Origin of the sequence: Quatrionicoccus australiensis, from assembly GCF_020510425.1 — a bacterium.
In the GTDB taxonomy this organism is placed as follows: Bacteria; Pseudomonadota; Gammaproteobacteria; order Burkholderiales; family Rhodocyclaceae; genus Azonexus; species Azonexus australiensis_A.
The window spans coordinates 2562666-2618608 of the sequence record NZ_JAHBAH010000001.1 but is presented as its reverse complement, the minus strand read 5'-3'; the positions used below and the strand labels follow the sequence as shown (position 1 = coordinate 2618608).

At 64.0% G+C, this 55943-nt stretch carries 54 protein-coding genes and 1 riboswitch (2 of these 55 cut by a window edge); of the genes, 17 read left to right on the top strand and 37 right to left on the bottom strand.

The genetic code is table 11. The features are described 5' to 3' along the window. On the bottom strand, positions 1-186 hold the 5' end (the start) of the coding sequence (gene lolB, locus KIG99_RS12600) for a lipoprotein insertase outer membrane protein LolB (protein WP_226460474.1). The gene continues 390 nt to the left of window position 1, outside the view; the window shows 186 of its 576 coding nt (coding positions 1-186); the start codon lies at positions 184-186; its stop codon lies off the left edge, out of view. Continuing rightward, complete coding sequence (locus KIG99_RS12595; protein WP_226460473.1) at positions 183-1901, bottom strand: tetratricopeptide repeat protein; 1719 nt, start codon at positions 1899-1901, stop codon at positions 183-185. The genes lolB and KIG99_RS12595 overlap by 4 nt, the downstream gene beginning before the upstream one ends. 89 nt (positions 1902-1990) lie before the next feature. Here KIG99_RS12595 and mutM point away from each other — a divergent pair, with 89 nt between their 5' ends. Together mutM and KIG99_RS12585 are read left to right on the top strand one after the other, a co-directional pair. After that, on the top strand, positions 1991-2824 hold the full coding sequence (gene mutM, locus KIG99_RS12590; RefSeq protein ID WP_226460472.1) for a bifunctional DNA-formamidopyrimidine glycosylase/DNA-(apurinic or apyrimidinic site) lyase: 834 nt from the start codon (positions 1991-1993) through the stop codon (positions 2822-2824). Positions 2825-2892: 68 nt separating this feature from the next. Then, positions 2893-4845, top strand: a complete 1953-nt coding sequence (locus KIG99_RS12585; protein ID WP_226460471.1) for a dynamin family protein — start codon at positions 2893-2895, stop codon at positions 4843-4845. Positions 4846-4917: 72 nt separating this feature from the next. On the opposite strand, the gene KIG99_RS12580 is transcribed toward KIG99_RS12585, so the two are convergent. The 5 genes from KIG99_RS12580 to KIG99_RS12560 are packed head-to-tail and all read right to left on the bottom strand — an operon-like array spanning position 4918 to position 8883. Next, a complete protein-coding gene (locus KIG99_RS12580; RefSeq protein ID WP_226460470.1) occupies positions 4918-5175 on the bottom strand; it encodes a YfhL family 4Fe-4S dicluster ferredoxin in 258 nt (85 codons plus the stop codon). A gap of 25 nt (positions 5176-5200) precedes the next feature. Next, on the bottom strand, positions 5201-5689 hold the full coding sequence (gene coaD, locus KIG99_RS12575) for a pantetheine-phosphate adenylyltransferase (protein WP_226460469.1): 489 nt from the start codon (positions 5687-5689) through the stop codon (positions 5201-5203). Continuing rightward, complete coding sequence (gene rsmD / locus KIG99_RS12570; RefSeq protein ID WP_226460468.1) at positions 5686-6228, bottom strand: 16S rRNA (guanine(966)-N(2))-methyltransferase RsmD; 543 nt, start codon at positions 6226-6228, stop codon at positions 5686-5688. The genes coaD and rsmD overlap by 4 nt, the downstream gene beginning before the upstream one ends. Next, the gene (locus KIG99_RS12565; RefSeq protein ID WP_226460467.1) at positions 6225-7520 is read right to left on the bottom strand and encodes a M16 family metallopeptidase; all 1296 of its coding nucleotides are present in this window, start codon (positions 7518-7520) and stop codon (positions 6225-6227) included. Before KIG99_RS12565 ends, rsmD begins: the two co-directional genes overlap by 4 nt. 10 nt (positions 7521-7530) lie before the next feature. Continuing rightward, complete coding sequence (locus KIG99_RS12560; RefSeq protein WP_226460466.1) at positions 7531-8883, bottom strand: M16 family metallopeptidase; 1353 nt, start codon at positions 8881-8883, stop codon at positions 7531-7533. Positions 8884-9010: 127 nt separating this feature from the next. Between KIG99_RS12560 and ftsY the strand changes: the two genes are divergently transcribed. The 5 genes from ftsY to KIG99_RS12535 all read left to right on the top strand — a co-directional run bounded on the left by ftsY (position 9011) and on the right by KIG99_RS12535 (position 14205). Continuing rightward, on the top strand, positions 9011-9985 hold the full coding sequence (gene ftsY / locus KIG99_RS12555) for a signal recognition particle-docking protein FtsY (protein WP_226460465.1): 975 nt from the start codon (positions 9011-9013) through the stop codon (positions 9983-9985). A gap of 76 nt (positions 9986-10061) precedes the next feature. Beyond that, positions 10062-10715, top strand: a complete 654-nt coding sequence (locus tag KIG99_RS12550) for a cell division ATP-binding protein FtsE (protein ID WP_226460464.1) — start codon at positions 10062-10064, stop codon at positions 10713-10715. After that, positions 10712-11611, top strand: coding sequence for a permease-like cell division protein FtsX (ftsX, locus tag KIG99_RS12545; RefSeq protein WP_226460463.1), 900 nt, complete (start codon positions 10712-10714; stop codon positions 11609-11611). Before KIG99_RS12550 ends, ftsX begins: the two co-directional genes overlap by 4 nt. Next, on the top strand, positions 11604-13223 hold the full coding sequence (locus KIG99_RS12540) for an FAD-dependent oxidoreductase (protein ID WP_226460462.1): 1620 nt from the start codon (positions 11604-11606) through the stop codon (positions 13221-13223). Before ftsX ends, KIG99_RS12540 begins: the two co-directional genes overlap by 8 nt. Positions 13224-13395: 172 nt before the next feature. After that, positions 13396-14205, top strand: coding sequence for a M48 family metalloprotease (locus tag KIG99_RS12535; protein WP_226460461.1), 810 nt, complete (start codon positions 13396-13398; stop codon positions 14203-14205). Positions 14206-14363: 158 nt separating this feature from the next. Here KIG99_RS12535 and KIG99_RS12530 read toward each other — a convergent pair whose 3' ends face one another. Next, positions 14364-15578, bottom strand: coding sequence for an exo-beta-N-acetylmuramidase NamZ family protein (locus KIG99_RS12530; protein WP_226460460.1), 1215 nt, complete (start codon positions 15576-15578; stop codon positions 14364-14366). 2 nt (positions 15579-15580) lie between these two features. After that, positions 15581-16123: a DOMON-like domain-containing protein gene (locus tag KIG99_RS12525; RefSeq protein WP_226460459.1), complete on the bottom strand. Its 543-nt coding sequence runs from the start codon at positions 16121-16123 to the stop codon at positions 15581-15583. Between the two features lie 171 nt (positions 16124-16294). On the opposite strand from KIG99_RS12525, the gene KIG99_RS12520 reads away from it, so the two are divergent. The 5 genes from KIG99_RS12520 to KIG99_RS12500 are packed head-to-tail and all read left to right on the top strand — an operon-like array spanning position 16295 to position 19975. Beyond that, a complete protein-coding gene (locus tag KIG99_RS12520) occupies positions 16295-17659 on the top strand; it encodes a TrpB-like pyridoxal phosphate-dependent enzyme (protein ID WP_226460458.1) in 1365 nt (454 codons plus the stop codon). A gap of 3 nt (positions 17660-17662) precedes the next feature. Continuing rightward, positions 17663-18340, top strand: a complete 678-nt coding sequence (locus tag KIG99_RS12515) for an SPOR domain-containing protein (protein ID WP_226460457.1) — start codon at positions 17663-17665, stop codon at positions 18338-18340. Continuing rightward, complete coding sequence (coaE, locus tag KIG99_RS12510; protein ID WP_226460456.1) at positions 18337-18960, top strand: dephospho-CoA kinase; 624 nt, start codon at positions 18337-18339, stop codon at positions 18958-18960. The genes KIG99_RS12515 and coaE overlap by 4 nt, the downstream gene beginning before the upstream one ends. Positions 18961-19019: 59 nt before the next feature. Continuing rightward, positions 19020-19778 carry a cell division protein ZapD gene (zapD, locus tag KIG99_RS12505; RefSeq protein WP_226460455.1) on the top strand — a complete coding sequence of 253 codons (759 nt, stop codon included), beginning with the start codon at positions 19020-19022 and terminating at the stop codon, positions 19776-19778. Next, the gene (locus KIG99_RS12500) at positions 19778-19975 is read left to right on the top strand and encodes a DNA gyrase inhibitor YacG (RefSeq protein ID WP_226460454.1); all 198 of its coding nucleotides are present in this window, start codon (positions 19778-19780) and stop codon (positions 19973-19975) included. Before zapD ends, KIG99_RS12500 begins: the two co-directional genes overlap by 1 nt. Before the next feature lie 18 nt (positions 19976-19993). On the opposite strand, the gene KIG99_RS12495 is transcribed toward KIG99_RS12500, so the two are convergent. Together KIG99_RS12495 and KIG99_RS12490 are read right to left on the bottom strand one after the other, a co-directional pair. Continuing rightward, positions 19994-20938, bottom strand: coding sequence for a Nudix family hydrolase (locus KIG99_RS12495; protein WP_226460453.1), 945 nt, complete (start codon positions 20936-20938; stop codon positions 19994-19996). Further along, entirely contained in the window at positions 20935-21819 is an 885-nt protein-coding gene (locus tag KIG99_RS12490) for an ATP-binding protein (protein ID WP_226460452.1), read from the bottom strand. The genes KIG99_RS12495 and KIG99_RS12490 overlap by 4 nt, the downstream gene beginning before the upstream one ends. A 45-nt stretch (positions 21820-21864) precedes the next feature. Here KIG99_RS12490 and mltA point away from each other — a divergent pair, with 45 nt between their 5' ends. Both mltA and KIG99_RS12480 read left to right on the top strand, forming a co-directional pair. Further along, complete coding sequence (gene mltA / locus KIG99_RS12485) at positions 21865-23115, top strand: murein transglycosylase A (RefSeq protein WP_226460451.1); 1251 nt, start codon at positions 21865-21867, stop codon at positions 23113-23115. A gap of 158 nt (positions 23116-23273) precedes the next feature. After that, entirely contained in the window at positions 23274-24476 is a 1203-nt protein-coding gene (locus KIG99_RS12480; protein WP_226460450.1) for an ammonium transporter, read from the top strand. Between the two features lie 1271 nt (positions 24477-25747). Here the strand turns inward: KIG99_RS12480 and KIG99_RS12475 are convergent. From KIG99_RS12475 to KIG99_RS12440, 8 genes are all read right to left on the bottom strand, one after another. Next, positions 25748-26722 carry a bile acid:sodium symporter family protein gene (locus tag KIG99_RS12475; protein ID WP_226460449.1) on the bottom strand — a complete coding sequence of 325 codons (975 nt, stop codon included), beginning with the start codon at positions 26720-26722 and terminating at the stop codon, positions 25748-25750. 45 nt (positions 26723-26767) lie between these two features. Next, positions 26768-28357 carry a gamma-glutamyltransferase family protein gene (locus KIG99_RS12470; RefSeq protein WP_226460448.1) on the bottom strand — a complete coding sequence of 530 codons (1590 nt, stop codon included), beginning with the start codon at positions 28355-28357 and terminating at the stop codon, positions 26768-26770. A 5-nt stretch (positions 28358-28362) separates the two neighbouring features. Continuing rightward, a complete protein-coding gene (locus tag KIG99_RS12465; protein WP_226460447.1) occupies positions 28363-29070 on the bottom strand; it encodes a GntR family transcriptional regulator in 708 nt (235 codons plus the stop codon). Next, positions 29070-30050, bottom strand: a complete 981-nt coding sequence (locus tag KIG99_RS12460) for an ABC transporter ATP-binding protein (protein WP_226460446.1) — start codon at positions 30048-30050, stop codon at positions 29070-29072. The genes KIG99_RS12465 and KIG99_RS12460 overlap by 1 nt, the downstream gene beginning before the upstream one ends. Then, positions 30047-31111, bottom strand: a complete 1065-nt coding sequence (locus KIG99_RS12455) for an ABC transporter ATP-binding protein (RefSeq protein ID WP_226460445.1) — start codon at positions 31109-31111, stop codon at positions 30047-30049. The genes KIG99_RS12460 and KIG99_RS12455 overlap by 4 nt, the downstream gene beginning before the upstream one ends. Then, positions 31108-32004: an ABC transporter permease gene (locus tag KIG99_RS12450; RefSeq protein ID WP_226460444.1), complete on the bottom strand. Its 897-nt coding sequence runs from the start codon at positions 32002-32004 to the stop codon at positions 31108-31110. The genes KIG99_RS12455 and KIG99_RS12450 overlap by 4 nt, the downstream gene beginning before the upstream one ends. A 13-nt stretch (positions 32005-32017) precedes the next feature. Continuing rightward, entirely contained in the window at positions 32018-32971 is a 954-nt protein-coding gene (locus KIG99_RS12445; protein ID WP_226460443.1) for an ABC transporter permease, read from the bottom strand. Positions 32972-33034: 63 nt separating this feature from the next. Further along, positions 33035-34645 carry an ABC transporter substrate-binding protein gene (locus KIG99_RS12440; protein WP_226460442.1) on the bottom strand — a complete coding sequence of 537 codons (1611 nt, stop codon included), beginning with the start codon at positions 34643-34645 and terminating at the stop codon, positions 33035-33037. A 361-nt stretch (positions 34646-35006) separates the two neighbouring features. Here KIG99_RS12440 and KIG99_RS12435 point away from each other — a divergent pair, with 361 nt between their 5' ends. Next, on the top strand, positions 35007-35456 hold the full coding sequence (locus KIG99_RS12435; protein ID WP_226460441.1) for a cupin domain-containing protein: 450 nt from the start codon (positions 35007-35009) through the stop codon (positions 35454-35456). A 33-nt stretch (positions 35457-35489) separates the two neighbouring features. On the opposite strand, the gene KIG99_RS12430 is transcribed toward KIG99_RS12435, so the two are convergent. The 4 genes from KIG99_RS12430 to KIG99_RS12415 form a co-directional block, all read right to left on the bottom strand. Next, on the bottom strand, positions 35490-35765 hold the full coding sequence (locus KIG99_RS12430) for a hypothetical protein (protein ID WP_226460440.1): 276 nt from the start codon (positions 35763-35765) through the stop codon (positions 35490-35492). Between the two features lie 127 nt (positions 35766-35892). Continuing rightward, positions 35893-36228 (bottom strand): hypothetical protein, encoded by a 336-nt coding sequence (locus KIG99_RS12425; RefSeq protein WP_226460439.1) that lies wholly within the window; start codon positions 36226-36228, stop codon positions 35893-35895. Positions 36229-36301: 73 nt separating this feature from the next. After that, positions 36302-36484, bottom strand: coding sequence for a hypothetical protein (locus KIG99_RS12420; protein ID WP_226460438.1), 183 nt, complete (start codon positions 36482-36484; stop codon positions 36302-36304). A 67-nt stretch (positions 36485-36551) separates the two neighbouring features. Beyond that, positions 36552-37094 (bottom strand): NADPH-dependent FMN reductase, encoded by a 543-nt coding sequence (locus KIG99_RS12415; protein WP_226460437.1) that lies wholly within the window; start codon positions 37092-37094, stop codon positions 36552-36554. A 250-nt stretch (positions 37095-37344) separates the two neighbouring features. On the opposite strand from KIG99_RS12415, the gene KIG99_RS12410 reads away from it, so the two are divergent. Further along, positions 37345-37845 (top strand): OmpA family protein, encoded by a 501-nt coding sequence (locus KIG99_RS12410; protein WP_226460436.1) that lies wholly within the window; start codon positions 37345-37347, stop codon positions 37843-37845. Positions 37846-37849: 4 nt separating this feature from the next. Here KIG99_RS12410 and atzF read toward each other — a convergent pair whose 3' ends face one another. The 7 genes from atzF to KIG99_RS12375 form a co-directional block, all read right to left on the bottom strand. Further along, positions 37850-39664 (bottom strand): allophanate hydrolase, encoded by a 1815-nt coding sequence (atzF, locus tag KIG99_RS12405; RefSeq protein ID WP_226460435.1) that lies wholly within the window; start codon positions 39662-39664, stop codon positions 37850-37852. Between the two features lies 1 nt (position 39665). Next, positions 39666-43265 (bottom strand): urea carboxylase, encoded by a 3600-nt coding sequence (uca, locus tag KIG99_RS12400; RefSeq protein WP_226460434.1) that lies wholly within the window; start codon positions 43263-43265, stop codon positions 39666-39668. 95 nt (positions 43266-43360) lie between these two features. Next, entirely contained in the window at positions 43361-44014 is a 654-nt protein-coding gene (locus tag KIG99_RS12395; protein WP_226460433.1) for an urea amidolyase associated protein UAAP2, read from the bottom strand. Positions 44015-44023: 9 nt separating this feature from the next. Beyond that, the gene (locus KIG99_RS12390; protein ID WP_226460432.1) at positions 44024-44815 is read right to left on the bottom strand and encodes an urea amidolyase associated protein UAAP1; all 792 of its coding nucleotides are present in this window, start codon (positions 44813-44815) and stop codon (positions 44024-44026) included. Continuing rightward, on the bottom strand, positions 44812-45660 hold the full coding sequence (locus KIG99_RS12385) for an ABC transporter ATP-binding protein (protein ID WP_226460431.1): 849 nt from the start codon (positions 45658-45660) through the stop codon (positions 44812-44814). Before KIG99_RS12385 ends, KIG99_RS12390 begins: the two co-directional genes overlap by 4 nt. Then, positions 45657-46469, bottom strand: a complete 813-nt coding sequence (locus tag KIG99_RS12380; protein WP_226460430.1) for an ABC transporter permease — start codon at positions 46467-46469, stop codon at positions 45657-45659. Before KIG99_RS12380 ends, KIG99_RS12385 begins: the two co-directional genes overlap by 4 nt. 7 nt (positions 46470-46476) lie before the next feature. After that, on the bottom strand, positions 46477-47526 hold the full coding sequence (locus tag KIG99_RS12375; RefSeq protein ID WP_226460429.1) for an ABC transporter substrate-binding protein: 1050 nt from the start codon (positions 47524-47526) through the stop codon (positions 46477-46479). A gap of 55 nt (positions 47527-47581) precedes the next feature. Further along, positions 47582-47722: riboswitch (guanidine-I (ykkC/yxkD leader) on the bottom strand. Positions 47723-48057: 335 nt separating this feature from the next. Here KIG99_RS12375 and KIG99_RS12370 point away from each other — a divergent pair. After that, entirely contained in the window at positions 48058-51540 is a 3483-nt protein-coding gene (locus tag KIG99_RS12370; protein WP_226460428.1) for an ATP-binding protein, read from the top strand. Between the two features lie 18 nt (positions 51541-51558). Here the strand turns inward: KIG99_RS12370 and KIG99_RS12365 are convergent, their stop codons facing one another. The 7 genes from KIG99_RS12365 to KIG99_RS12335 all read right to left on the bottom strand — a co-directional run. Then, positions 51559-51789 carry a thioredoxin family protein gene (locus KIG99_RS12365; RefSeq protein ID WP_226460427.1) on the bottom strand — a complete coding sequence of 77 codons (231 nt, stop codon included), beginning with the start codon at positions 51787-51789 and terminating at the stop codon, positions 51559-51561. A gap of 11 nt (positions 51790-51800) precedes the next feature. Further along, positions 51801-52856: a permease gene (locus KIG99_RS12360; RefSeq protein ID WP_226460426.1), complete on the bottom strand. Its 1056-nt coding sequence runs from the start codon at positions 52854-52856 to the stop codon at positions 51801-51803. Positions 52857-52959: 103 nt separating this feature from the next. Then, positions 52960-53517, bottom strand: a complete 558-nt coding sequence (locus tag KIG99_RS12355; RefSeq protein WP_226460425.1) for a sigma-70 family RNA polymerase sigma factor — start codon at positions 53515-53517, stop codon at positions 52960-52962. Between the two features lie 5 nt (positions 53518-53522). Next, positions 53523-54575, bottom strand: coding sequence for an ACR3 family arsenite efflux transporter (gene arsB, locus KIG99_RS12350; protein ID WP_226460424.1), 1053 nt, complete (start codon positions 54573-54575; stop codon positions 53523-53525). Between the two features lie 51 nt (positions 54576-54626). Continuing rightward, on the bottom strand, positions 54627-55100 hold the full coding sequence (locus tag KIG99_RS12345; protein ID WP_226460423.1) for an arsenate reductase ArsC: 474 nt from the start codon (positions 55098-55100) through the stop codon (positions 54627-54629). Continuing rightward, positions 55097-55459 (bottom strand): ArsR/SmtB family transcription factor, encoded by a 363-nt coding sequence (locus KIG99_RS12340; RefSeq protein WP_226460422.1) that lies wholly within the window; start codon positions 55457-55459, stop codon positions 55097-55099. The genes KIG99_RS12345 and KIG99_RS12340 overlap by 4 nt, the downstream gene beginning before the upstream one ends. Positions 55460-55619: 160 nt before the next feature. After that, positions 55620-55943: the 3' portion of a pilus assembly protein TadG-related protein gene (locus KIG99_RS12335; RefSeq protein WP_226460421.1), read on the bottom strand. It continues 1317 nt past the right edge of the window; 324 of the gene's 1641 nt are visible here — the last part of the coding sequence; its start codon lies off the right edge, out of view; the stop codon is at positions 55620-55622.

Below are 55943 nucleotides of genomic sequence, written 5' to 3'. Positions count from 1 at the left end.
TTCCCAGGAGAGTCGACCGCCTGAACTCTGCGCAGCCTGACCGGGCAACGTCACACGCAGGGCGAAACGGGCCTCCAGCGCAAAATCGCGCACATCCTGGCGGGCCGGCAACGGCGAGCGCGGCGCGCTGGCACAACCGACCAGCAGCAGACAGCCGGCCAGCACAGCAAACAAACGCTGGATCAAGGCAGCAGTTTCTTGATGGCGGCAGCGAGAACGTCACTTTCCGGATTGCGGCTCACCGCTTCCTTGAGCAGACGCCGCGCCTCATCCTTGCGCCCGAGGCGCCACAGGACTTCACCCAGGTGGGCGGCAATTTCCGGATCGGCCTTGATCGCATAGGCGCGCTCAAGTGTCTGCAGCGCCTCGTCCAGCTTGCCCTGACGGAAGAGCACCCAGCCCATGCTGTCCATGATGAAAGGGTCTTCCGGCGCCAGACGCACCGCCTTGACCAGCATGACTTCGGCTTCGGCGAGATGGATATTGCGATCGGCCCAGGAATAACCCAGCGCATTGAGCCCATGCGCATGATCCGGCTTCAGTTCAAGCAGGCGCTTGATACGCTTCTCCAGCACCTCCGGCTTGCCCTGGCGTTCGGCGAGCAAGGCGGTTTCGTAGAGCAACTCGAGATTGTCCGGCTGGCGCTGCAGGGCGCTTTCGAGCAAGGCCAAGGCATCGGACTCGCGACCGGCTTCGCGCAACAACTGGGCTTCAGCCAGCAGGAACTGGACCTTTTCGGTCGGCGTCACCCCGGCGTTATGCAGGAATTCGCGCGCTTCCTCGATCTTGCCCTGCTGCCGCAGGATCTGGGCGGCGCGCGAACGCGCCGTCAGGTATTGATCGCCGGCCGTGACCTGGCGGTAGTGCGCCAGCGCGGCATCAGGCTTGGCCTGCTCTTCGTCGAGTTGCCCAAGAAAGAAATGCACCGCGCTCTTGTCGGGGAAGGCGGTCTGCAGCAAGCGTTCCAGCTGCTGCCGACCGGTCGCCACGTCACCCTGCTGCAGCGCCAGCATGGCCACTGGATAAATCACCTCGGGACTGTCCGGCGCCTCTTTGAGCAAACGATCGAAATGGCCGCGCGCCTCACTGTAGCGTTTTTCGGTAATCAGCAGGCGGGCCAGCATCAGGCGGGCATCCTGCGCCGCCGGATAACGCTCGACAAAAACCTGCAGTCCGTCGATCGCCTGCGCTGCCGACAGACGCACCTGCAACTGGGCGCGCACCAGCGCCGCCGCCTCCCAGTCGGGGCGCTGCAACAATGCCTTTTCCGCCTCGCTCTGGGCGCGCGCCGGATCACCGGCATTCGCGGCCGCCTGCGACATCGCGAAATGCGCTTCCGGCAGGCTGTCGTAAGCGGCGGCGATACGGTCGACCAGCTGCTGTACGGCTTTTTTGTCCGGCTGACGGGCCAGCATGCGATTGAGTTGCATCAGGTTGGCCGCGACATTCGGCTGATCATCGGCGATCAGCTTGGCCAGTTGTGGCGCCAGATCGTCGAGACGATTCGCCATCACCAGCAGGGAGGATTGTGCCTGCTGCGCCTTGGCCGAATCCGGCTCGACCTCCTGCCAGAGCTTGGCCAGCTCGAGAGCCTGGTCATACTGGCGGGCAAAACCGGCAACTTCAACGGCGCGCTCGATCACTTTCGGATCGCGCGTGCGCCGCGCCAGGTCGTTCCAGGCATCCAGACCGAAGCGGATGTCGCCACGCTGCAAGGCGAATTCGCCAACCAGCGCCTGGAAAACGCTGCGCGCCAGGACATCTTCGGAGGATTGCGCCGCCCCCTGCGCCGGAACCCGCTTGCCAGCCTTTGCCGTGACTTCGCCAGCCGCCAGCCCGGGGACCGCATGGGTCAGACCGAGGGCGAGAGTCAGGGCGGCGACGATAAACTTCGGTTGCATGGCGTGCTTTCGGTGAGGGCTTGCGCATTGGAGCGCATAAAATCCGTTAAGTTTGCGATGTTATTTGGGAATCGACGGGGGAACAAGCAATGCCGGAATTGCCGGAAGTGGAAGTGTGTCGGCGCGGCCTGCAGCCGACGCTGGAAAAAGCCCTGATCAAGGGCGTCGTGATCCGGGCACCCAAGCTGCGCCAGACGATTCCGACCGAGCTGACCGAACTGTTGCCGGGCTGCCGGATGCTCGCCGTGCGCCGGCGCGGCAAATACCTGCTGATCGACTGCCGGCGCGACGGCGTCGAGGGCAGCCTGATCATCCACCTCGGCATGTCGGGCAAGCTGCGCTTCATGCCGTCCGGCAGCGCCCCGGAAAAACACGACCATTTCGACCTGCTCCTTAGCGACCAGATCCTGCGCTTCACCGATCCGCGCCGCTTTGGCGTCGTGCTCTGGCAACCCGGCCCGCCGGAAACGACAGAAAGCCATCCGCTGCTCGCCAATCAGGGCATCGAACCACTTTCCGACGCCTTTACGGTCGACTGGCTGTACGCGGCGAATTCGAAGCGCAGCGGACCGATCAAACCGGTGCTGATGGACAGCCACCATATCGTCGGCATCGGCAACATCTATGCCGCCGAAAGCCTGTTCCGGGCGGGCATTTCGCCGCTGCGCGCCGCCAACAAGATCAGCCGGGCGCGCTACGGGCTGCTCGTCCCGGCGATTCGCGAAACATTGAGCGAAGCCATCGCGGCGGGCGGGACCACCATTCGCGATTACATGCACAGCGACGGCAGCAGCGGCTGGTTCCAGATCCAGGTCGCGGTTTACGGACGTGACGGCCAGCCCTGCATCCGCTGTGACGGCGTCGTCAGACAAGTCCGCCAGGCCGGCCGCAGCACCTTCTACTGCCCTGGCTGCCAGCATTAATTTGTGACGGCAAGCCCATGTATTTATGCTAAATTGAAACGTCCGATCGCATCTACGGTGCTCTCAATATGTCGTTAGCCAACCAATTCGCCGCCTACTCCTCCTGGCGCGCCCGCCTCGCCGTTTATATCGGCGAATTCCAGAGCTGGCTGTCGCATAACGAACTGTCCGACGCCCAGACCGACCTGCGCCTCAACCAGTTGCTCGAGCGCCTGCGCGAAGACCGTCTGAACGTTGCCTTCGTCGCCGAGTTCTCGCGCGGCAAGTCGGAACTGATCAACGCCATCTTCTTTGCCGACTACGGCAACCGCATGCTGCCCTCCTCGGCCGGCCGCACAACGATGTGCCCGACCGAACTGCTCTTCGACGCCAACAAGCGCCCCTGCATCGAACTGCTGCCGATCCAGACGCGCGCCTCGAACTCCAGCGTCACCGAATACAAGGGCTTTGCCGACGAATGGACCACGGTTCGCCTCGACACCGAGTCGCCGGAAGCCATGCAGGAAGCGCTGCGCCATGTCAGCGAAACGACCCGGGTCGCACCGGAAGACGCCGCCCGCCTCGGCTTCGATGTCGGCGCCGGCGAAATCGACCTTTATCCTGTCGGCGACGACGGCCTGGTTGAAATCCCGCGCTGGCGCCACGCCGTGATCAATTTCCCGCATCCGCTGCTCAAGCAGGGCCTGGTCATCCTCGACACGCCGGGCCTCAACGCGATCGGCGCCGAACCGGAACTGACCCTGTCGCTGCTCCCCAATGCGCATGCCGTGCTCTTCATTCTCGCTGCCGACACCGGCGTCACGCAGTCCGACCTGGCGATCTGGAAGGAACACATCTGCGGCGGCGGCACCACCCGGCGCGGTCGCATGGTCGTCCTCAACAAGATCGACGGCCAGTGGGACGAACTGAAGGGCGAAGCCGAAATCGAGGCCGAGATCCGCAAACAGGTCGAAACCAGCGCCGCCATCCTCGATTTGCCGGCCAGTCAGGTTTTCCCGGTCTCGGCGCAAAAGGGCCTGGTCGCCAAGATCAACGGCGACGACGTGCTGCTCGAACGCAGCCGCTTGCCGCTGCTCGAAGCCGCCCTCTCCGACGAACTGATTCCGGCCAAGCGCGACATCGTCAGCGAAAGCACCAACAGCGAGTTTTCCGACGTCAGCCAGCGCGCCCTCGGCCTGCTCGACTCCCGCCTCGCCGGTCTGCGCGAGCAACTGGCAGAGCTGACCGAACTGCGCGGCAAGAACAAGGGCGTCGTCGAATACATGATGGGTAAGATTCGCACCGAAAAGGAAGAGTTCGAATCCGGCCTGCAACGCTACTACGCCGTGCGCAGCGTGTTCTCGACACTGACCAACAAGCTGTTTGGTCACCTTGGCATCGACAGCCTACGCCAGATGACCCGCGACACCCGCTCGACCATGCAGGATGCCGTTTTCTCGCGCACCCTGTCCGAGGCGATGGCCAATTTCTTCGGCAGTTCGCGCGAAGCGCTGCGCAAATCGAATGGCGAAATCAGTGAAATCCTCGCCATGATGGAAGCGGTATACAAGCGCTTTGCCGTCGAACACGGCCTCAAGCTCGGCACGCCGACCACCTTCTCGCTGCTCCGTTACGAAAAGGAACTCGATCGCCTGGAAGCCTGGTGTGACACGCATCTCAGCAACATGGTCAGCCTGCTGACGCACGACAAGAAGAACATCACCCAGAAGTTCTTCGACGAAGTCGCCATCCAGGTCCGTCGCGCCTTCGAACACGCCAACCGCGACGCCGAAACCTGGCTGCGCACGATCATGGCGCCGATGGAAACCCAGGTCCGCGAACACCAGATCCAATTGAAGCGTCGCCTCGAAAGCATCAAGCGTATCCACCAGGCCACCGACACGCTGGAAGACCGCATCGCCGAACTGCAGATCGTTGAAAACAATCTGCTACAGCAAAGCCAGGCACTGGAAGACATCACCGCGCACGTCCGCGACATGCTGCAACCGGTCAAAGGCAACCAGGAACTGCGCGCCGCCTGAAACACGAAGCGCAACGGTCAACAACAAAAAACCCGCGAAATTCGCGGGTTTTTTGTTGTCCTGAAAAACAACTCAGGCGCGCTTGTTGCCCGTGAGCTTTTCGTACTTGACCCAGAGCATGTCCTGGGTCTCGACGTGAGCTTCGTCCTTGGGGATGCAATCCACCGGACAGACCTGGACGCACTGCGGCTCGTCGTAGTGACCGACGCACTCGGTGCACTTGTTGGGGTCGATTACATAGATTTCTTCACCCTGCGAAATTGCTTCGTTCGGGCATTCCGGTTCGCAGACATCGCAGTTGATGCACTCGTCGGTGATGATCAGAGACATGGTCTTTCTTCCTCTCTCAATAAACTCAGGTTTTCGCCCGCAGGCGCTTTTCTACACAAGGTTGGACAAATTTGCTGACATCGCCGCCCAGGCGCGCGATTTCGCGAACCATGGTGGCGGAGATGAACATGTATTGCTCGCCGGGTGTCAGGAACACCGTTTCGACTTCCGGATAAACGCTGCGGTTCATGCCGGCCATCTGGAACTCGTACTCAAAGTCGGAAATGGCACGCAGGCCGCGCACAACAACCTTGGCACCCTGCTCATGCACGAAGTCCATGAGCAGCGTGTTGAAACCGACAATCTCGACATTGCCGACATCGGCCAGAATCTCGCTGGCCATCGCGACACGGTCAGCCAACGCAAAGCGCGGCTGCTTCGACGGGCTTTCGGCGATCGCCAGGATCAGGCGATCGAACAAACCGGCCGCCCGCCGCACGAGATCCTCGTGGCCACGGGTGATCGGGTCGAAAGTCCCCGGATAGATCGCTACGCGATGATTGAGTTTGTTCAAACGTCTGCCCGCCGCATCAAGTGAAAATGCACTTCACCCGCCTTGCCGTGGCGCACCGTGCGCCACTCCCCCAAGGCTTCCAATTCATGTTCTGCTTCGACATAGAGCACTGCACCTTCGTTCAAGACACCGGGCAAAAGCGGCTCCAGGCGCGGAATCCAGCCCTTGTTATAGGGTGGATCGAGGAAGATCAGATCAAATTTCACTTTCGTCGAGGACAAATATTGTATCGCATCCCCGCGCCGTATCTCTACCGCACTCGCCGCACCGATCATTTCGGCGTTGGCGTGCAGCGCCGCCAGCACGCGCGGCGCCTGCTCGATCATCACCACTTTTGCCGCGCCGCGCGAAGCCGCTTCGAAACCCAGCGCGCCGCTGCCGGCGAAAAGATCGAGGCAATGCCAGCCGTCGAGTTCCTGGCCGAGCCAGTTGAACAGCGTCTCGCGCACCCGGTCCGGCGTCGGGCGCAGGCCTTCGCTGTCGGGGAACTTGAGGACACGGCGGCGCCACTGTCCGCCGATGATACGCACCGAGTTCATTCGCCAGCCACCGTTACGGTCATCAGATCGACCGGTTTGACATGGCGGAAAAACGCCTGTTTTACCTGGTCGACCGTTACCGCCTGCACTTTTGCCTGATATTGCTCGAGATAATCGAGCGGCAGGCCGTAGAAGCCGAGCGCCGCAACGTTGTCGAGCAGCTTCTTGTTGCTGTCCAGGCGCAGCGGGAAGCTGCCGGTCAGATTGGCCTTGGCCGCCACCAATTCGTCTTCGCTCGGGCCGACCTTGAGAAAGCCTTCGAGCACGTCGCGCGCCAGCCGGGTTGCCTCGCGCGCCTGCGAGCCCTTGGTCTGCAGGCCGATCTGGAACGGTCCTGCCTGGCGCAGCGGTGAGAAATAGCTATACACGCTGTAGGCGTAGCCGCGTTTTTCGCGCACTTCCTGCATCAGGCGCGACACGAAGCCGCCACCGCCCAGCGTGTAATTGCCGACCAGCAGCGGAAAATAATCCGGATTGCCGCGCTCGACCGCGGGCAGGCCGATATAGACATGCGCCTGGCTGGCCGGATGGGCAATTTTCGTGACCTTGCCGCGCACTTTTTGCGGCGGCGCCGGCAAGACCGCCGCCTCGCCCTGCGGCAGACCGGCCGCGAGCGATTCGGCGACCGCTTCGGCCTCGGCTCGCGACAGGTCGCCGACCAGCGTGATCGTCGCATTCGCGGCGTTGTAATAACGCGCATGAAAAGCCAGCAGATCCTCGCGGCTCAACGTCGCCACCGACTCCGGCGTCGCCTGCCGACCATAGGGATGCTTCGGATACATCGCTGCCCAGAAGGCCTTGCCGGCAATCGCATCCGGCCGTGTCGCCGCATCCTTCAAGCTGGCGATGGTGCGCGCCTGCTCGCGCACCACGACGGCGTCGTCGAAGCGCGGTTCCTGCAGGACGGCACGCAGGACGTCGAGCGCTTCGCTGCGCTTGTCCAGTGCCGACAAGGTACGCAGGGAGATGCTGGCACGATCGGTATCGGCGCCGCCGGCAAGCGTGGCGCCGAGGTCGGCAAGCTGCTCGGCAATATCACTCTCGTCGCGACTGCCCGCACCGAGATCGAGCACCGCGCGCGTCAGTGCGGCCAGCCCCGACTTGTCGGCCGGATCGAACATCGAACCGGCGGCGAAATCGACCTGCACGTCGAGCATCGGCAACACCCGGCTGGCGACGAAATAGACGCGCGCCCCGGACGGCGTCACCCAGTGCTCGATGGCCACGCCGGCCTCGGCAAGCTGCATGGCAAAAAAAGCCAGCGTAGCGGTCAACAGTTTTTTCAGGCTCATTTTGCGCAACTCAGTGACGGGTGGCGACGGCGGCCCGGCGCGGCTTGCTGGCTAGCGGCTGCGGATCGAGGCTGCCGACGGTCAGCCGGTCGTCGGTGAAATACTTGCGGGCGACGGCCTGCACCTCGGCCGCCGTAACCTTCTGCAACTTGTCGAGCATGCGCTCGATCTGCTGATAGGGAATTCCGGCCGACTCGGTCTGGCCGATTTCCATGGCCTGGCCGAACATCGAGTCGAGCTTGTACACCTGACTGGCGACCAGTTGCGCCAGCGCCCGTTTCAGCTCGGCCTCGCCGATGCCGTCCTTCTGCACGCGCGCGATCTCGGCCCGGATGGCGGCTTCGAGATCGGCCACCGTATGCCCTTCGGACGGCGTGCCGGAAAAATAGAACATGCCCGGACCGCGCGCCGTGGCTTCGTATTCGATGCCGATCTCGAGCGCGACCTTGTCCTCGCGCACCAGTTTCTTGTTGAAGCGCGCCGCATCGTGGCCATCGAGCACGGAAGCCAGCATTTCCAGCGCGTAAGGCTCGCTTTCCTTCTCGACATCGCGCAACACCGGCGCCTTGTAACCCATGATCAGGACGGGCAGTTCGGCCGGCGCCTTGACCGTGATCCGCCGTTCGCCCTCCTGCTGCGGTTCGATCTGCGACTTGCGGCGCGGCAGATCGCGCCCTTCAAGGCTGCCGTAATACTGCTCGGCAAGAGCAAACACCTCGGCATGCTCGACGTCGCCGGAGATCACCACGTAGGCGTTGTTGGGCACATACCAGGTGTCGTACCAGGCCCTGGCGTCGGCCGCGCTCATTTGCTCAAGGTCGCTCATCCAGCCGATCACCGGCCGGCGATAGGGATGCGCCTGGAAGGCGACCGCATTCATCTGTTCGAAGAGCTTGGCTTCCGGCGCATCGTCGGTACGCATGCGACGCTCTTCCATGACCACCTTGATTTCCTGCGCGAACTCCCTGGCGTCGACATTGAGGTGGCGCATGCGGTCGGCTTCGAGCTGCATCACGTCGGCCAGTTTTTCCTTCGGCACCTGCTGGAAATAGGCCGTGTAGTCGCGGCTGGTGAAGGCATTGTCCTTGCCGCCGGCAGCGGCGACCCGTTTGTTGAACTCGCCCGGCCCGACGCTGGGCGTGCCCTTGAACATCATGTGCTCGAGCACGTGCGCGACGCCCGATGCGCCATCCACCTCGTCGATGCTACCCACCCGGTACCAGACCATCTGCACCGCGGTCGGCGCCCGATGGTCTTCCTTGACGATGATGCGCAGGCCGTTTTGCAGCGTCGTCTCGAAGGGGTTGGCATGCGCAGCGGTCAACAGCCACGGCGCCAGCAAAAAGGGGAGAAGTTGTTGCATACGCATGGGATTGCGGGGCTTTCTGTGAGGTCTTTCTGCTAAAATCGGACGCTGATTCCGCATCGATCGGACGGCATCTTAACGGCTTGCCGCCCGCCTGTCAGCAAGGCTTGAGACCACTTCCCCCATGTTCAGTTTCCTGAAAAAATCCGCTCCCGAAACCAAGGCCGACGCACCGGCCCCGGCGGAAGCCGCCCCATCCTGGCGCGAACGCCTGTTCAAGGGCCTGGCCAAGACACGGGCCCAACTGGGGGGCAAGCTCAAGTCCATCTTCGCCCGCGGCAAGGTCGACGACGAACTCCTCGAAGAACTCGAAACCCTGCTCCTGACCAGCGACTGCGGCGTCGAGGCGACGCAGCACCTGCTCGACGAACTGAAAAAAGCCGCCAAACGCGACAAGCTGGACACGCCGGACGCCATCCAGCAGGCCCTAGCCAACGCCCTGCTCGCCACGCTGCAGCCGCTCGAGCAACCGCTCGACGTCGGCACGCACAAGCCCTTCGTCATCATGATCGCCGGCGTCAATGGCGCCGGCAAGACGACCTCGATCGGTAAACTCGCCAAATACTTCCAGAACCAGGGCAAGAGCGTGCTGCTCGCCGCCGGCGACACCTTCCGCGCCGCCGCGCGCGAACAGCTCGAAACCTGGGGCGAACGCAACAACGTCACGGTCATCGCCCAGGACAACGGTGACCCGGCCGCCGTCGTCTTCGACGCCATCTCCGCGGCCAAGGCGCGCGGCATTGACGTCGTGCTCGCCGACACCGCCGGCCGCCTGCCGACCCAGCTGCACCTGATGGAAGAAATCGCCAAGGTGCGCCGCGTCATCCAGAAGGTCGAACCGAGCGGCCCGCACGAAACCCTGCTCGTGCTCGACGCCAACATCGGCCAGAATGCGCTGCAGCAGGTCAAGGCCTTCGACAAGGCGATCAACGTCACCGGCCTCGTCCTGACCAAGCTCGACGGCTCGGCCAAGGGCGGCGTGGTCGCCGCCATCGCCCGTCAGTGCCCGAAGCCAATCCGTTTCATTGGCGTCGGCGAACAGATCGACGACCTGCGCCCCTTCTCGGCCAGGGATTTTGTCGAGGCGCTGTTTGAGTAGGATCGAGCTGCCAAGATAGAGGATCGAGTAAGCCTTTAGCTCAAACCCCTAACATCTAATAGCTAACAACTAAAAAATGATTCTCGCCAGCAATCTTTCCAAGCGTTACCCCGGCGGCCACGAAGCGCTGCGCGAAGTCAGCTTCGAAATTTCGGCCGGCCAGATGACGCTGATCACCGGCCACTCCGGTGCCGGCAAGACAACGCTGGTCAAGCTGCTGGCTTCGGTCGAGCGCCCGACCTCGGGCAGCCTGGTCGTCAATGGCCAGAACCTGTCGGCCCTGCGCCGCAGCGCCATTCCCTACCTGCGGCGCAACTTCGGCCTGGTCTTCCAGGACCAGAAGCTGCTGTTTGACCGCAGCGCCCTCGACAACGTGTTGCTGCCGCTGCAGATCGTCGGCCTGCCGCATCGCGAGGCCGTCCGCCGCGCCCGCGCCGCACTCGACAAGGTCGGCCTGCTCGCCCGCGAAAAGGCGATGCCGATTGCCCTTTCCGGCGGTGAACAACAGCGCCTGGCAATCGCCCGCGCCGTGGTCAATCGCCCAACCATCCTGCTCGCCGACGAACCGACCGGCAATCTCGATGCTGAATCGGCCCGCGACATCCTCGAAATTTTCTCGGCCTTCCACCAGGTCGGCGTCACCGTCGTCGTCGCCACCCACGATCAAAGCTGGGTCGAGCGCTACCATCCGAACGTGCTGCGCCTCGACCACGGGAGGGTCGTCGCATGAACGCCTGGCTATCCCAGCACCAGGCGGCCCTCAGCTCGGCCCTGCGCCGCCTCTGGTCGACGCCGCTCAACACGCTGCTTTCTCTGCTCGTCATCGGCATCGCACTGACCCTGCCCGGCTTCGGCTACGTCCTGCTCGACAACCTGCGCGACCTCGGCCGCAACGCTTCCGGCGTGCAGCAGATCAGCCTGTTCATGCAGATCGATGCGAGCAAGAAGGACGTCGATGAAATTTCCACCCGCCTGCGCCAGGCCCCGAACAGCACCTGGCGTTTCGTGCCCAAGGAAGAAGCCCTGAAGCGCATGCAGACCAGTGAAGGCATGGCCGACATCGTCGCCAGCCTGCCGCGCAATCCGCTACCCGACGCCTTCATCATCGAGCCGGCCAATACCGAACCGGAAAAACTCGAAATCCTGCGCCGCGAAATCACCGGCTGGCCCAAGGTTGCCCATGTCCAGCTCGATTCGGCCTGGGTCAAGCGTTTCGATGCCTTCCTCAAGCTCGGCAAGCTGGCGCTGTGGATGCTCGCCGGCATCTTCGGCGCCGGTCTGGTTGCCGTCACCTTCAATACCATCCGCCTGCAGGTCATGGCCCAGGCCGCCGAAATCGAGGTTGCCCGCATGATCGGCGCCACCGACGCCTTCATTCGCCGCCCCTTCTATTATTTCGGCGCCCTGCAGGGTGCGCTTGGCGGCCTGCTGGCGGCGCTGCTGGTGATCGGCGCGCTGCGCCTGCTGGCCGGCCCGGTCGGCGATCTGGCCGGTCTTTATGGCGCCAGCTTCAGCCTGCGTGCGCCAGGATTTGCCGCAATTGGCGTGTTGACCGGTGCCGGTGCCTTCCTCGGCTGGCTCGGCGCACAGCTCTCGGTCAGCCTGTCGCTCAGGAAATTTGACTAAGCCAGTTGCAGCCCGTGGCGGCTTCAGCCGCCGCGACTTTCTCTGCACCCTGGGTGCCGGCGCCCTCGCCGGCTGCGCCCCGGCCGGCAAACCGGCACTGCCGCCGGGCGAAACCTTCGGCATGACGCAAACCCTCGGTCACCGCCTGCTTGCCGGCAACTTTCCCGCCCCCGACGCAATCCGCCATACCGGCACACTGATTGTCGGCGGCGGCATTTCCGGCCTGTCTGCCGCCAGGAAACTGGCGCGCGCAGCGGTCGACGACTTCCTGGTGCTCGAAATGGAAAGCGAAGCCGGCGGCAATTCGCGCGCCGGCCACAGTCCGCTCGTCGCCTATCCCTGGGGCGCCCACTATCTGCCACTGCCCGGCCCCGAAGCGCGCGACGTGCGCGAACTGCTCGCCGAACTCGGCGTCCTGCAAGGCGACCCGGGCGCCGTCAAACCGGTCTACGACGAGCGCTACCTGTGCGCCACGCCGCAGGAGCGCATCTACCGCAACGGCCTGTGGCAGGAAGGCCTGCTGCCGCAACGCGGCCTTGACGCCGGCGAACGCGAACAGCAGCAGCGCTTTCACGCGCACATGCAGGAACTCAAGCAGGCGCGCGGCAAAGACGGCCGACGTCGGTTTGCGCTGCCGATGGCCTTGTCCAGCCGCGATGCCGACTGGCTCGCCCTCGACCGCATACCGTTCAGTCAGTGGCTGAACGCCAACGGCTACACCGCCCCCAGCCTGCATTGGCTGGCCAACTACGCCTGCCGCGACGATTACGGCAGCGACTACCGGCAAACCTCGGCCTGGGCCGGCCTGCACTACTTTGCCTGCCGCAACGGCGAAGCGGCCAACGCCGCCCCCGATGCCGTGCTCACCGCGCCCGAAGGCAACGCCTGGCTGGCGCGCGGCCTGGCGGCCAGCGCGGGCGAACGCATCCGCAGCAACAGCCTGGTCTGGCGCATCATGGAAGACAAGCACGGCCTGACGGTCGACGTGCTGGAAAACGATAAAAGCATCCGCTATCAGGCACGCCAACTGATCTGGGCGGCGCCGGCCTTCATCCTGCCGCGCGTCTGGCCGGACATGCCGGGCGATCTGAAAAGCGCAGCACAGACCGGCGAATACTCGCCCTGGCTGACCGCCAACCTGCATCTTGCCGATTTCCCGGAAGAACGCCACGGCGCGCCGCTGGCCTGGGACAACGTGCTCCACGACAGCCCCGGCCTCGGCTACATCGTCGCCACCCACCAGTTGATCCGCCGCCAGCAGCGCGGCACGGTATTCACTTACTACCGCGCCCTGCATGACATGGCGCCGGCCGCCGGGCGCCGCCTGCTGCTCGAAACGCCGCGCGAAACCTGGGCCGAAGGCATCCTCGCCGAACTCGAACGGGTACACCCCGACATCCGCCGCCAGACCACCCGCCTCGACATCTTCCGCAACGGCCACGCCATGCGCCGCCCGACGCCGGGCAGCCTGTTCAGCGGTCAACGCGAAAAACTGGCCGGTTTTCGCAGCCCGCGTATTGCACTGGCACACGCCGACCTGTCGGGGTTTTCATTGTTCGAGGAGGCGCTTGACCGCGGCGTCACGGCGGCCGAACGCCTAATGCGGGCATAGGCATCCGCCGGCACAGTTAGCGGCTCGCCCGAACCGGCGCCACGACCTGCGGAGCGCTGAAAAAATGCCATTTGCTTGACCGATCCGCATCCAAAGCGCATAGTCCCGGCCTTCTTCGCCCCCCGAATTGCTCTCCCGAGGGGCTTCTCCAACTCCGGAACAGGGTAAGGCCATGCATAAACCATATCAATTCAACGCCGCCAGCTTGAAAGCGGCCGTCAGCACCGCCAGCATCGTCATTCTTGTCGCCGCCTGCAACGGCAACGCCAACACGGTCATGAACTCGGACAAGACGACCGGCCTGGCCAGCGCCGCCTTCAAGGCTGCCACGCTGAGCGACGCCGAAGTCAAGGAACTGTCCGACAAGTCCTGTGCCGCGCTCGACGCCGAAGCCAAGGTCGCCGCCCCGAAGAGCAAGGAAGCCCTGCGCCTGGCCAAAATCGTCAAGGGCATGCCGGGCGAAGTGAACGGCACGGCCATCAACTACAAGGTATACGTGACCAAGGACGTCAATGCCTGGGCCATGAACAACGGCTGCGTGCGCGTCTATAGCGGCCTGCTGACGCTGATGAACGACGACGAAGTGCGCGGCGTGATCGGCCACGAGATCGGCCACGTCGCCCTCGGCCACGCCAAGGCCGCCATGCAGACCGCCTACACCGCCTCGGCCGCCCGCCAGCTCGCCGCCGCCTCGGGCAACCAGACGGTTGCCGCACTGAGCACCTCGCAACTCGGCGAACTGACCGAGAAACTGGTCAACGCGCAGTTCTCGCAGATCCAGGAAAGCGCCGCCGACGATTACTCCTTCGACCTGCTGACCACGGCCAAGCTCAAACGCGACGGCCTCGTCACCGCCTTCGAGAAACTGGCCAAGCTCGGCAACAACAGCAGCATGTTCAGCTCGCATCCGCCGTCCAGCGAACGCGCCCAGCGCATGCGCGAACGCCTCGCCGCCAAGCCGACTGCTGCAGCAAAGAAATAAATCGACGTCGCAAACGTGAAAAACCGGGGCTTGCCCCGGTTTTTCGCCATAACCCGATTGAAGTTATTTGAACGCGCTTGCGTTCGGCAATAACCGAAGGGCAGCTAGCGAGCGTCGCAATGACTATTTAATTGTCGAGGTTCCAGCTAAACCACCAGTCAGTAACGCAGGAAAGGCCGCCGCACCTCGTGCCAGGCTGTTTCGTCAGCCAGGGCCAGATGCTCCAGATCGTCCGCGGCACTCGCCGGATCATCCACCCACTCGCGCAGCAAGGGCGAGCCGTTGATCAGGTCGATCGCCAGACGATCGTGCTCGTATTCGTAGGCAAAGTCGCGCCACAGCGGGTAATCGGGATACAGCCGGCGGATCGCCTTGAAGGCGAGCGCCTGCAGGCGCCAGGGGCGGAAGGCGGCGTGTTCGTAGCGGGCATCCTCGACATGGATCTGGATGCCGTTGCACAGCTTGCCGGCGTGCTTGTGGAAGGTCGGCTCGAACCAGATCTCGCGCAGCGTGCAGCCGGCCAGCCAGTGCGGCGCGAAGGCACGCATTTCGGCGAGTACGGCGCGGGCATCGATGTCGGGCGCGCCGAACAGTTCGAGCGGACGCGTCGTGCCGCGCCCTTCGGAGAGCGTCGCGCCTTCGAGCATGACGGTGCCGGCGTAGGCGCGCGCCATCCACAGGTTGGGCGCATTCGGGCTCGGGTTGATCCAGGTCCGCTCGCCGAGCGGCCAGCCGTAACCGGGCGCTGCTTCCGGCTGCCAGCCCTGCATTTCGATAACTTTGTAATCGACATCGAGGTTGAGCAAGTCGATGAACCACAGGCCGAGTTCGCCCATGGTCAGGCCGTGCCGCATCGGCATCGGGCCGGCACCGACGAAGCTTTCCCAGCCGGCGCGCAGGCTCAGGCCTTCGACCGGACGGCCGGCCGGGTTCGGCCGATCGAGCACCCAGACCGTCTTGCCATGCTTGGCGGCGGCTTCGAGCACGTAGCGCAAGGTGGTGATGAAGGTGTAGATGCGGCAGCCGAGATCCTGCAGGTCGACCAGCAGCACGTCGAAGGTTTCCATCATCGCGTCGCTCGGCCGGCGCACTTCGCCGTACAGACTGAAGACCGGGATGCCGAGCTGCGGGTCGAGAAAGTCGGGCGACTCGACCATGTTGTCCTGCTTGTCGCCGCGCAAGCCGTGCTGCGGCCCGAAGGCGGCACTCAACTTGATGTCGGGCAGCGCAGCCAGCGCGTCGAGCGAATGCGTCAGCTCGGCAGTTACCGAAGCCGGATGCGCAAGCAGCGCGACACGGCGGCCAGCGAGCGGCCGGCGCAGTTCCGGCTCGGCGAGCAGGCGGTCGATACCGAAGAGGATAGAAACAGTCATGATCAAGAGGCTTTCAGGGTCAGCGCGAAGCTCTGCCGCAAATGAAAATCGGGTTGCGCGGCGGCATGCGCCAGCGCCCAGTAAGTCTTGCTGCCGTCGGCCGCTTCGAGCACGGCCGTCAGGCCGACCTGCAGCACCGCACCGCCCGGCAACAGGGCAGCCGGAATCAGCACGCGCAGTTCGACCGCATCGCTCGCTTGTGCCAGGCTGATCTGCGGCGCCACCGGAATGGCGGATTCAATACGCTCGCGGTAGCCGGCAAAGTCATAAACCGCCCATTCCCCGGAGGGCGAGAAATTGAATTCGCGGTATTTTTTCGCGTCGACCGCCACGAACAACTCGCAGCAGGTGTGCTGCCACAAACCGTCGGCAAAGGCGGGCGGCCGTGGCACCGGCAGGCGAAGCGCGTTCGGCGCCGCACGCAAGCGATAGCACAGCGCCAAATCCCCTTGGGCACCAAGGTTCGCCGTTACTTCGACAGCGAAAATGCCGGCACACGGACTGGCCGGATGGCAGAGCAGGGAATGAGTATTCTGGGCAGACAAGGCGAGGGTTTCGGACGAAGAAATGGCGCAGGCCGTACTTTACCCGCAGTCTTCGCGCCGGGCAGCGGTCGACCGGGCAAAAAGGCACAAAATGCCCGCGCCGGCCTTGGTCCGACCTGGCTTTTGGGGTAATTTACCGCCTTTGCCGAATCGCATCAGGGAGAGAAAAATATGACGCCGCTGCGGATCAATCTCGAACAAGAAGAGATCCCCACCCACTGGTACAACGTTGTCGCCGACATGCCCAACCCGCCGGCGCCGCCGCTCGGTCCGGACGGCCAGCCGGTGCCGCCGGAAGCGATGGGCGCGATTTTTCCCGCCCCCATCCTCGAACAGGAAATGTCCGCCGAGCGCTGGATCGCGATCCCCGAGGAAGTCCGCCAGATCTATGCACAATGGCGCCCCGCCCCGCTCTGCCGCGCGCTCGGCCTGGAACGCGCCCTCGGCACGCCGGCCAAGATTTTCTTCAAGTACGAAGGCGGCTCGCCGGCCGGCTCGCACAAGCCGAACTCCGCTGTGCCGCAGGCCTACTTCAACAAGCTGGCCGGCACCAAGAAGCTGACCACCGAGACCGGCGCCGGCCAGTGGGGTTCGTCCATCGCCTACGCCGGCCAGATGTTCGGCCTGCCGGTGCGCGTTTTCATGGTCAATGTCAGCTACCAGCAAAAGCCCTTCCGCCGCTCGATGATGCAGACCTGGGGCGCCGAAGTCTTCGCCAGCCCGACCAACCTGACCAACGCCGGCCGCGCCGCGCTCGCCGCTGACCCGAACAACCAGGGCTCGCTCGGCCTGGCCATCTCGGAAGCGGTCGAGGAAGCTGCCGCCGATCCCGGCACCTGCTACACGCTGGGTTCGGTGCTCAACCATGTGCTGCTGCACCAGACGGTGATCGGCCTCGAAGCCAAGAAGCAGTTCGACAAGATCGGCCTCTACCCGGATGTGATCTTCGGGCCGTGTGGTGGCGGTTCCAGCTTCGGCGGCATCGCCTTCCCCTTCCTCGCCGACAAAGCGGCCGGCGACAAGCGTGCCACCAACCTGCGCTGCGTCGCGGTCGAGCCGACCTCCTGCCCGACGCTGACCAAGGGCCACTACGCCTACGACTACGGTGACGTGTCCGGCTACACGCCGATCATGAAGATGTACACGCTCGGCCACGACTTCATGCCGCCCGGCATCCACGCCGGCGGCCTGCGCTATCACGGTGATTCGCCGCTGGTTTCGCAACTGCTGCATGAAGGCAAGCTCGAAGCCATCGCCGTGCCGCAGGTCGCCACCTTCGAGGCCGGCGTCCAGTTCGCACGTGCCGAAGGCATCATCCCGGCGCCGGAATCCTGCCACGCGATCCGCGCCGCGATCGACGAAGCCCTGCGCTGCAAGGCAACCGGCGAGGCCAAGACCATCCTGTTCTGCCTGACCGGCCACGGCCACTTCGACATGGCGTCCTACGACAAGTACTTCTCCGGCCAGCTCGAGGATTACTCTTACCCGGAAGCCGCCATTACCGAATCGCTCAAGCACTTGCCCCAGGTCGGTTAAGCCGTGAAAGCCCTCGTCTTCCTGCTCGTTCTCGCCAACCTGCTTTTCTACGCCTTCAGCAGCGGCTACTTCGGTCACTCCGACAACCCGGACGCGGCCCGCATCGACCAGCAGGTCGCGCCCGACAAGATGCACCTGGTCTCGCGCGGCGAAGCACCGCCGGTCAAAGTAGCCGAAGCACCGGCCGCCCCGGCGCCGGAACCGGAAACCAAGCCGGAACCGGTGATCGAGAAGACCTGCCTGCGCTGGGACAACCTCGCACCGGCTGCCGCCGATCGCCTGAGCACACTGATCGGCGAGAAATTCACCGCATTCAAGAGCAGCAAGAAAACCATCGCCGGCGAAGGCAATGGCTGGTGGGTCTTCATTCCGCCCCTGCCGAGCAAGGCGGATGCGGAAAAGAAGGCCGGCGAACTGCGCCAGCTGGGCGTCGAGGACTATTTCATCATCCAGGAAAGCGGCCCCAGCCAGTACGGCATCTCGCTCGGCGTCTTCTCGGCGGAAAAGGGCGCCCAGGAAAGGTTGACCGAGTTGAAGGGCAAGGGCGTCAAATCGGCCCGCTCTGGACCGCGCCCGGGCAAGGACAGCACTGTCCGCGTCGAAGCCAGCGGCCCGCTCGCAGAACGCGACGCCCTGATCGCTGCCAGCAAGCTCAAGCCGCCGCCCGAGGACTGCAAGTGAGCGACTTCATCGTCGGCCTGACTGGCGGCATCGGCAGCGGCAAGAGCACGGTAAGCGATCTCTTTGTCGCCGCCGGGGCAGCGCTGGTCGACACCGACGCCATCGCGCACGAGCTGACCGGACCGGGCGGCGCCGCAATGCCGCTGCTGCTCGCTGCCTTCGGCCCGAGCGTGGCGGATGCCAGCGGCGCGCTCGACCGCAATGCGATGCGCCAGCTGATCTTTTCCGACACCACGGCACGCAAGCAGCTGGAAGACATCCTGCATCCGCTGATCCGCCAGATTTCGAGCGAGCGCTGCGCTGCGGCCAACGCCCCCTACGTGATTCTCGCCGTGCCGCTGCTCGTCGAGAGCAACAGCTATCGCGAGCGCTGCCAGCGGATTGTCGTTGTCGATTGCCCGGAAAGCCTGCAGGTACACCGGGTAATGAGCCGCAATGGCCTCAGTGAAGCCGAGGTCACCGCGATCATGGCCGCCCAGGCAACACGGGTCGAACGCCTGCGCGTGGCGGACGATGTCGTGCACAACGACGCCGACCTAATCAACCTGCAGCAACAGGTTTCCCGCCTGCACGCAAAGTATCTACGACTATCGGCAGAAATAGCTAAAGCAAACTGTTGAGATTTGCCTGCAAATAGCTCAGAATTAGGACAATTTTCCATCTTCGGACCCAAGGTCGCGTGATTACTTACGAATATCCTTTCAACGAGCGCATCCGCACCCTGCTGCGCCTTGAGGATCTGTTCGAAAAAACCGCCCATTTCGCTCAGGCCGATGGCCAGCTGGAGCACCACACAGCCCTCGTCACCCTGTTCGAAATTCTTGAAGTGGCCGGCCGCGCCGACCTCAAGATGGACCTGATCCAGGAACTCGAACGCCAGCGCCAGACGCTGCTCGCCTACCGCAACAACCCCGACATTTCCGAAGAAGCGCTGTCCGGCGCCCTCTACGAAATCGAACAGTCATCCGCCGCGCTGCTCAGCATGACCGGCAAGATCGGCCAGTACCTGCGTGAAAACGACTGGTTGATGGGTATCAAGAGCCGCGCCGTGATTCCCGGTGGCGTCTGCGAATTCGACCTGCCGTCCTATCACTGGTGGCTGCACCGCAGCCCGGATGCCCGCCGCGAATCGCTCGACGGCTGGACCAAGCCACTGTTGCCGCTGCGCGACGCCGCCGCCATCGTGCTGCGCCTGCTGCGCTCGAGCGGTAGCCCGAAACAGCATGCCGCCGTGCATGGCCAGTTCCAGCTCAACCTCGGCGGCTCGGCTGCACAGATGGTGCGCGTCACGCTGGAAACGGAAGAACAGGCGATCCCGGAAGTCAGCGCCAACAAGTACTTCCTGAACATCCGCTTCACCAAGCCGCCGACCGGGGAAATCAAGGCCAAGGGCTGCGACCGCGACGTCAGCTTCAAACTCACCTTCTGCAATCTCTGATGACAGCACGCAAAGTCCGCTGCCCGCAATGCGGCCAGGATGCGCTGTGGGCCCCGGAAAATCGGTGGCGCCCGTTCTGTTCCGAACGCTGCAAGCAGATTGATCTCGGCGCCTGGGCCAGCGAAAGCTACCGGATTCCGGTTGCGGTCGATCCCGAAGACCCCGCTCTGACCGTTCCCGACGACGACCGCGGCTGACCGGGTCGCTCCCGGCAACTACCAGCCGCGCAGCATGGCGATGCCGTGCGCACCATGCGCCTGCGCTTCGCCCAACATTGCCTTTTGCATCCCACCCAACGCAAAAACCGGCAGCGTGTTGCCAGCCAGCTGGGCGGCAAACCCGTCCCAGCCCAGCCCGTTCGCCTCCGGATGCGTCTGCGTCGGCAAAACCGGGCCGAACAACGCGTAATCCAGCGCCAGTTCGCCGGCCCGGCGGATTTCCCCGGCCGTGTGGCAGGAAGCGCCGACCCAGGCAAAATCGGGCCGCACGGCACATTTGGCCAAACTGGCTGCCGACAGATGCACACCATCCGCCCCGACCATGCGCGCAATCTCCTCGCTATCGTTGATGACGACCAGCGCGCCATGCTCACGCGCCAGACGCACGACGCTTTCGGCAAACCACAGGCGCTGCGCCGCCGGCCAGCCCTTGTCACGCATCTGGATCAGGCGCAGGCCACCGGCCAGGGCTTCTTCGAGGCGCTCCAGCTGGCGCTCGACACCTTCCACTTCGCCCTGCGTGATCGCCATGCTGGTCGGCAAGGCCAGGCCCTTCAGGATCGGGCCATTGGCCGGCAGGATGGGCGCGACATGCGGCGTTTTGCCCATTTCCAGCCAGTCGACCGCTGAATGCTCCAGCGGCGCGGTAATGCCGATCTCACCGGTCCACGCCGTGACACGCCAGAATTCCAGGCGCACCGTGGCATGCGGATAGGTGAATTCGCGCGTCAGCCAGGGCGAACACTCGGTCACCGTGATGCCGAGCTCTTCCTGCAATTCGCGGATCAGCGCCTGACGATAATTTTCACCCGGCTCGACCTTGCCGCCGGGAAACTCCCAGTAGCCTGCATAGACTTTGCCTTCCGGCCGCTGCGCCAGCAGGAACTCGCGCCCGTCGGCGCGCAGCATGACGGCAGCCGCAACCTGGACGATCTTGCTCATCGCGCAGCCGTCCCCGCCTGCTGGCCGGCCAGATCGCGCGCGAACTGCCAGGCGACACGACCGGAACGCGAGCCGCGACCGAGCGCCCAGTTCAGCGCATCGCGCTCGCAGGCAGCAATCACCGCCTCGCTGACGCCGAACTCGCGCAGCCAGTGATAAACGATGGCCAGGTAATCGTCCTGGCTGAACGGGTAAAACGAAATCCACAGACCGAAGCGCTCGGACAGCGAGATTTTTTCCTCGGTCGCCTCGCCGGGATGGATTTCCTCATTGACCCGCGTCGTCTCCAGGTTCTCGGAAAAATACTCCGGCAACAGGTGACGCCGGTTCGAGGTCGCGTAGATCAACACATTGTCGGGCGGCGCCGCGATCGAGCCGTCGAGCACCGTCTTCAGCGCCTTGTAGGCGGTTTCGCCGGCTTCGAAGGAGAGGTCATCGCAGAAAATGATGAATTTTTCCGGCCGACCGTCCAACACATCGACAATATCGAGCAGATCGACCAGATCGTCCTTGTCCACCTCGATCAGGCGCAGGCCCTGGGCGCTGAACTCGTTGAGCACCGCCTTGACCAGCGACGACTTGCCGCAACCGCGGGCACCGGTCAGCAGGACGTTGTTGGCGCCATGGCCGGCGACGAACTGCTGCGTATTGAGCGTGATGCGCGCCTTCTGGTCGTCGACATTCTCGAGATCGGCGAGGCGGATCGGGTGCGGATGCGGCACCGGCTGCAGCCAGCCGCGCCCGTCGCGCTTGCGCCAGCGGAAAGCAACGGCGGCGTTCCAGTCGGGCAGCGGCGAAAGCGGCGGCAGGGTCGCCTCGAAACGGGCGAGGACGGCTTCGGCCCGGGCAAGCAGGCGTTCAAGCGGAGGAGTGTTGGGCATGATCGTTTTATACTTCGCGGCGAATTGCGAACTCTAACGAAAGCCATGCCAAAACTCCAAGCTGCATTTCTCTCCCTGACCGTACTCGCGGCCGCCCTGCTCGCCGGCTGCAGCAGCATTCCGTTCAGTGAAGCACCAGCCGCCTGCGCGCCCTGCGCCGCCTGTCCGAGCTGCCCGCCCGCCGTTACCGTCGCCGCACCGGCCCCCGCCCCGGCGCCAACCGCCCCCGCCGCTTTCTCGCGCAGCCTGCAAGCCGGCACCTGGAACGAGCTACCAGGCTGGGCCGATGACGACCACGCTGCCGCCTGGCCCGCCTTCCTGCAATCCTGCCGCGGCATGGCGAGCAAACCGCACGGCCCGGCCTGGAAGCGCGTCTGCGACCTGGCCAAAGCCGCCGGCCCCAGCCTGAGCAGCAAGGACGCCCGCCAGTTCTTCGAAAACCACCTGCGCCCCTACGCCATCCTCGCCGCCGACGCGAACCCGAATGGCCTGGTCACCGGCTATTACGAGCCGTTGCTGCGCGGCAGCCGGCAGGCGACACGCGGCTTCGAGCAACCGGTGCGCGGCGTACCCGACGACCTGCTGACCATCGATCTCTCCGCCGTCTTCCCCGAACTCAAGGACAAGCGTGTGCGCGGCCGCCTCGAAGGCAACAAGGTCGTGCCCTACTGGTCGCGCGCTGAAATCAGCGCGCGTGGCGACCGCCTGCCCGGCCGCACCCTGCTCTACGTTGACGATGCGGTCGAGCTCTTCTTCCTGCAGGTCCAGGGCTCCGGCCGCGTCCAGCTCCAGGACGGCAGCCAGGTCCGCCTCAACTACGCCGACCAGAACGGCCACCCCTACCAGTCGATCGGCAGGGTGTTGGTCGAGCGTGGCGAACTGAAGCTCGAAGAAGCCTCGATGCAGGGCATCCAGAACTGGGCGCGCGCCAATCCGGCCCGCCTCAACGACCTGCTCAACAGCAACCCGAGCTACGTCTTCTTCCGCGAAGTCGCGAACAGCAAGGACGGCCCGGTCGGTGCCCTCGGCGTGCCACTGACACCCGAGCGCAGCATCGCCATCGACCCGCGCTCGGTGCCGCTCGGCGCGCCGGCCTTCCTCGCCACCACCCGCCCCAATTCGGCGCAGCCGCTGAACCGCCTGGTGATGGCGCAAGACACCGGCGGCGCGATCAAGGGTGCGGTGCGCGCCGACTTTTTTTGGGGCTTCGGCAAGGAAGCCGGCGAACAGGCCGGACGCATGAAACAGTCCGGACGCATCTGGTTGCTGCTGCCGCCCGAGGCTGCACTCAAATAAGGCAAGCACGCACCAATCGATTGCACATTAGTTAAAACACGCACCATATGGGTGCTTATTTCATCAAACACAGAAAAATAACGCACTGATTTGAAAAGGAAAGCGCGCACTGGAATGGTGCTTGCTTTCCTCAGCCGGTCTTTTGAATTGGGGGTTTCATGGAAGCGTATCAATCAAGCAGCAACGTGCTGTTCATCCTGCTCGGCGCCATCATGGTGCTGGCCATGCATGCCGGCTTTGCCTTTCTCGAAGTCGGCACTGTCCGCAAGAAAAACCAGGTCAATGCCCTGGTCAAGATCCTGACCGACTTCGGCATCTCGACCATCGCCTATTTCTTCATCGGCTACGGCATCGCCTACGGCACGCATTTCTTCACCGGCGTCGAAACGCTGATGGAAAAAAACGGCTTCGAACTGACCAAGTTCTTCTTCCTGCTCACCTTCGCCGCCGCCATCCCGGCCATCATCTCGGGCGGCATCGCCGAGCGCGCCAAGTTCCATCCGCAACTGGCCGCCACCTTCCTGCTCGTCGGCTTCGTCTATCCCTTCTTCGAAGGCATCGCCTGGAACCAGGCCTTCGGCATCCAGGCCTGGCTGAAAGCGACCTTTGGCGAAGAGTTCCACGACTTTGCCGGCTCCGTCGTAGTGCATGCCATGGGCGGCTGGATCGCCCTGCCCGCCGTGCTCCTGCTCGGCCCACGCTACGGCCGCTACAGCAAGGATGGCCGCATCTCGGCCCACCCGCCGTCATCGATTCCCTTCCTCGCGCTCGGCGCCTGGATCCTGACCGTCGGCTGGTTTGGCTTCAACGTCATGAGTGCGCAGACGCTCGACAAGATCTCCGGCCTGGTCGCCCTCAACTCGCTGATGGCCATGGTCGGCGGCACGCTGGTCGCCATGGTGCTCGGCAAGAACGACCCCGGCTTCGTGCATAACGGCCCGCTCGCTGGCCTGGTTGCCGTCTGTGCCGGCTCCGACATCATGCACCCGATCGGTGCCCTGGCCGTCGGCGGCATTGCCGGCGCCCTGTTCGTGATCATGTTCACGCTGACCCAGAACCGCTGGAAGATCGACGACGTGCTCGGCGTCTGGCCGCTGCACGGCCTGTGCGGCGCCTGGGGCGGCATCGCCGCCGGCATCTTCGGCAGCAAGGCCTTGGGCGGCGCCGGCGGCATCGCCTTCATGCCGCAACTGATCATGACCGCGATGGCCATCTGCGTCGCCCTGGTCGGCGGCACGCTGGTGTACGGCACCCTGAAGCGCCTGTTCGGCATCCGCCTCGACCAGGAAGAAGAATACGACGGCGCCGACCTCAGCATCCACAAGATCACGGCAACGCCGGAGCGCGAACCGAACTGGTAAAACGCTGATCGGAAATAATAAAGTCTGTCGGGCGAGAATAAAGTCTGTCGGACAATTGATATAAGAGAGGCCCAGCAATTGCCGGGCCTCTCTTTTTGAACTTCCGGAATTCGGCCAAAGCTGACGTTGAAGCGCCGATCCGACTAGGGCGGGGATGTGGTCGGGAAGCTGCCATTCGCCAATGTTCAACCGCTATCACTAGCTTGGGAATGACAGAATAGATGTCACTGAACGTTGATCGGTGGCTGGGCAAGTGGAGCGGGTGAAAGTAATAGAACCCTCGTTATTTGGTTGGAAACCATTAAACTACACCCGCCCGATTCAACTTCAGAAAGGTTGATGAAATTGTTGTCTATCTAAGACAAGCCATCCAGTCACTTACTACGAAGGCGCCTCCGTTATTGATCGACTGATGTGCCAACTTAACGAAAAGTCGTGTTAGACATTTTCCCTCGGCGAGTTGAATTAAATTCTTTTTAATGGCTCCGCCATAGACAAAGCAAATGACTCTTGAAAAATGGTTATGGTGGCTAAAATTAGCACCGACTTCTTTAGTGTTTTTGTTCCCTGGATTTTTCTATTTGCTAAATGTTTTTCTATCAAAAATATTTGACGCATCAATTGCAGTAGAAATCATAGATGCCAAGCAATATTTTTTGTTTTTTTCGTTTGTCGGATTGATTCCTGTGGCTATCTTGATTCTGGTCGTTAGGAGTCGATTTCCCAGATTCTTGAATGCTGCAGGAAGACCTCCCAAGAACCTCACCAAATACTTCACGGATCACGAGAATGAGTGTAGTTATCCGATGGTTTGTACCTATACCTCTCTATATTTATTACTGCATTTATTTTATGGCTCCGTGTTTTTCTCATTTATTTTGTTTGTTTGATGCTCTGAAAAATGAAATAATCTATCATCCAACACGTAAGTAACTGGATGGTTTGTCTTAGATAGGCAACAATTTCATCAACCTTTCTGAATGTGACTCGAGCGGGTGTAGTTTAATGGTGGAACTTTTTGTTCCCAAGCTAGCGATAACGGTTGCTCATTGGCGAATGGCAGCTTCCCAATACATTCCCGTCCTAGTCGGATCAGTACTTCAACGTCTACTACGGCCGAATACCACCCCCTACAGACCATACTTCTACGTCACAGATCACCTATCAATACGCCCGACAATCCGAATGATCGCAATAAACCAAGTCAGTCGGACCGAATTGAAAAAGCCCCGCCAAAGTGCGGGGCTTTTTGTTGATCGCCGGCCGGACAACTAGGACACCGGCGACTCCCGCCCAGCCCAGCGCTGTGCCAGCACGCCGCCGACCGCCAGTTGCAGGGGGTGGTAGATCATGATCGGCATCAGGATCAGGCCGAGCGCCGGATTGGCGCCGAAGATGAGATGGGCCATAGGCACGCCGGAGGCCAGCGTTTTTTTCGAACCGCAGAAGACGGCCGCGATCCGGTCTTCGATCGGCAGGCCGAGCAGGCGACCGAGCAGGCGGGTCAGGGCAAGGACGATCGCGAACAGGAGCGTACTGCCGACGATGGTTTCGAGCAGGATGAGCGGGCCGTAGTTGGACCAGACGCCCTCCTTCACCGTATCGGCAAAGGAGGTGTAGACCAGGGTCAGGATGGTCAGCCGGTCGACGATCTGGATACGGCCTTTATTGTGGCTGGCCCAGGTAGCGAGTGCCGGACGCGAGAGCTGACCGAGCACCAGCGGCAGCACCAGCCAGAGCAGCAGGTCGATGATGACCGGCCAGACGTCGAAGCCGCTCCCGCCGCTGCCAAGTATCCAGGCCATCCAGAACGGCGTCAGGACGACGCCGAGCAGGCTCGACAGGGTGGCGTTGAAAACGGCAACCGGCACGTTGCCGCGTGCCGCCACGGTCAGCGCGACCGATGAGGAAACGGTAGACGGCAGCGCGCACAGGTAAAAGAAGCCTGTCTGCAGGTCGGCCGCCATCCAGCCGCCGGAAGCCTTGAGCAGCAGCCAGCCGAGGACGGGGAAGACGAGGAAGGTGCTGGCCTGGATCAGCAGATGCACCTTCCAGCGCAAGGCACCATCCTTGAGCGAGGCCAGCGAGAGGCCCAGGCCGTTGAGGAAGAAGACCAGGGCGATACCGATCTTGTTGAGCAGTTCCGGATGCAGGAAGCCGCCCTTGGCGCCGGGCGCCGGCCAGATGAAGGCAAGGGCGACGGCGACCAGCATGCCTTTGAGAAACCAGTCGAATTTGAATTTCATGTTGAATGACCTTGTTGGGGTTCGATGAAGTCCGGGCGCGGCAGCCTACCAGGCCGCGACGCAGCCGTCGCTGCGTGGATCTTCGCCGCCCTCGATCCAGCCGTCCGGATGCAGGACAAGCGCCCCGGCGTGCCCCATGCGCTCGTCGAAATCGCCCGCCACTTCGACCGGGTGGCCCAGCGCGCGCAATTTGTCGATGATTTCCGGTGCATAGCGCGACTCCAGCTTCAAGCTCGTACTCTGTTCCGCCCAGGTCCGGCCCAGCAACCAGCGCGGCGCGGCAACCGCCGAACGGACATTGTGGCCGCCCCAGACGTAACGCGAGAAGACGGCCGCTTGCGTCTGCGGCTGGCCTTCGCCGCCCATCGTGCCGTATACCAGCAGGCGGCCGTCGTCGAGGCGGGCCATCGCGGGGTTCAGCGTATGGAAGGGTTTGCGCCCCGGCGCCAGGCTGCGCAACTGGTTCGGCCGCAGATCGAAGGAGCAGCCGCGGTTCTGCCACCAGATGCCGGTCTGCGGCAGGACAACGCCGCTGCCGAATTCGAAGTAGATGCTCTGGATCATGCTCACCGCACGGCCTTCGGCATCGACGACACCCATCCAGGTGGTGTCGCCATCCGAGTTCGGCGCCGGCCACGGACTGGCCTTGCCGAGCGGCACGGCGTCAGCCAGCGCGTCCAGGGTCGAGTCGCCGAGCAGACCGGACGGATCGATCTGCATCGCCGCCGGATCGGTGACGTACTTGTCGCGCACGATGAATGCCTGCTTGGTGGCTTCGACCAGCGCATGGATGCCTTCGACGTTGTCCGGACTCCAGCCGGCCTGGCGGATGCGGTCGTAGATGCCGAGGATGAGCAGCGACGCCAGGCCCTGGGTCGGCGGCGCCATGTTGTAGACCTTGCCGCAGGACAACTGCACCTCGAGCGGCGCCTTGATTTCGGCCAGGTGGCGGGCGAGATCGGCTGCCGTAATCGGACTGCCGACGGCGGCCAGGTCGGCGCTGATCTGCTGCGCCAGTTCGCCGCGATAGAAATCGTCGGCACCGGCCCGCGCCAGTTGTTCGAGCGTCGCCGCGAGAGCCGGGAAACGATGGCGCTGACCATAGGCCGGGACCTTGCCATCGACCAGAAATGCGTCAGCGAAGCCGGGCTGGGCCTGCAATTCCGCCAATTTGTTGCGGGTGTTTTCTTCCTGGCTGTGAGTGACCGGGAAGCCCTCACGCGCATAGTGAATGGCGCTTTCGAGCAGGCGGGCGAAAGGCAGTCGACCGCCCCACTCGCGGCGACTGAATTCGTAGGCCGCGCCCCAGCCGGAGAGCGTACCGGCCACCGTATTGGCAGCCAGCGGGCCGCGCCAGGGAATGCTCGTCAAGCTGCCGTAAAGTTCGCGAGTGACGCCAGCACCGGCCGCGCCACAGGCATCGATTGAACGCATCGGCTGGCCCGGCGCATGCATCAGCCAGAAGCCGTCGCCGCCGATGCCCGTCATGTGTGGATAGACCACTGCCAGCGTGGCGGCGACGGCGATGGTCGCCTCGATGGCGTTGCCGCCGTCGCGCAGGATGTCGAGGCCGGCCTGGGCCGCGAGGGAATGCGAGGCGACAACGGCGCCACGGGTTGCGAGGATGGGTTTCATGCCGATTAGCCCTTCAAGTTTTGTTTTCTGGTGGACGGGAGACCCCAGGCCGGCGCAACACGATTGGTGGCGCTGCGTGCCGAGAGCAGATGCGAGCGCATCTCCCGGTAAGTGGTGATGACATCGTGGGCAAGGATGGCTTCGACGATCACCGAATGCTCTTCAAAGGATTCGCCCATCCGCTCGAGATTGCGGAACTGCGTCCGGCGGAAGGGCGAGACGCGGTGGCGCAGGCTGGTTGCCAGTTCGATCAGCACCGGGTTGTAGCAACCGCGGATGATGGTCGCGTGCAGTTCCAGATTGGCCGCATCGTAGCGATCGATATCGCCCGCCTGCATCGCCGCCCTGCCCTCGGCATGCAGTTCGCGCATGCGGCTGCGGTCCGCCTCGGTCATGCGCAGCGCGGCATGCCGGGCGCAAGCGGCCTCCAGCTCGCCGATCGCTTCGAACATCTGGTCAAGCTGGTCGACGGTCAGCTCGGCAACGACCGAACCGCGGTTCGGCCGGGTATCGACCAGGCCCATGATGGCGAGTTGCTTGAGCGCCTCGCGCACCGGCGTCCGCGACACGTTGAAACGGGCGGCCAGACTGACTTCGTCGAGACGCGAACCGGGTGCCAGGTTGCCGAGAACGATTTCATCGGCGATACGGCGACAGACATCATCGGCCAGGCCGCCCCGGCCACGGCCATCTTCAAAGGAAAGGACACTCATCAGGCAGCCTCCGCCAGTGGCATGAGCGGATGCCAGCAAGCCAGCGCCTGCGTGCCAACCGATTGCAGGGGCGGCACCTCGCGCCGGCATTGTTCGCTGGCGTGCACACAGCGCGGCGCGAAACTGCAGCCGGGCGGCAATGCGGCCAGATTGGGCGGCGCACCGGGCACCGCCAAGAGCGGCTGCCCGCGGTTCTCGGTGCCGACCGTCGCGGCCAGCAGGCCGGCCGTATAGGGATGACGCGGCGCGCGGACGATCTGGCTGACCGGCCCCTGTTCGACGATGCGGCCGGCGTACATGACAGCGATGCGGTCGGCAACTTCGACGGCGGCGGCGATGTCGTGCGTCACGAAAATCACCGACATGCCGGTTTCGCGCTGCAGTTCGCGCAACAGCAGCAGGATCTGGATCTGTACCGTGGCGTCGAGCGCCGTGGTCGGCTCGTCGGCGAGCAGCAGCTTGGGCTGGCAGGCCAAGGCCAGCGCGATCATCGCGCGCTGGCGCATGCCGCCGGACAGTTCGTGCGGATAGGCGTCGAAACGCCGTTTTGCCTGCGGAATCTGCACCCGTTCAAGCATCTGCAGGGCCTGGGCGCGCGCCGCCTGTTCATCGACCGCGGCGTGGGCGCGGATGGCCTCGGTAATCTGCTGGCCGATGGTGTAGACCGGATCGAAAGCCAGGCCGGGTTCCTGGAAAACCATGGAAACCGTGCCGCCGCGATACAGATCGAGCGCCCGGCCCTTGAGGGCGAGCACGTCCTGGCCGTCGACCAGCATCTTGCCCTGGATTTTCGTCGTCCGTTCCGGGTGCAGGCGCAGCAGGGTGCGCAGCGTGACGCTCTTGCCGGAGCCGGACTCGCCGAGCAGACCGAGCACTTCGCCGGCGCCGAGTTCGATGTTGACCTCGTTCAGCGCACTGGCGGTACGGCTGCCGCAAAACTGCACCGACAGATCCTGCAGGGAAACCAGGGGGGTAGTCATGGCTGAACCTCCGTAAGGGCAGCGGGATGACCCGAAGTCGGGTCGTTGAGATGGCAGGCGGCCTGATGCGCCGGCTCGCCGGGCAGGCCGATCAGCAGCGGCGCCTTGGCGGCGCAGACCGGATGCGCATGCGGGCAGCGATCGTGGAAGCGGCAGCCGCTCGGCGGGTTGATCGGGTTGGGCGGATCGCCGGCCAGCGGCGAAGCCTGCGTCCGGTTGTCCGGGTCCATCGAGGGTACAGCGGAGAGCAGCGCCCGCGTGTAGGGATGCGCCGCCTGGCCGTAGATGCGCTCGACCGGGCCGGTTTCGACGACCTGGCCGAGGTACATCACCATCACGTAGTCGGAGATGTAATGCACCACGTGCAGGTCATGCGAGATGAACAGGTAGGTCAGCTGACGCTCGGCCTTGAGTTCCTGCAGCAGGTTGAGCACCTGCGCCTGCACCGACTTGTCGAGTGCTGCGACGGCCTCGTCGAGGATGACCAGGCGCGGATCGAAGGCCAGGGCGCGGGCGATATTGACGCGCTGGCGCTGGCCGCCGGACAACTCGTGCGGATAGCGGCTGGCGAACTGCGCAGGTTCCAGACCGACGCGCGCCAGCAGTGCGTGCGCCTGGCGCATCGCCTCGGCGGCCGGCATGCCGTGCACGCGCGGGCCGTAGGCGATGGTTTCGGCGATGGTCAGGCGCGGGTTGAGCGAAGCGAAGGAGTCCTGGAAAACCATCTGCAGGCTGCGCCGGAATTCCTTCAAGCGGATGCCGCCGAATTCATCGACACCCTCGCCGTCGAACACCATGTTGCCCGAATCGGCGGCCATCAGCCGGGCGATCAGGCGGGCGGTGGTCGATTTGCCGCAGCCCGATTCGCCGACAATGCCCAGCGTCTTGCCCTTGGGCACCGAGAAGCTGACGCCATCGACGGCATGGACGAACTTTTTGCTCTTTTCCAGCGGTTGACCGCGTACGGCGAAGTATTTCCTGAGATTGCGCACGACCAGCAGCGGCTGGGCCGGACCGCCCCGGTCCTGAACCGGAGCCTGGGAGTAGGAGGAGGTATTCATCGACGGATGTCCATGGCCGAGCGCACGCTGTCTGCGAGCAGATTGAATGCGATTGAAGTGACGAAGATCAGGGCGCCGGGCAGCGCCGCGATCCAGGGATTGACGTAGATTGCTGAGCGCAGCGTGTTGAGCATCAAGCCCCATTCCGGCTCTGGCGGCTTGACGCCGAGACCGAGGAAGGAGAGGCCTGAGGCGAGGATCATGCTGACGCTGAGCAAGCCGGTCGCATAGACGAAAACCGGGCCGAGCACGTTGCCCAGCACATGCACGCGGATGATCGAAAAGGCGCCGGCACCGCTCATCCGCGCCGCCTCGATGTAGTCGAGCTGGCGCACCTGGGTGGTGACGCTTTCGGCGACCCGCACCACCTGCGGCACGAAGACCAGGGTCAGCGCCAGCAGGCTGTTGCTCATGCCCGGCCCGAGCGCGCCGGAAATCGCCACGGCGAGCAGCACAGAGGGGAAGGCGTAGAACACGTCGAGGACGCGCATGATGATCATGTTGACCTTGCCGCCGATGTAGCCGGCAAACAGGCCGATCGCGGTGCCGATGCCGAAGGCGGCGAGTACCGGCACGACGCCCATGAGCAGCGACAGGCGACCGCCGTGCATCAGACGGGAGAGCATGTCGCGACCGAGTTCGTCGGTACCGAGCAGGAAGCCGGGGCTGCCGATCGGCAACAGGCGCTTGATCATGCTCGCCTTGTAGGGATCGGCCGGCGCCAGCCAGGGCGCGAAGACGGCGGCGCCGATGATGATCAGCAGGACAAGACCGGCGGCCAGCGCCATCGGATCGTGCCGCAACTGGCGCCAGACGACCAGCCAGTAGCTGCGGCTCGGCGCCGGAGCGGCTACGGCGGCGGCCGGCAGGGAAAGTTCGAGAGAAGCAGACATCGATAGTCTCCGTTTAGCCGCGGCCTATGCGCGGGTCGATCAGCGGTTGCAGGATGTCCACCAGCAGGTTGAGGACGACGAAGAACATGCAGAGCACGAGGATGGTTCCCTGCAGCAGGGGGATGTCGCGCTGGAAGATCGCGGTATTGAGCAGGAAGCCGGTGCCCGGCCAGGCGAAGACGGTCTCGACCAGGATCGAACCACCCATCAGGTAGCCGATCTGCAGGCCGGCGACGGCGAGCACGGTCGGCGCGGTGTTCTTGGCGATGTGGCGGAAGACGGCGACGCCGGACAGGCCGCGGGCGCGCAGCGCGGTGACGAATTCCTGTTCCAGCATGTCGGCGACCAGGGCGCGTACGGTGCGAGTGATGATGCCCATCGGGATCACCGACAGGGTGAGCGCCGGCAGCACCAGGTGGCGCAGGTGCTCGGCATCCCACAGCCATTCCGAGGAACCGCCGGGGCCGGCGCCCATGGCAGGAAACCAGGGCAGCCAGATGGAGAAGACGATGGTGAGCACGAGGCCCAGCCAGTAGTGGGGAATGCTGACGCCGATCACCGAAATCACGGTGGCGACGCGGTCGATCCAGGTGCCGTGGCGGTAGCCGGCCAGGGCGCCGAGGATGCAGCCGATCAACACGCCGCCCAGCGCGGCCATGCCGGCGAGCAGCAGCGTGTTGCTGACGGCGCTAAGCACTTCGGCGGTAACGGCACGACCGGAGGCGATCGAGGTGCCGAGATCGCCCTGTACGGCGCGCAGTAGCCACAGGCCGTATTGCACCGGCACCGGCTTGTCGAGGCCGTAGGCGCTCTTCAGGGCGACGATGACTTCTTCCGGCGCGTCGGCCGGGGCGATGGCGTTGAGCGGGTCGCCCGGTGCCAGGTAGACCAGCACGAAGGAAACCACCGTCACGCTCAGCGCGATGGGGATGGCGTAGATCAGACGCTTGATGATGTAGGCAAACATGAGGCGCTTTCTTCAATCCGGCCGGGGCCGGTGAATGGCCGGGGCGAACCCCGGCCCGGTGGATCACATGCGGATGGTGGTCAGGTCCTGGAACCAGTGCTGGGCCTGGATGAATTCCTTGACCTTGGGCGAGATGGCGTGCGGATTGACGTCATGCACCACCCACAGCATCAGCGCATCGTCGACCATCGATTGATGCACGAAGGAGAGCAGCCCGTCCTGCTTCTTGGTATCGAAGGTGGTACGAATCTGGTCGATCGCGGCATCGACCTTCGGGTTGTTGTAGCCACCCCAGTTCACGCCGTTCGGCGCGACGTAACGGCTGTCGGCAAAGCGGGTCAGTGCGTAGAACGGGTCGGCGGTAACGTAACCGAGGTTGATCGCGGAGATGCCCTTGCCGGCGTTCATGTCGGCCTTGGCACCGCTACGCCAGTGCAGGTAGAGGTTCTCCAGCTCGACGACTTCGAAAGTCACCTGGATACCGATTTCGGCCAGACTCTGCTGGATGAACTCGTTCATCGGCAAGGACAGCATCTGGCCAGTCCCGCCCTGGGCGATGATGACCTTGGCCTTGAGCGGCTTGGCCTGGCTGTAACCTGCCTGGGCCATCAGGGCACGCGCGGCGGGCAGGTCGTAACCGATCTTGAAGGCCGGCTTGCCGAACCACGGGCTGGTCTGGTCAAGCTGCCCCTTGGCCGGCGTTGCCAGCCCGCTCATCAGGCTGACCACGGCGCTGCGGTCGATCGCCAGGTTGGCGGCCTTGCGCACCCGGATGTCAGTCCATGGCGAGCCGGGCTGGGTCGAGAAGTGATACGGCCAGACATGCGGCGTGACGTTCTGCACCAGCTTGAAGCCGGCCCCCTTCAATTGCGGCAGCACATCGGGCGGCGGCGTTTCGATGATATCGACCTGGCCGTTCAACAGCGCATTGGCGCGGGTCATCGCGTCGGGAATCGGCACCAGCACGATGCGATCCGTCTTGGCCATGCGCGCCTTGTCCCAGTAAGCGGTGTTCTTGACCAGGTCGGCCCGCTCACGCGGCACCAGCTTGTCGAGCTTGAAGGGACCAGTGCCGGACGGCTTGCTGGCGACCTTGTTCCAGTCCTTGCCCATCTTTTCCCACTGCGTCGGGCTGGAAATCAGGAACCACGGCAACTGATAGGGGAACAGCGCGTCGATATCCTTGGTCGTGATTTCGACCGAGTAGTCGCCGACCTTGCGATAGGAGGCGATCGACGGAATGCGCGGGCGCACCTGGGCGCTCTGCTTCGCATCGAACTGCGCCGACTTGTCGGCCAGCACCTTGTCGAGGTTCCAGACCACGGCATCGGCGTTGAACTCGGAACCGTCGTGGAACTTGACGCCCTTGCGCAGCGTGAAGACCCACTTCTTGTTGTCCTTGGCATCGACCTTCCACTCGCTGGCCAGACCCGGCACCAGCTTGCCCGGACGATTGCCGACGTTGGCCTCCCAGGCGACCAGCGGGTCGTACAGGGTGTGGCCGGTGAATTGGTAGGCGCCGGCGCCGCGATCCGGCTGACCGGTGGTCAGCGGGATGTCGGCCATCGAAATGCCATACCTGGCGACAGTTTCTGCATGCAAACCGCTATGCAGGGTGAGCGCCAGGGGAAGCGCCGCCAGCCAGCGTGAAAGCTTGGTAAATTGGGGGTTCATGTAGATCTCCAGAGTGGTGAAAGCACTGAAGAGATTGCATGCAATGTGCCAATTCAAGCGGTTTTTGGAATGTATTTCCTAACGAACTGTTCGGTATAAAAAATTTAATGGATTGTTCTTTGATGCCAAATCGGGAAGAGGGAGCCAGCCTGGAAAAGGCCCTGCGGGATTGCATGCAAAATGCACTCGACCGGGGCATCCCGCCGCAGAAAATGACCAGTTTGGGGCGCTGCAACGGGGGCCGGCAATCATTGCGAATGAGGCAAAGCGTGCTCGCAAAAACGCAGGCGGGTATAACATCCGAAGCATTCCCGGCCCGCCGCCACCGTCGCTCGCCACGTCAGAACACATGGAGTCGTGTATGAAATTTCCCTTGATTGCTATCGCGCTCGGCCTCGCCCTGGCCACCCCACTCACCGGCTGGGCGCAGGCATATCCCAGCCGCGAGTTGCTCAATACACAAAGAAGTGTGATCGGCGAGACGATCAGTTATCCGGGCACCGGGCCGGCCCGGGTCAAGGCCAATATCGTGACCATCGCACCGGGAGCGGAAACCATCTTTCACCGCCATCCGGCGCCGATGTTCGCCTACATTCTCGCCGGCGAACTGACCGTCGATTACGGCAGTTACGGCAAGCGCGTCTATCGCCAGGGCGATGCCTTGATGGAAGCGATGCATGCCGCGCACCGGGGCCTGAATCTGGGCAGCGACGTGGTGCGCATTCTGTCCGTGCATATGGGTGCGGACGGCACGGAAAACGTTGTCCTGGAAAAAACGGAGCAACCGCTCCGTCCAGACAACGCTCAATAGCGGGCGGGTTGGAGCCCGTCCGCGTTGGGCAACTCAGTGCAGCAGATGGGCTTCGAAGGTCGATTCAGCCTGTTCCGGAAAACGGAACTGCGCGAACAGGCGTTGAATTTCGGCAGACTGGACGCCCGGCTTGGCAATGAAGCTGATGCCGATGCGCTGGCCCTGTTGCACCAGCGTGTTGAACGCATAGTGCCATTCGCGCGCTTCTTCGAGACGTTCGATCACTTCGTGTTCCTTGCTGATCGCGACACCAGCGCCTTTGAGTGATTCGATGAAGCGGGTGGATTCGATGTTCGGGTTGTGGATCATGATCTCTTCGCAGATGGTTGGTTGCTATGTCTGCTTAACGATCATCTCCACATTTGCGCTGACGTCTATCGTGTAGCGACGTGTAACGGCACTGTCACCATCGATGACCTCCGCTCAGGCCTCGCGCTCAGGTCTCGTCCTCGTAGCCGTGTTCGGCTTCCAGTTCGTCGGCGAACCTGGCCGCCAGTTCAGCCCGGCCGGCGCAGGTTTCAATGCGCTGCAACAGGCGTTCGAAGGCTTCGTCGTCGATTTCGCCGGCAGCACGATTGACTGACAGGACATAGACCAGGAACTCGATGTTCTCGAGATCCTCGGGGCAGCCCGGCGTCTTGCCCAGGGCCGAGGCGAGCGCGTTGGCCAGCGACTTGCCCTCGCCCTGCGCGGGTTTGGGTGCCAGGTCGCGGTGTGCGGCCTGCACGATCCGGAGCATGTCCGGGTGATCTTCCGGGAGCGTCTGTTCCATGGTGCGGGATTCCGGTGAGGGGCGGGAGCGAAGAGAGAAGTAGCGGGCAGGAATCAGCTTCCTGCCGGCGCGTTCAGCGACCGGTCGCCTGCTTGCGTTCGAAGGCGATCGAGCGGGCCAGCCAGGCCGACCACGCGGCCATGGCCGGCGGGTAATTGCTGTAACCCTGGCTTTCGATGTCGGCGTCGAGCACGGACTGGATTTCGGACGACATGGAGAGCGCGGGGTAACGGTAACGACGTTTGGCAATTTTCATGATCTGGCTTGGTGATATTGGTCAGCAGGGCGTGAACTTTACCTGCATTGCACGCCCGCGTCAGTCATCAGCGGATTTTTGCGCTCCATTTGAGCAGCGCCTGCATCTGCTCGGCGAGCAATTGCTGCAGGCGGGCGTCGGTCAGGTTGCCGTCGGCGTCGAAGGCACCGGCGAAGGCATTGGCAAAGACTTCCGGCTTGTTGAGCGGATGCAGGTCGAGAAAGACGCAGACCTGGCGCAGGTGGTACTGGGCGCGCGAGGTACCCATGCCGCCGCCGGCGCCCATGATCGCCACCGCCTTGCCGGCGAGCAGCGCGTTGTCGGGTTCGCGCGAGGCCCAGTCGAGAATGTTCTTCAGGGCCGGCGCCAGCGAGTAGTTGTACTCGGGGCAGGCGAGGACCAGCGCATCGGCAGCACCGATCTGCGCCAGCACGCGCGCCACGGCCGCCGGCTTTTCGCCGAGATCGGCGTTGTAGAACGGCACGTCGGACAGATCGGCAAGATCCATGCTGACATCGGCCGGCAGAGCCGCCTGGGCGGCCCTGAGCAGGCCCTTGTTGGCGGACTTTTGCCGCAGGCTGCCGGCCAGGCCGAGTAGTTTGATCGCCATCGTTTTCTCCTTGTGACTATTGCTAGTGGATGCTGCACAGCCATCAGAACCACCCTGCCGTGCTTCGTGCCGTGAAAAACGGGCAAATCGGGCCGTCGACCGCTAAGGGCTGCCGCGACTGGATTTGAAGCCATATAATCGTCCGCTTGGCCGGCCGCTGGCAAGTTCAACGGCCGGGCCGTGAACCGCCCGCCGCCTTCGGGCGCGGACAGAAGCGCCGGATGGCGCTTCTTGCCAAAGGATGAACCACATGCACATGCACGCTTCCCGGGCCGCCGCCCTCCTCCTTGGCCTCGGCCTGCTTGCCGGCTGTGCCTCGCAACCGGCACCAGCCCCGGCGCCCGAACCGGTCGTCGCCCCCAGCCCGGCAACGCCGCCTGCCGTCAGCAACGAGGCGAAAGCCGAGGTGACGCTCGATGAAGAGATGAACGTCTTTTTCATGCTCGCTTCCAGCACGCTGAGCCGCGACGAAAAGGACAAGCTGCGCCGGCACGCCGCCCGCCTCAAGGAAGACGGCGAACAGATCGTGACCCTGGTCGGCCACACCGACAACACCGGCAGCCGCGCCTACAACCTGGCGATCGCCGACCAGCGCGTCAATGCAGTCGCCCGCTACCTGAAAGCGCTCGGCGTCCCGACGCGCCAGGTGCGCAAGGGTTTTGCGCCGCGCGAGCAGACCGCGCCCACCTGCAAGAGCTCGGCCTGCCTGCAGAAGATGCGTCGCGTCGAGCTGATCTTCGCCGCCGGCTGAGCCGCTACGCCTGGCTGCGGCTCGCCAGCCAGCTGCGCCAGCCGGCAAAGTGCGTGATGTCCTCGGCGCCATCCAGGCCGGCGCTTTCGCAGACGAAACCGCTGACCTGGCTGCCGTCGGCGAGCTTGACCTTGCCGATGCCGAGCGGCGCCGGGATGCCGGCCACGAAGCTGCCGAATTCGCGGGCCGGCAGCTCCCAGATTTCCATCTCGATCGCGGCGCCGCCGCTGGCGACACGGAGCATGCCCGGACGTAGCGGTGGACCACCGGCCAGGGCATAAAACCGGTATTCCGGCGCCGAACGGACCGCGCCGATCAGACGGCCACCGCGCTGGGTCAGTTGCCAGTTGAGCGGCAGGCCGGACAGGTGCGCACCGCACACGGCGACGCGCAGCATGCCGTCGGGCACACCCGGCGCGGCAATTTCGCCCGTTGGCAGCGGTTGACCGCTGGCGCCGAGCGGCAGGCCGCTCTCCTGCTGCCAGCGGTTCGCCAGTTCGAGCAGCGGCAGATCCTGGAAGGCCGGCGCGAACAAGGTCACGCCGAACGGTAGGCCGTCGCTGCGCATGGCGGCCGGCACGGCGACCGCGGCGTAGTCGAGCAGGTTCATGAAATTGGTGTAGTAGCCAAGATCGGTGTTGATGCGCAGCGGCTCGGCCTCGACCGCGGCGATGCTCGGATGCAGGCCGGCGGTCGGCGTGATGACCAGATCCACGTCCTGCCAGACGGCATCGCAGCGGCGCTTCAAGGCCTTCAGGCGGTAGGCCGCGTCGAAGGCTTCGACCGCCGTCGCTTTGGCGCCGCCCAGCGTGATTTCACGCGTTACCGGGAAGACCGACTCGGGCTGGCGCTCGATGAAATCCTTGATCGCGTGGTAACGCTCGGCGACCCACGGCCCGCCGTAGAGCAAGCGCGCGGTTTCGAGAAAGGGCGAAAAATCGAGGTCGACCGGTGTACCGCCGAGCGCGGTCAGGCGCGCCACGGCGGCGTCGAACAGCGCCGGGTTTTCGGCATCGCCGAAGAAAGCGAGCTGCTCGCGGCGCGGCACGCCGAAGCGGAACGGCGCCCCGGCCGGGAAGCGCCGGCCGTGCGGCGCGAGCGGCCGGCTGTAGGCGTCCTCGGCATCGAAGGCCTGGGCGACGGCGAAGACGGCGGCGGCGTCCGCAGCGGTCAACGTGAAAATCGACACCGAATCCAGCGAGCGGCAGGCCGGCACGACGCCGCGCGAGGACAGCACGCCGCAGCTCGGCTTGAGCCCGATCAGGTTGTTGAAGGCAGCCGGCACGCGGCCGGAGCCGGCGGTGTCGGTGCCCAGCGAAAAACTGACCTGGCCAGCGGCGACGGCGACCGCCGAGCCGGAACTCGAACCGCCGGAAATGAACTCCGGCTTGAAGGCATTGCGGCAGGCGCCGTAGGGCGAGCGCGTGCCGTTCAGGCCGGTCGCGAACTGATCGAGGTTGGTCTTGCCGAGCGGGATCGCACCAGCGGCGAGCAGGCGCGCGACGACGACCGCCGAGTCGGCCGGGTCGTAGGCGTAGTCGGGACAGCCGGCCGTGGTCGGCAGGCCGGCCAGGTCGATGTTGTCCTTGACCGCGAAGGGCACGCCGTAGAGCGGCAGGCTGGCCGGATCGACGACATCGAGCGCGGCGGCGCGGGCGAGCAGTTCGCTGCGCGGCAGCAGGCTGATCCAGGCGCGGTGATCATCGGCTGCGGCCAGATCGTGCAGGTGGGCGAACAGCGCCGACGGCTTGAGGCCGGCGCGGTAGGCGGCGGCCAGCGTGGCGAGATCGAGGCTGGCAGGCAGAGTGGTGGCGTTCATCTCAGTTCTCCGTGGCAGCTTGCAGTACGAGCAGGTCCTGACCGGAGGCAACCGGCGTCGCCTCGCGGCTGAAAACCTGCAAAATTTCACCGTCGACCGGTGCGAGGATGGAAAACTCCATCTTCATCGACTCGACGATGACCAGCGTCTCGCCGGCCTTGACCTGCTGGCCGGGCTCGACCAGCACCTTCCAGACATTGCCCGGCACCTCGCTGGCGACCAGGCGCGCGCCCGGCGGCAGGTCGAGTTCGGAATCCGGCGCCGCCGCGGCGATGTCGGCCTCGCTGATGTAATCGGCCTGACCGGCCGCCTTCCAGCGCTCGCGCTCGGCCTCGAAGGCAGCCTGCTGCTTCGCCTTGAATTCGCCGATCGGCGCCGCGTTGTCGGCCAGGAAACGGCGGTAATCGGCGAGCCGGAACGTGCCTTCCTCGATGCGCAACGAGGCGCGCCCGGCGACAAAGTCCTTGCGCAGTTGCAGCAGCTCGGCCTCGCTCACCGGCACAAAACGCACCTGGTCGAAGAAGCGCAGCAGCCACGGCTTGCTGAATTCCCTGGTTTTCTGCCAGCGGTTCCACATCTGCACGGTGCGCCCGACGAACTGGTAGCCGCCGGGGCCTTCCATGCCATAGACGCACATGTAGGCGCCGCCGATGCCGACCGCGTTTTCCGGCGTCCAGGTGCGGGCCGGGTTGTACTTGGTGGTGACCAGGCGATGCCGCGGATCGACCGGCGTCGCGACCGGCGCGCCGAGATAGACGTCACCCAGGCCGAGCACCAGGTAGCTCGCCTCGAACACCGTGTTGAACACCTGCTCGACCGAATCCAGACCATTGATGCGGCGGATGAACTCGATGTTGGACGGACACCAGGGCGCGTCCTTCCTGACCGACTGCATGTACTTCTCGATCGCCAGCTTGGTCGCCGGGTCGTCCCAGGACAGCGGCAGGTAGACAGTGCGACTCGGCACTTCCATGTCGTCGACCGCCGGCAACAGGTCCTCGGCGGCGACCAGCGCGGCGAGCAAGGCGGCGCGGTCGGTGCGGCGCGCGTCGAAATGCAGTTGCAGCGAGCGGATGCCCGGCGTCAGGTCGATGATGCCCGGCTGCGGGTTCGCTTGCAGCCAGTTGATCAGCGCCTGAACGCGGAAGCGCAGTTCGATGTCGAGGACCAGCGGGCCGTATTCGACCAGCAGGTAGGCATCGCCGGCCTGGCGATAGACGACGCGCGGCCGGTCGCCGGCGGCCGGCAGGTCGGCCAGGACCGGCGTCGTGATGCTCTCCGGTTCGGCGACGAGCGGCGCGGCCAAAGCCGCCCCCGGCGTGCGCAAGGCAAGATCGGCATTACGCAGGCGCTGCGCGGCACTCACCGCGCTGACCGGCACGAAGCGCAGCGTATCGCCCGGACGCAGCTGGCCGAGCTTCCACAGGTCGGCCTGGATGACCACGGCCGGGCAGACGAAGCCGCCCAGGCTGGGGCCGTCCGGCCCGAGAATGACCGGCATGTCGCCGGTGAAGTCGATGGCGCCGATTGCGTAGGCGTTGTCGTGGATATTCGACGGGTGCAGCCCGGCCTCGCCGCCGTCGGTGCGCGCCCACTGCGGTTTCGGGCCGATCAGGCGGACGCCGGTGCGGCTCGAGTTGTAGTGGATTTCCCAGTCGGTCGCGAAGAAGGTCGCGATGTCGGGATCGGTGAAGAAATCGGGCGCACCGTGCGGGCCGTACATGACCGCGATTTCCCAGTGGTGGCCGTAGTCCGGCGCAGTGTAGGCCGGGGTTTCTGCCGGCAAGGTACTGCACGGCGTGACGTGCAGCACGTCGCCCAGACGCAAGGTGCGGCCGGCATGGCCGCCGAACTGGCCAAGCGTGAAGGTGGATTTGCTGCCCAGGTAATCGGGCACGTCGAAGCCGCCGGCAATCGCCAGGTAGCTGCGGCAGCCGGCATCGCTGACCGCGCCGATGCGCAGGACCGAACCGGCCTTCGCGACATGCGCCTGCCAGAAGGCGAGCGGCTGGTCGTCGAGGGTCGCAGCGGTCGACGCGCCGGTCAGGGCAAAAACCACGTCGCAGTTGAAGCGCAGGCTCGGGCCACTCATCGTGCATTCGAGGCCGGCCGCGCCTTCCGGATTGCCGACCAGACGATTCGCGGCGCGCAGCGCGAGGTCGTCCATCGGGCCCGAGGGCGGCACGCCGACATCCCAGTAACCGACGCGGCCCGGCCAGTCCTGCACCGAGGTCTGCACGCCGGATTCGAGCACGTCGATGGTATTCGGGCGATAGTGGAAGGCATTCAGGTAGCGCGTCGTCTGGCGACCGGCGCGGAACACCTCGCCGTCGAGGATCTGGCGCAGGTAGGCAAGATTGGTTTCGATGCCATGCACGCGCGTCGCGTCGAGCGCGGCAATCAGCTGGTCGGTCGCCGCTTCGCGGCTCGCCGCATGAACGATGATCTTGGCGACCATCGGATCGTAGTACGGCGGCACTTCCGAGCCGGTGGCGACTGCGGTCTCGACGCGCACGCCGTCCGGGAAAACGATTTCGCTGAGCAGGCCGGAGGACGGCTGGAAGCTCTTGGCCGGGTCTTCGGCATAGAGCCGGACCTGGATCGAGGCGCCCTGCGGCGCCGGTGCGGCAGCCGGCAGTTCGAGATCGCCGGAGGCAAGACGGACCATCCATTCGACGAGATCGACGCCGGTCACTTCCTCGGTGACGCCGTGTTCGACCTGCAAACGCGTATTCACCTCGAGGAAATAGAAGGCGCCGCTGTTGGCGTCCATGACGAATTCGACGGTGCCGGCCGAGCGGTAGGCGACCGATTCCATCAGGCGTACGGCGGTCGCTGCCAGGCTGGCGCGCTGTTCGGTCGACAGGCCGGGCGCCGGTGTTTCCTCGATCACCTTCTGGTTGCGGCGCTGCACCGAGCAGTCGCGCTCACCCAACGCCAGCACGCGGCCGGCGCCGTCGCCGAAGACCTGCACCTCGATGTGGCGCGCCGCTTCGACGTATTTTTCGAGATAGATGCCGGCTTCCTTGAAATTGGCCCGCGCCAGGCGGTCGACCGATGCGTAGGCTTCGCCGAGTTCGTCCTCGGACCAGATCAGGCGCATGCCGATGCCACCGCCGCCGGCCGTGCTTTTGAGCATCACCGGGTAGCCGATGCGTGCCGCTTCGGCGCGCGCGTGCCCGACGTCGGCGAGCAGGCCGCTGCCCGGCAGCAGCGGCACGCCGGCTTCTTCGGCCAGTTCGCGCGCCGTGTGCTTGAGGCCGAAAGCGAGCATCTGCGCCTTGGTCGGGCCGATGAAGGCGATACCGGCGGCGGCGCAGGCATCCGAGAAATCCGGGTTCTCGGAGAGGAAGCCGTAGCCGGGATGGATGCCCTGGGCGCCGGTCTGCTGCGCCGCGGCAAGGATCTTGTCGGCGCGCAGGTAGCTCTCGGCGGCCGGGGCCGGGCCGATGCAGACGGCCTCGTCGGCCAGCGCGACGTGCAGGGAATTGGCATCCGCTTCGGAGTAGACCGCAACGGAAGCGATGCCGAGTTTCTTCAGCGTGCGGATGACGCGGCAGGCGATGGCGCCGCGGTTGGCGATGAGGACTTTGCTGAACATGGTGTTATCTCGCTAGAGCGCGGGTCGTCCCGCTTTCTTCTTGTTCCGCCCGGGTCGTCCCGGGGGCCGGCGCAGCCGGAGCGCTGAGTCTTGCGTCAGTCCCAGATCAGCAGGCGGACCGGCGTCGGGTTGTAGGCGTTGCAGGGATTGTTCAGTTGCGGGCAGTTCGAGAGCAGCGCCCAGACATCCATCTCGGCGCGCAGCTCGACATACTTGCCGGGACCGGACACGCCGTCGGCGAAAGTCAGCTGGCCGTCGGCGGTGACCGGCACGTTCATGAAGAAGTTGATGTTGGGCACGATGTCGGCCTTGTCCAGCCCGGCATCCGAGTTCTGGATGGCCTGCAGGTAGTTGTCGCGACAGCTGTGCATGAACTTCTTGGCGAGCGCATAGCGCACCGTGTTGCTCTCGGCGGCGCAGGCGCCACCGACCGTGTCGTGCCGGCCGCAGGTGTCGGCGACGATGGTCAGCAGCGGCCGGCCCTCGTTGCTGCGCAGCACCGAACCGGTGGTCAGGTAGATGCCGCCCTGGCCAAGGATGGTGTTGCTGACGCTGTAATGCTCGGCGGTGTCGTGCCGGTTGTAGAAGATGATGTCGGCGGCCTGGTTGCCTTCGACATCGACGATGCGCAGGGTCTGGCCCTTGCGGATTTCATGCAGCCAGGGTTCGCCAGACGGCAGCGTGACGTCGTAGACGGCGGCGGCCGGGTCGAGCGGGCTTTCCTGGATGCGCATGGCGGTGGCGGTCATCGCGGCTCCTCAGATCAGGTATTGCATATCGCTGTTGTGCAGCGCGCGGGCACCTTCCGGGCGGAAGGCGCGGCAGTAGTCGTCGGCCGCGGCAGGGCCGGAACGCCAGGCGGCGACGCCGACCGGGGCCGGTGCGTAGCCCGGGCGCGGATCGAGCGGATGCGGCGCCGCCGAGACGGCGACGATGACGTCCATGTCGAGGCGCAGATCGACGTAGTCGCCGGCCTTGGCGTGGTTCTCGGCGAAGGCGAAGCGGCCTTCGGCATCGACGCTGACCTTGCTGAAGAAATTGACCGGCGCCACCAGGTCGCGCCGGCCGAGGCCGTACTTGCCGATCTCGATCAACAGGCCGTCGCGCCCGGAGCGGTACATGCCGTTGCGGAACTGCTGGTAATTGTGATCACCGTACTTGGCGTGCAGCCGCTCGGCGTCGAGCAGCAGGCCGAGCGGGTCGTGCCAGCCCAGGCTGTCGGCGGTAATCGAGGCCAGGGAACAGCCCATGTCGCTCATCAGCACGTGGCCGCGCGTGAAGTGCGCGGTGTGCTGCGCCTTCAGCGTGTCCGGCGGGTTATAGCGCTCCAGCTTCTGGCGCGCGTTGTAGAGCACCAGCGACAGGTTGGCGCCGGCATCGAGTGCGGTCAGGCGCAGCGTGACGCCGCGCGGCAGCAGCCACGACCAGTGGCAGCCGCCGGGAATGACGTCGGAGAAAAGCACCCGGTCGACCTCCAGATCGGGGGCAAATTGCTGCCAGCGCTGGTCGATATCGACCGCGGCGCGGGCTTTCTGCAAAGCGGTGTTCATGCGTTTTCCTCCACGGCAGCCTGCGCCGACAGGCGTTCAAGCTGCTCGAGATCGGTTTTCATGCCCGAGGTCTCGCGGATGCGGTCGAGAATCTCCCGCTTCAGCGTCAGAAACTCGGGGGCAAGTTTCATGTCCTGCTGCCGTGCGGCCGGCAGCGGCACCTCGTACACCGTGTCGATGCGACCGGGGCGCGGCGCCATCAGCACGATGCGCTGGCCAAGGTAGATCGCCTCCTCAACGTCGTGCGTGACGAAGACGATGGTGCTGCCCTCGATGCGATGCACATGCCGGATCAGGTCGTGCATGACCTCGCGCGTCTGCGCATCGAGTGCGCCGAAGGGCTCGTCCATGAGCAGAATGGGCGGCCGGCTCATCAGGGCGCGGGCGATCGCGACGCGTTGCTGCATGCCGCCCGACAACTGATTGGGATAGGCATGCGCGACGTGCGCCAGGCCCATCAGGCGCAGCAGCGCGTCGGCGCGGCCGGAGGCCTTCTCGACGTCGGCATCGGTGCGGTTGGCGATGTGCGCCTTGAGCTGGCGGCAGAACTTGATGTTCTCGATCACCGTCAGCCACGGGTAGAGGCTGTAGTGCTGGAAGACCATCGCCCGCTCGACGCCGGGCCCGGCGATCGGCCGGCCATCGACGGCAATCGCGCCGACGCTGACCGTTTCCAGGCCGCCGATCATGCGCAGCAGCGTGGATTTGCCGCAGCCGGAGGCGCCGACGAAGGTCACGAACTCGTTGCGGCCGATCTGCAGGTCAGCATTCTGCAAGGCGGTGATTGCCCCCGGCCCGCGCCCGAAGGTCTTGCCGACGCCGCGGATTTCGATGCTGGCGCTCATGAACGACCTCCATTCAGGTAGGGAAAGGCCTTGCGATGGATCAACCGGAAGCTCTGGTCGATGACCAGGCCGATCAGGCCGATCATCAGGATGCCGGCGAAGATCTTGTCGGTCTGCAGGAAGCGCTGCGCCTTGAGCACGGCGTAGCCGAGCCCGGAGTTGGCGGCAACCAGCTCGGCGACGACCAGGTAGGTCCACGCCCAGCCCATGGTGATGCGCAGGGTGTCGAGCAGGGCCGGCTTGGCTGACGGAATGATCACCTTGTCGACGATCTCGCCGCGCGTCGCGCCCATCGTCTGCGCCGCCTCGATCTGCGCCAGCGGCACGCGCCGCACATCCTCGGCGACCATCAGCACCATCTGGAAGAAGGTGCCAATGAAGATGATCGCCACCTTCGAGCCTTCGTCGATACCGACCCACAGCATGACGAGCGGAATGAAGGCGACGGCCGGCATGTAGCGGATGAAGTCGGTGAGCGGCTCGAGCAGCGCCTGCACGGCACGGTAGGTGCCGATGTAGAGGCCGATCGGCAGCGCGAACAGGGCGGACAGCGCCCAGCCCGCGACGACGCGCCAGGTACTGATCGCGACGTCGTGCGCCAGGTCGTCTTCGGTCGCCCAGGCGAGCGCCCGCTTGAGCACGTCGAGCGGCCCGGGCAGGAAGATCTTGTCCACCCCGTCCAGGCTACCCAGCAGGCCCCAGGCGAGCAGCGGCGCAACCAGCCCGGCCACGGCCAGCAGCCAGTACTGGCGCCGGTCGATGGCGGTGCGGATCTGCCACAGCGAACTGCCGCGCGAAGTCCGGCTCATCGCAAGCTCACTTGGCCAGGGCTTCGGTCAGCAGCGAGGCGTCGATGCCCTTGGCCGCATCCGGCTTGCCGTCGATCAGCTTGTTGTCGAGCAGGAACTTGGCAATGGTCGGCGCCACGGTCTGCAGCGACTTCGGATCGGCGGCATTGAACGCGGCCTGGTTGGCGGCAGCGTCAAAGAACTTGGTACCGGGCAGGAAGACCTTGTATTCGTCGGCCTTCATGCTGACCACCTTGGACATGATCGCGGCGGCTTCATCCGGGTTCTCGCGGATGAACTTCTCGGTGTCGAACCAGGCGCGGATCATGCCGACCAGGTCCTTGCGCTTGGCCTTGATTGCCTTGTCCTGCGCGACCAGCAGGTCGGGGATCAGGCCCGGCATGTCCTTGGAGGTGAACAGCGATTTGCCCTTGCCGCTCTTCTCGATCTGGTTGACCCACGGGTTCCACACCACGGCCGCATCGACGCGACCGGACATGAAGGCGGCGGCAGCATCGCCGGCCGACAGATTGACGACCTTGACGTCCTTCTGACTCATGCCGTTCTTGGCCAGCGCGGTGGCGAGCACGAAATGCGAAATGCTGAATTCCTCGAGCGCGATGCGCTTCCCCTTGAGATCGGCAAAGCCCTTGATCTTCGGGCTGACCATCAGCGCGTCGTTGCCGGCCGAATTGTCATTGACCAGCACGGCCTTGACCGGCACGCCCTTGGCGAGCGGGCCCATGGTGTCGGACCAGGTTTGCGAGTTGGCGTCGAGTTGACCGGATGACAGCGCCGAGATCGAGTCGGTGTAGTTGGCGAACCAGACCAGTTTGACGTCGGCGTGATTCTTCTTGAAGAAACCCTTTTGCTCGGCAACGTACCAGGCCACCCAGCCCGGCCAGTCGGACACGCCAACCTTGACTTCGGCCAGCGCCGGCGCCGAGGTGGCGATCAGCGACAGGCCGACGCCGAGCGCGACGGCACCCTGGCGCAGGCGGGAGAAAACGGAAGAAACTTGCGAGGCCTCGCCGGAGAGGATGGAGCGGCGGGCGGAACGGGCTGCGAGATTGTGCATGACTGACTCCCTTGCGGATCGGATAAATGGGCGAGAGGGCGCTTCGTCAAAGCGATCCTCCCGGGCTTTTATCCCTCCGTGGAGCCATGCCCTGCCGACAACGAGTCCGGCATTTCATGACCGGCAGCTCTCGGACCAGACATCCCGCCCGACATTACTGCCCATTGGCGAAACCGGAACCCTAGCTACCCTTCGAAGAAGCGAACGCGCTACAACAGTTCCGCCCCTCTCGACAGTCTATTTAGCACGTCGTATGCCAAGCAACGCCATACAAAAATAGTCATTTAAAAACAGGACCATAAATTTTGGAGCAACCGAAAAAGGAACAGTCGGCCGGTAAGGTGCTGGCACATCGTGGTGCCAAGAACCACAAAAAGCACCACCTTGGTGCAGATTATCATTTGAAAAATCCGTTACACATATGCCAAAAGGCGTAGTATTCAGGCGTCTACCGATAAAAATCAGGAAGCTCTGGAAGTTCCTCCTGCATAGCACCGCCGTACTGGCCTGACCCGCTGCCCGAACAAGAATATGAGGCCCCCGCAAAACCTGCGCAAACTGCTGCTCTCCAGCCTGGTACTCGCCAATTTGCTGGTTGTTCTGCTATGCATATTCTCGCTGCAGCAAAGCCGCGAACAGTATGAACAGCGCGCCGAATCACTGACCCAGAACATCGCCAGCGCACTGGATCAGGACGTTTCCGGCAGCATTGCCCGCATCGACCTCGCCTTGCGTACCGTCGCCGACGAACTCGAGCGCCAACTGGCCGGCAAAAAAATCGACGAGGCCGGCATGACCGCCTTCCTGAGCCGGCACGAACAGCGCCTGCCGGAAGTCGAAGCCTTCCGGGTATCCGATGCAGACGGTCTGGTCATTCTCGGCAAGGGGCTGATCAAGGAAAAAAAGATCAGCTGGGCTGACCGCGATTACTTCATTTATCACCGCGACCACAGCGACAGCACGCTACGCATTGCCGAACCACGCATGGGGCGCGTTTCGCAGCAGTACATCATCGGCTTTTCACGCCGCTACAACAGCCCGGACGGCAGCTTTGCCGGGGTGATTTCGGCCCCCATTGCGCTTAGCCACTTCGCAAAGATCATTTCCCGCTTCGATCTCGGACCGCACGGCAGCATTATTCTGCGTGACGACAAGCTTGGCCTGATCTCGCGGTTTCCAGCCATCCCCGACCAACCTGGCGGCCAGGTCGGCAATCGCGGTGTCTCACCAGAACTCCGGCAACTCGTCGAGTCCGGCATCGCCACAGCCAGCTATCACACCCAGAACGGTCCCGACCGGCAGGATCGTCAGCTGACCTACCGGCATCTCGCCAAGGCGCCGATGATCGTTCTCGCCGGCGCCGCCAGCGAGGATTCTCTGGCAGCCTGGCGCACCGAGCTTTACCAGACCTCGGCGATGGCGCTTGCCTTCATCCTGCTGTCAGCCCTGTCCGGCTACTTCATGCTGCGCCAGCTGAGCCTGACCCAACTGCGCGAGGAAATGCTCAACCACAGCGTCGAACATGGCCTGCGCCAGCAGGAAAGTCTGCGCCGCCTCAACGAAATCGCCGCGTTCTCGCATTTGCCGCTCAACAAACAATTGCAGCAGGCCCTCACGGCGGGCAGCAAACTGCTGGAACTCGAGTTTGGCATCATCAGCCAGATCAGTGGCGACATCTACCGCGTCATCTCCCAGGTTTCCCCGGACAATGCCCTGCACGATGGCCAGGAATTCCCCTTCGGCGACACCTATTGCAACATCACGCTGCAGAGCGAAAATGTGCTTTCCATCGCCCGCATGGGAAGTTCCAGCCATGCCCGTCATCCCTGCTACGCCGCATTCGGGCTGGAGTCGTACATCGGCGCACCGGTCCTGGTAAACGGCAAGGTGCACGGGACAGTCAATTTCAGTTCCCCCACGCCCTACCATCGCGAATTCGACGATACCGACCGCGAATTCATGGCGCTGCTGGCGCGTTGGGTCGGTTCGGCCATCGAGCGCGAGCAGGCACAGCAGCAACTGGCCAGTAACGAACGTCAGTTGCAGACCATCATCGACACCGAGCCCGAATGCGTCAAATTGCTGACACCGGATGGCCGGCTATTGCAGATGAACCGTGCCGGGCTGAGCATGATCGAGGCCAACGCGCTCGAGCAGGTGCTGGGCTGCGACATCCTCACCGTCGTCGCGCCGCAGGATCGCGCCGCCTTCTGCGCCCTGAACGACAGCGTCATGCAAGGCAAGGCCGGCTCGCTTGAATTCGAAATCATCGGGCTCAAGGGTGGGCATCGCCAGCTGGAAACCCATGCCGTGCCGATGCGCGATAACGAAGGCCGGATCACCTCCATCCTTGCCGTTACCCGCGACATTACCGAGCGCAAGCGCAACGAGGCCGAACTCGAATTGCACCGGCGCCATCTCGAAGAACTGGTGCAACAACGCACCACGGCCCTGATGGAAACCGAAGCGCGCGCCACGCATATCATCCAGTCGAGCGCCGACGGGCTTTACGGCGTAGACGCCAAAGGCCTGATCACCTTCATCAATCCGGCCGCCTGTGAAATGCTCGGCTATACGGCCGAACAGGTCATCGGCCAGCCCGGCCACGCCCTCTTCCATCACAGCAAGCCGGATGGCAGCCCCTATCCGCTGGCGGAATGCCCGAGTCACAGCGCCCTGTGCCAGGGCATCAAGATGCGTGCCGACAACGAGGTCTACTGGCATGCCGACGGCCATGCCGTGCCCGTGATGTATGCCATACATCCGATGCTGGCAGACGGCAGGACGATCGGCGCCGTAATCAGCTTCGTCGACATGAGCGAACAAAGGGCCACCGCCCTGGCCCGCGAGCAGGCCTTGATGGCAGCCGAGAACCTGGCGCGTATCCGCAGCGAATTTCTCGCCAACATGAGTCATGAAATCCGCACGCCACTCAACGGCGTACTCGGCTTTGCCGACATCGGTTTCCGCAATTGCGAGAACCCGGCCAAGGCGCGCGATGCCTTTGCCAAGATCCAGCTTTCCGGCAAGCGCCTGCTTGGCGTCATCAACGACGTGCTCGATTTTTCGAAAATCGAGGCCGGCAAACTGAATATCGAGCAGACCCGGGTCGATCTCGGCGAAGTCATCGAACACACACTGGATCTGCTGCGCGACCGGGCGGAAGCAAAGGGCATCGAACTACACACCGAACTCGCCGCCGACCTGCCGGAAAGTTGCCTGAGCGACCCATTGCGGCTCGGTCAGGTGCTGCTCAATGTACTCTCCAACGCCATCAAATTCACAGCCCACGGACAGGTCAGCCTGAGCGCCTCGGTGCACGGCGATCGACTCGCCTTCCGGATCAGCGACACCGGCATCGGCATGACGCCGGCGCAGCTTGGCGAGCTGTTCAATCCCTTCCAGCAGGCCGACGCCTCATCCACCCGCAAGTTCGGCGGTACCGGCCTCGGTCTGGCGATCAGCAAACGCATCCTCGAACTGATGCAGGGCAGCATTGAAGTACGCAGCCAGCCCGACATCGGCACAACGGTCGACATCCTTTTGCCCTACATTTCCGCCCCGGCCGAAGCAGAAAAGGAAACAAGCCCCGCGCGTCCGGCAATTGCCGCCACGCCGCTACAGGGGCTCTCCTTCCTGGTCGCTGAAGACGAACCGATCAACCAGACCATACTGGCAGCCAACCTGATCGAGAATGGAGCGACGGTGGTCGTGGTCAGCAACGGGCGGGAAGCCGTCGAGCGCATTGCCCGCGACGGCGATGCCGCCTACGACTATGTGCTAATGGACATCCAGATGCCGGAAATGGACGGCTACGAAGCGAGCCGGCTGATTCGCGAACTGGCGCCCGACTTGCCGATCATCGCGCAAACGGCACACGCCTTCAGCGAAGAGCGCGACAAGTGCCTGGCCGCCGGCATGATCGGCCATCTCGCCAAACCGGTCGACCTCGAAGAATTGCTCAAAATGCTCCGCCAGCATGCCCGACGCGAGCGCCGGACCACGCTGGCCTGAACCAGCAATCCCAAAGGCTTACAACCAGCCGGCCACCTTGCTGCGCTCGGGCACACCGCCGGCGTGCACAACCTTGCCATCGACCACCACGCCCGGCGTGGACATCACGCCGTACCTCATGATCTCGGGCAGATCCTCGACCTTGGACAGGCTGATGCTGACGCCTTTCTCGGCGGCCACTTCCTCGATCAGGCGAACGGTATTCTTGCAGTTGGCACAGCCGGTGCCGAGTACCTTGATGTCTTTCATGGCACAACTCCTTAAAGCACGAGATTGAAAACGTAACCGACGAGCAGGATGCCGGCCGCAACGATGCCAACGAAGGTGGCAATCAGCGGCAGGCGCAGCACCTTGCGCAGGATGATCATTTCCGGCAACGAGAGCGCGATGACGCTCATCATGAAGGCGAGCACGGTACCGAGCGCCGCGCCCTTGCCGATCAGCGCCTCGACGATCGGAATGACGCCGGCCGCATTGGTGTACATCGGCACGCCCAGCGCCACGGCCGCAGGCAGCGACCACCAGGGCGCATCCTTGCCCATGAACGAGGCCATGAAATCTTCCGGCACGTAACCATGGATCGCCGCGCCGAGCGCAATGCCGACCAGGATGTAGGGCCAGACCTTGCCGACGATTTCGCGGACATGCCGACCGCCGGCCGTGAAACGCTCGCGCCAGTCGAGACGCTCGCCGGCAAACTCGGGCGCCGAGCCGGCGAGGATGCCCTGCACCCAATCCTCGAGATGGCGTTCCATTTTCAGATGACCGATCACCAGGCCGGCAATGATCGCCACCGCCAGGCCGAGCCCGAGGTAAAGCGCCGCCACCTGCCAGCCGAACATGCCGAAGAGCAGGACCAGCGCCACTTCATTAACCATCGGCGCCGAAATCAGGAAGGAGAAGGTCACGCCGAGCGGCACACCGGCCGACAGGAAGCCGATGAACAGCGGCACCGCAGAGCAGGAGCAGAAGGGCGTGACGATGCCGAGCAAGGCCGCCAGCACATTGCCGACGCCGACCCGCTTGCCGGAGAGCAGCGCACGCGTGCGCTCGGGCGAGAAGAAGGTCTGGATGATGCCCATCAGGAAGACGATGCCGGTCAGCAGGAGCAGGACCTTGGGCGTGTCGTAGAAGAAGAAATGCACCGCTTCGCCGAGCGGTGTGCCATGTGCCAGACCGAGGGCGGCGATCACGGCATCGGCGAACTCGGTCAGATGGCTGTAGACCGCGAACCAGAGCAACGTCGCCACGGCCAGGCCGAGCAGCCAGACGCGCAGGGACGGACGGGATTTTTCGGGGAGGTCGGCAGAGCCCATGGTTGCGATCCGGAATTCTGTTCAGATGAACGGAAGACGCAGCATGCCGCGAAAGGATGCAGGGAGGTGCATTTAATTTATGCCGACCGGAACCGGTCGACCGCTACGACTCGCCCGAATCCGCCAGCGGCGGGCGCGGCACGAAGCAGCAGACCTCGCCGTCGGCATCGAAACGCACCTGGCAGGCGCTGACCAGTTGCGCGCGCAAACGCCGGCGCGCCCGTTGCAGACGCGACTTGGCGCCGGGCAGCGAGATCCCGAGGCGCTCGGCCAGCACCTGCTGCGTCCGGCCTTCGAGATCGCACAAGGTGATCGCCAGGCGGTCGGCCGCCGACAGTTCGGACAGTACGCGCGGCAGGCACTGGCTCAGCGCATCGACCACCGGCGCCGCGTCCGCCCCCGGCGCCGGAATGTCGGCCGGCAGTTCGACATGCTCGCGGCTGCGCCGCAGACGATCGAGCAGCGCGTTGCGCGTTACCTCGAAGAGCCAGGCGCGCGCATTCTCGATACGGCAGAACTTGGCGTCCTGGCGCAGCGCCTTGATGAAAACCTCCTGCAGGACATCGTCGACCTCGTCGGCCGGCGCGCCGTGCCGGTGCAGGTAGGCGCGCAATTCGCCGACATGGGCTTGCCAGGCGGTCAACAGGCAGGGAACGGCCATTTTGCTCAGTCCACCTCGCCGGCAAAAAAGCGTGTTTTGAACCACAGCGCCAGGCTGACCAGGGCAATCATCACCGGCACCTCGACCAGCGGCCCGATCACCGCGGCGAAGGCGGCACCGGAATTGATGCCATAGACGGCAATCGCCACCGCGATCGCCAGTTCGAAATTGTTGCTGGCGGCAGTGAAGGACAGCGTCGTGCACTTCTTGTAATTGGCCCCGAGCTTGCGGCTCATCGCGAACGAGAAGAGAAACATGACGATGAAATAGATCAGCAGCGGCACGGCGATACGCACGACGTCGAGTGGAATGCTGACGATGAGCTGGCCCTTGAGACTGAACATGACGACGATGGTGAACAGCAGCGCGACCAGCGTCAGCGGCCCGATCTTCGGCACGAAATGCGTGTGGTACCAGTCCTTCGAAACGTAGCGCAGCATGATGACGCGGGTCAGCACGCCGGCGACGCAGGGAATGCCAAGGTAGATGAAGACGCTTTCGGCAATCTGGCCGATCGAGATATCGACCACCATGCCGGTCAACCCGAAAAAAGGCGGCAAAACGGTGACGAAAAACCAGGCGTAAATACTGAAAAACAGCACCTGGAAGATCGAATTGAAGGCAACCAGGCCGGCCGCGTATTCAGTCGAGCCCTTGGCGATGTCGTTCCAGACGATGACCATCGCGATGCAGCGGGCGAGGCCGATCAGGATCAGGCCGACCATGTACTCCGGCTTGTCCGGCAGGAAGATGACGGCCAGCGCGAACATCAGGATGGGCCCGATGATCCAGTTCTGGAGCAGCGACAGGCCGAGCACCTTCCGGTCGGCAAAGACGTCGGCCAACTCCTCGTAGCGCACCTTGGCAAAGGGTGGATACATCATCACGATGAGGCCGAGCGCAATCGGGATATTTGTCGTGCCGACCTGGAAGCGATTGATGAACGCCTCGCTGCCCGGCACGAAATAGCCGAGCGCGATGCCCAGCGCCATCGCGGCGAAAATCCATACCGTCAGGTAACGGTCGAGGAAGGAAAGTTTCTTGCTGACTGCGCTCATGCCATGCTCCCACACGAAACCCGGCGCGGTTTCGCTCGATAGAAAATCCACTTACAGCGTGCCGATCCGATCCAGCTCGGTCTGAAGGCGCGCCCGCTCGTCCACCAGTTCAGCGAGTGGCAAGGCAAGAAAAGCCTCGATGCGGCGGCGCAGGATGCGATAGGCCGTCATGAAGGCGGCGTCGATTTCCGCATCCGTGCCCACGGCATGCGCCGGATCCTCGACGCCCCAGTGGCTGCGCACGACCGGCCCGAGGTAGGCCGGACAGGTTTCGCCGGCTGCACTGCCGCAGACGGTGATCACGATATCCGGTATCAGCGGCAGGTTGTCCCAGGACTTGCTGGCGTAACCCGCCGTTGCAATCCCTTCACGCGCCAGCAAGGCGAGCGAACGCGGATGCACCCGCCCGGTCGGTTTGCTGCCAGCACTGATCGCCCGCCAGCCGGCCGGCGCCAGGTGATTGAAGGTGGCTTCGGCGAGGATGGAGCGACAGGAATTACCGGTACACAAAAAAAGAATGTTCATTTTTCCACTCCCGGCGAACCGCCTTCAGCCGGCCCGCAGAGCGGAGCCAGGCGCAGATCGCCACATTGTTCGGGGTGACCGGCGCAGCACTCGGCGGTCAGATAGTCGATCACCGTCTGCATCAGCCCCATGTTGGCGCGATAGCGCTGGAAGCGACCTTCCTGCACCACCGTCAGCAAACCGGCCTGGCTCAGCGCCTTGAGATGGAAGGACAGGTTGGACGGCGGCAAATCGAGGCTGGCGGCGATATCGCCGGCGACCAGACCGTCCGGCCCCTGGCGGACCAGCAGGCGAAAAACGTCGAGCCGGATCGGCGAGGACAGGGATTCGAAGACAGCGATGGCAGAATTTTTTTCCATGCTTCGATATTACAACAAATATTGAAATATTAAATCCCATCAAACTTGGGGAGAAGTCGAAATCGAGGAAAAGACCGGAGCCGGGCCAGGAAGAACATGGCAGGCCCTCAGTTTTTTTCAGAAGCCCGGCCGCCGGCCTGCACCTGATTGCTCTTGAGGCTTAACGCACCAGTTGTGGCGCACCACAAGTCAGGGTGAACACAGAGACATCGGCAATGCCAATCTGAATACCGAGCAGCGACAAGACCGGGGCAAGAATCGCATCGAGCAGGGCAAAGACCGGGTTCAGGACGCCGCGCAGCGCATCAAGCAGGGTTCCCAGTTGCAGATCCAGGCCAAGCAGTTTGACGTCCAGGATCAGACTGCTCGCGAGCACATTGAACAAGCCCGTCGTAGACAAGCCATCGACAGACTGGGTATTGCCTGCATTGAACGGCCCGGTAAATGCGAGATCCGCCGCCCCTCCCGGCAAATTGACTTCGGC

What these genes read in the sequence shown, in the direction of transcription:
- KIG99_RS12535 (WP_226460461.1), top strand. Translation starts at nt 13,396, where the DNA reads ATGCATAAACCATATCAATTCAACGCCGCCAGCTTGAAAGCGGCCGTC.
- KIG99_RS12355 (WP_226460425.1), bottom strand. Translation starts at nt 53,517, where the DNA reads ATGGCCGTTCCCTGCCTGTTGACCGCCTGGCAAGCCCATGTCGGCGAA.
- atzF (WP_226460435.1), bottom strand. Translation starts at nt 39,664, where the DNA reads ATGAACGCCACCACTCTGCCTGCCAGCCTCGATCTCGCCACGCTGGCC.
- KIG99_RS12580 (WP_226460470.1), bottom strand. Translation starts at nt 5,175, where the DNA reads ATGTCTCTGATCATCACCGACGAGTGCATCAACTGCGATGTCTGCGAA.
- KIG99_RS12345 (WP_226460423.1), bottom strand. Translation starts at nt 55,100, where the DNA reads ATGAACATTCTTTTTTTGTGTACCGGTAATTCCTGTCGCTCCATCCTC.
- KIG99_RS12465 (WP_226460447.1), bottom strand. Translation starts at nt 29,070, where the DNA reads ATGAGTGTCCTTTCCTTTGAAGATGGCCGTGGCCGGGGCGGCCTGGCC.
- KIG99_RS12390 (WP_226460432.1), bottom strand. Translation starts at nt 44,815, where the DNA reads ATGAACACCGCTTTGCAGAAAGCCCGCGCCGCGGTCGATATCGACCAG.
- KIG99_RS12480 (WP_226460450.1), top strand. Translation starts at nt 23,274, where the DNA reads ATGGAAGCGTATCAATCAAGCAGCAACGTGCTGTTCATCCTGCTCGGC.
- KIG99_RS12530 (WP_226460460.1), bottom strand. Translation starts at nt 15,578, where the DNA reads ATGACTGTTTCTATCCTCTTCGGTATCGACCGCCTGCTCGCCGAGCCG.
- KIG99_RS12380 (WP_226460430.1), bottom strand. Translation starts at nt 46,469, where the DNA reads ATGAGCCGGACTTCGCGCGGCAGTTCGCTGTGGCAGATCCGCACCGCC.
- KIG99_RS12490 (WP_226460452.1), bottom strand. Translation starts at nt 21,819, where the DNA reads ATGCCCAACACTCCTCCGCTTGAACGCCTGCTTGCCCGGGCCGAAGCC.
- mutM (WP_226460472.1), top strand. Translation starts at nt 1,991, where the DNA reads ATGCCGGAATTGCCGGAAGTGGAAGTGTGTCGGCGCGGCCTGCAGCCG.
- KIG99_RS12430 (WP_226460440.1), bottom strand. Translation starts at nt 35,765, where the DNA reads ATGATCCACAACCCGAACATCGAATCCACCCGCTTCATCGAATCACTC.
- KIG99_RS12370 (WP_226460428.1), top strand. Translation starts at nt 48,058, where the DNA reads ATGAGGCCCCCGCAAAACCTGCGCAAACTGCTGCTCTCCAGCCTGGTA.
- KIG99_RS12420 (WP_226460438.1), bottom strand. Translation starts at nt 36,484, where the DNA reads ATGAAAATTGCCAAACGTCGTTACCGTTACCCCGCGCTCTCCATGTCG.
- uca (WP_226460434.1), bottom strand. Translation starts at nt 43,265, where the DNA reads ATGTTCAGCAAAGTCCTCATCGCCAACCGCGGCGCCATCGCCTGCCGC.
- KIG99_RS12450 (WP_226460444.1), bottom strand. Translation starts at nt 32,004, where the DNA reads ATGTCTGCTTCTCTCGAACTTTCCCTGCCGGCCGCCGCCGTAGCCGCT.
- KIG99_RS12470 (WP_226460448.1), bottom strand. Translation starts at nt 28,357, where the DNA reads ATGAAACCCATCCTCGCAACCCGTGGCGCCGTTGTCGCCTCGCATTCC.
- KIG99_RS12565 (WP_226460467.1), bottom strand. Translation starts at nt 7,520, where the DNA reads ATGAGCCTGAAAAAACTGTTGACCGCTACGCTGGCTTTTTTTGCCATG.
- KIG99_RS12585 (WP_226460471.1), top strand. Translation starts at nt 2,893, where the DNA reads ATGTCGTTAGCCAACCAATTCGCCGCCTACTCCTCCTGGCGCGCCCGC.
- KIG99_RS12360 (WP_226460426.1), bottom strand. Translation starts at nt 52,856, where the DNA reads ATGGGCTCTGCCGACCTCCCCGAAAAATCCCGTCCGTCCCTGCGCGTC.
- KIG99_RS12550 (WP_226460464.1), top strand. Translation starts at nt 10,062, where the DNA reads ATGATTCTCGCCAGCAATCTTTCCAAGCGTTACCCCGGCGGCCACGAA.
- KIG99_RS12410 (WP_226460436.1), top strand. Translation starts at nt 37,345, where the DNA reads ATGCACATGCACGCTTCCCGGGCCGCCGCCCTCCTCCTTGGCCTCGGC.
- KIG99_RS12415 (WP_226460437.1), bottom strand. Translation starts at nt 37,094, where the DNA reads ATGGCGATCAAACTACTCGGCCTGGCCGGCAGCCTGCGGCAAAAGTCC.
- KIG99_RS12365 (WP_226460427.1), bottom strand. Translation starts at nt 51,789, where the DNA reads ATGAAAGACATCAAGGTACTCGGCACCGGCTGTGCCAACTGCAAGAAT.
- KIG99_RS12375 (WP_226460429.1), bottom strand. Translation starts at nt 47,526, where the DNA reads ATGCACAATCTCGCAGCCCGTTCCGCCCGCCGCTCCATCCTCTCCGGC.
- arsB (WP_226460424.1), bottom strand. Translation starts at nt 54,575, where the DNA reads ATGAGCGCAGTCAGCAAGAAACTTTCCTTCCTCGACCGTTACCTGACG.
- KIG99_RS12340 (WP_226460422.1), bottom strand. Translation starts at nt 55,459, where the DNA reads ATGGAAAAAAATTCTGCCATCGCTGTCTTCGAATCCCTGTCCTCGCCG.
- KIG99_RS12395 (WP_226460433.1), bottom strand. Translation starts at nt 44,014, where the DNA reads ATGACCGCCACCGCCATGCGCATCCAGGAAAGCCCGCTCGACCCGGCC.
- KIG99_RS12495 (WP_226460453.1), bottom strand. Translation starts at nt 20,938, where the DNA reads ATGAGCAAGATCGTCCAGGTTGCGGCTGCCGTCATGCTGCGCGCCGAC.
- KIG99_RS12440 (WP_226460442.1), bottom strand. Translation starts at nt 34,645, where the DNA reads ATGAACCCCCAATTTACCAAGCTTTCACGCTGGCTGGCGGCGCTTCCC.
- KIG99_RS12435 (WP_226460441.1), top strand. Translation starts at nt 35,007, where the DNA reads ATGAAATTTCCCTTGATTGCTATCGCGCTCGGCCTCGCCCTGGCCACC.
- KIG99_RS12475 (WP_226460449.1), bottom strand. Translation starts at nt 26,722, where the DNA reads ATGAAATTCAAATTCGACTGGTTTCTCAAAGGCATGCTGGTCGCCGTC.
- KIG99_RS12500 (WP_226460454.1), top strand. Translation starts at nt 19,778, where the DNA reads ATGACAGCACGCAAAGTCCGCTGCCCGCAATGCGGCCAGGATGCGCTG.
- ftsY (WP_226460465.1), top strand. Translation starts at nt 9,011, where the DNA reads ATGTTCAGTTTCCTGAAAAAATCCGCTCCCGAAACCAAGGCCGACGCA.
- KIG99_RS12445 (WP_226460443.1), bottom strand. Translation starts at nt 32,971, where the DNA reads ATGTTTGCCTACATCATCAAGCGTCTGATCTACGCCATCCCCATCGCG.
- KIG99_RS12455 (WP_226460445.1), bottom strand. Translation starts at nt 31,111, where the DNA reads ATGAATACCTCCTCCTACTCCCAGGCTCCGGTTCAGGACCGGGGCGGT.
- KIG99_RS12385 (WP_226460431.1), bottom strand. Translation starts at nt 45,660, where the DNA reads ATGAGCGCCAGCATCGAAATCCGCGGCGTCGGCAAGACCTTCGGGCGC.
- KIG99_RS12520 (WP_226460458.1), top strand. Translation starts at nt 16,295, where the DNA reads ATGACGCCGCTGCGGATCAATCTCGAACAAGAAGAGATCCCCACCCAC.
- mltA (WP_226460451.1), top strand. Translation starts at nt 21,865, where the DNA reads ATGCCAAAACTCCAAGCTGCATTTCTCTCCCTGACCGTACTCGCGGCC.
- ftsX (WP_226460463.1), top strand. Translation starts at nt 10,712, where the DNA reads ATGAACGCCTGGCTATCCCAGCACCAGGCGGCCCTCAGCTCGGCCCTG.
- rsmD (WP_226460468.1), bottom strand. Translation starts at nt 6,228, where the DNA reads ATGAACTCGGTGCGTATCATCGGCGGACAGTGGCGCCGCCGTGTCCTC.
- KIG99_RS12425 (WP_226460439.1), bottom strand. Translation starts at nt 36,228, where the DNA reads ATGGAACAGACGCTCCCGGAAGATCACCCGGACATGCTCCGGATCGTG.
- KIG99_RS12460 (WP_226460446.1), bottom strand. Translation starts at nt 30,050, where the DNA reads ATGACTACCCCCCTGGTTTCCCTGCAGGATCTGTCGGTGCAGTTTTGC.
- KIG99_RS12560 (WP_226460466.1), bottom strand. Translation starts at nt 8,883, where the DNA reads ATGCAACAACTTCTCCCCTTTTTGCTGGCGCCGTGGCTGTTGACCGCT.
- KIG99_RS12595 (WP_226460473.1), bottom strand. Translation starts at nt 1,901, where the DNA reads ATGCAACCGAAGTTTATCGTCGCCGCCCTGACTCTCGCCCTCGGTCTG.